At 34.4% G+C, this 57,671-nt stretch carries 50 protein-coding genes and 1 tRNA gene (1 of these 51 only partly in view); 22 read left to right on the top strand and 29 right to left on the bottom strand.

Translation table 11 applies throughout. The annotated features are described in order from the left end of the window. Positions 1-531: 531 nt before the first annotated feature. From AB3G34_RS04095 to rocD, 14 genes are all read right to left on the bottom strand, one after another. Entirely contained in the window at positions 532-1,098 is a 567-nt protein-coding gene (locus AB3G34_RS04095; protein ID WP_369753535.1) for a transposase, read from the bottom strand. Positions 1,099-1,357: 259 nt separating this feature from the next. Further along, a complete protein-coding gene (locus AB3G34_RS04090; RefSeq protein ID WP_369753534.1) occupies positions 1,358-3,088 on the bottom strand; it encodes an AIPR family protein in 1,731 nt (576 codons plus the stop codon). 133 nt (positions 3,089-3,221) lie between these two features. Next, positions 3,222-3,884 carry a hypothetical protein gene (locus AB3G34_RS04085; protein WP_369753533.1) on the bottom strand — a complete coding sequence of 221 codons (663 nt, stop codon included), beginning with the start codon at positions 3,882-3,884 and terminating at the stop codon, positions 3,222-3,224. 397 nt (positions 3,885-4,281) lie between these two features. Then, the gene (gene moaA / locus AB3G34_RS04080) at positions 4,282-5,289 is read right to left on the bottom strand and encodes a GTP 3',8-cyclase MoaA (RefSeq protein WP_369753532.1); all 1,008 of its coding nucleotides are present in this window, start codon (positions 5,287-5,289) and stop codon (positions 4,282-4,284) included. Next, entirely contained in the window at positions 5,276-6,193 is a 918-nt protein-coding gene (gene moaCB, locus AB3G34_RS04075; RefSeq protein WP_369753531.1) for a bifunctional molybdenum cofactor biosynthesis protein MoaC/MoaB, read from the bottom strand. The genes moaA and moaCB overlap by 14 nt, the downstream gene beginning before the upstream one ends. 73 nt (positions 6,194-6,266) lie before the next feature. Then, positions 6,267-6,704, bottom strand: a complete 438-nt coding sequence (locus AB3G34_RS04070) for a molybdenum cofactor biosynthesis protein MoaE (RefSeq protein WP_369753530.1) — start codon at positions 6,702-6,704, stop codon at positions 6,267-6,269. Positions 6,705-6,715: 11 nt separating this feature from the next. Further along, positions 6,716-7,795 (bottom strand): molybdopterin-synthase adenylyltransferase MoeB, encoded by a 1,080-nt coding sequence (moeB, locus tag AB3G34_RS04065; RefSeq protein WP_369753529.1) that lies wholly within the window; start codon positions 7,793-7,795, stop codon positions 6,716-6,718. 14 nt (positions 7,796-7,809) lie between these two features. Then, entirely contained in the window at positions 7,810-8,046 is a 237-nt protein-coding gene (locus tag AB3G34_RS04060) for a MoaD/ThiS family protein (protein ID WP_369753528.1), read from the bottom strand. Further along, positions 8,043-8,840, bottom strand: coding sequence for a uroporphyrinogen-III C-methyltransferase (gene cobA, locus AB3G34_RS04055; RefSeq protein ID WP_369753527.1), 798 nt, complete (start codon positions 8,838-8,840; stop codon positions 8,043-8,045). The genes AB3G34_RS04060 and cobA overlap by 4 nt, the downstream gene beginning before the upstream one ends. A 6-nt stretch (positions 8,841-8,846) precedes the next feature. Beyond that, positions 8,847-9,419 carry a molybdenum cofactor guanylyltransferase gene (locus AB3G34_RS04050; protein WP_367768844.1) on the bottom strand — a complete coding sequence of 191 codons (573 nt, stop codon included), beginning with the start codon at positions 9,417-9,419 and terminating at the stop codon, positions 8,847-8,849. A gap of 299 nt (positions 9,420-9,718) precedes the next feature. After that, positions 9,719-10,465, bottom strand: coding sequence for a sulfite exporter TauE/SafE family protein (locus tag AB3G34_RS04045; RefSeq protein WP_367768842.1), 747 nt, complete (start codon positions 10,463-10,465; stop codon positions 9,719-9,721). 8 nt (positions 10,466-10,473) lie between these two features. Beyond that, complete coding sequence (gene glp, locus AB3G34_RS04040; RefSeq protein WP_369753526.1) at positions 10,474-11,646, bottom strand: gephyrin-like molybdotransferase Glp; 1,173 nt, start codon at positions 11,644-11,646, stop codon at positions 10,474-10,476. 416 nt (positions 11,647-12,062) lie between these two features. Beyond that, positions 12,063-13,025: an arginase gene (locus tag AB3G34_RS04035; RefSeq protein WP_367752284.1), complete on the bottom strand. Its 963-nt coding sequence runs from the start codon at positions 13,023-13,025 to the stop codon at positions 12,063-12,065. A gap of 10 nt (positions 13,026-13,035) precedes the next feature. Continuing rightward, positions 13,036-14,286: an ornithine--oxo-acid transaminase gene (gene rocD, locus AB3G34_RS04030; protein ID WP_367768840.1), complete on the bottom strand. Its 1,251-nt coding sequence runs from the start codon at positions 14,284-14,286 to the stop codon at positions 13,036-13,038. Positions 14,287-14,512: 226 nt separating this feature from the next. Here rocD and AB3G34_RS04025 point away from each other — a divergent pair, with 226 nt between their 5' ends. The 3 genes from AB3G34_RS04025 (at position 14,513) to AB3G34_RS04015 (ending at position 16,872) form a co-directional block, all read left to right on the top strand. Then, positions 14,513-14,965, top strand: a complete 453-nt coding sequence (locus AB3G34_RS04025; RefSeq protein ID WP_367752280.1) for an Lrp/AsnC family transcriptional regulator — start codon at positions 14,513-14,515, stop codon at positions 14,963-14,965. Between the two features lie 96 nt (positions 14,966-15,061). Continuing rightward, complete coding sequence (locus tag AB3G34_RS04020; protein ID WP_369753525.1) at positions 15,062-15,835, top strand: dienelactone hydrolase family protein; 774 nt, start codon at positions 15,062-15,064, stop codon at positions 15,833-15,835. Between the two features lie 20 nt (positions 15,836-15,855). Further along, entirely contained in the window at positions 15,856-16,872 is a 1,017-nt protein-coding gene (locus tag AB3G34_RS04015) for a M28 family peptidase (RefSeq protein ID WP_369753524.1), read from the top strand. Between the two features lie 147 nt (positions 16,873-17,019). Here the strand turns inward: AB3G34_RS04015 and AB3G34_RS04010 are convergent. The 4 genes from AB3G34_RS04010 to AB3G34_RS03995 form a co-directional block, all read right to left on the bottom strand. Beyond that, positions 17,020-17,095: transfer RNA gene (locus tag AB3G34_RS04010), tRNA-His, on the bottom strand. Between the two features lie 74 nt (positions 17,096-17,169). Next, positions 17,170-17,886 (bottom strand): bacillithiol biosynthesis deacetylase BshB1, encoded by a 717-nt coding sequence (bshB1, locus tag AB3G34_RS04005; protein ID WP_369753523.1) that lies wholly within the window; start codon positions 17,884-17,886, stop codon positions 17,170-17,172. A 55-nt stretch (positions 17,887-17,941) separates the two neighbouring features. After that, the gene (locus tag AB3G34_RS04000; protein ID WP_369753522.1) at positions 17,942-19,027 is read right to left on the bottom strand and encodes an isochorismate synthase; all 1,086 of its coding nucleotides are present in this window, start codon (positions 19,025-19,027) and stop codon (positions 17,942-17,944) included. Next, positions 19,027-19,464 (bottom strand): PaaI family thioesterase, encoded by a 438-nt coding sequence (locus AB3G34_RS03995; RefSeq protein WP_369753520.1) that lies wholly within the window; start codon positions 19,462-19,464, stop codon positions 19,027-19,029. Before AB3G34_RS03995 ends, AB3G34_RS04000 begins: the two co-directional genes overlap by 1 nt. A 137-nt stretch (positions 19,465-19,601) precedes the next feature. Here AB3G34_RS03995 and AB3G34_RS03990 point away from each other — a divergent pair, with 137 nt between their 5' ends. The 3 genes from AB3G34_RS03990 to AB3G34_RS03980 all read left to right on the top strand — a co-directional run bounded on the left by AB3G34_RS03990 (position 19,602) and on the right by AB3G34_RS03980 (position 28,407). After that, the gene (locus AB3G34_RS03990) at positions 19,602-21,116 is read left to right on the top strand and encodes a hypothetical protein (RefSeq protein WP_369753519.1); all 1,515 of its coding nucleotides are present in this window, start codon (positions 19,602-19,604) and stop codon (positions 21,114-21,116) included. Positions 21,117-21,256: 140 nt separating this feature from the next. Continuing rightward, on the top strand, positions 21,257-24,910 hold the full coding sequence (gene purL, locus AB3G34_RS03985) for a phosphoribosylformylglycinamidine synthase (protein ID WP_369753518.1): 3,654 nt from the start codon (positions 21,257-21,259) through the stop codon (positions 24,908-24,910). 221 nt (positions 24,911-25,131) lie between these two features. After that, entirely contained in the window at positions 25,132-28,407 is a 3,276-nt protein-coding gene (locus AB3G34_RS03980; RefSeq protein WP_369753517.1) for a T9SS type B sorting domain-containing protein, read from the top strand. A 249-nt stretch (positions 28,408-28,656) separates the two neighbouring features. Here AB3G34_RS03980 and AB3G34_RS03975 read toward each other — a convergent pair whose 3' ends face one another. Further along, entirely contained in the window at positions 28,657-29,484 is an 828-nt protein-coding gene (locus tag AB3G34_RS03975; RefSeq protein ID WP_367768818.1) for an alpha/beta hydrolase family protein, read from the bottom strand. 381 nt (positions 29,485-29,865) lie between these two features. Between AB3G34_RS03975 and AB3G34_RS03970 the strand changes: the two genes are divergently transcribed. From AB3G34_RS03970 to AB3G34_RS03940, 7 genes are all read left to right on the top strand, one after another. Further along, positions 29,866-30,186: a GYD domain-containing protein gene (locus tag AB3G34_RS03970; RefSeq protein ID WP_367768815.1), complete on the top strand. Its 321-nt coding sequence runs from the start codon at positions 29,866-29,868 to the stop codon at positions 30,184-30,186. Positions 30,187-30,469: 283 nt separating this feature from the next. Continuing rightward, positions 30,470-30,982, top strand: a complete 513-nt coding sequence (locus AB3G34_RS03965; protein WP_367752258.1) for a hypothetical protein — start codon at positions 30,470-30,472, stop codon at positions 30,980-30,982. Between the two features lie 150 nt (positions 30,983-31,132). Further along, positions 31,133-32,323 (top strand): NAD(P)/FAD-dependent oxidoreductase, encoded by a 1,191-nt coding sequence (locus AB3G34_RS03960; RefSeq protein WP_369753516.1) that lies wholly within the window; start codon positions 31,133-31,135, stop codon positions 32,321-32,323. A 251-nt stretch (positions 32,324-32,574) separates the two neighbouring features. Then, positions 32,575-34,857 (top strand): GH92 family glycosyl hydrolase, encoded by a 2,283-nt coding sequence (locus AB3G34_RS03955; protein ID WP_369753515.1) that lies wholly within the window; start codon positions 32,575-32,577, stop codon positions 34,855-34,857. A gap of 43 nt (positions 34,858-34,900) precedes the next feature. Then, the gene (locus AB3G34_RS03950) at positions 34,901-35,326 is read left to right on the top strand and encodes a hypothetical protein (RefSeq protein WP_369753514.1); all 426 of its coding nucleotides are present in this window, start codon (positions 34,901-34,903) and stop codon (positions 35,324-35,326) included. Between the two features lie 184 nt (positions 35,327-35,510). Continuing rightward, the gene (locus AB3G34_RS03945) at positions 35,511-37,286 is read left to right on the top strand and encodes a long-chain fatty acid--CoA ligase (RefSeq protein WP_369753512.1); all 1,776 of its coding nucleotides are present in this window, start codon (positions 35,511-35,513) and stop codon (positions 37,284-37,286) included. A gap of 22 nt (positions 37,287-37,308) precedes the next feature. Continuing rightward, complete coding sequence (locus AB3G34_RS03940; RefSeq protein WP_369753511.1) at positions 37,309-38,361, top strand: proline iminopeptidase-family hydrolase; 1,053 nt, start codon at positions 37,309-37,311, stop codon at positions 38,359-38,361. Between the two features lie 221 nt (positions 38,362-38,582). Here the strand turns inward: AB3G34_RS03940 and AB3G34_RS03935 are convergent, their stop codons facing one another. From AB3G34_RS03935 to AB3G34_RS03910, 6 genes are all read right to left on the bottom strand, one after another. Continuing rightward, entirely contained in the window at positions 38,583-39,065 is a 483-nt protein-coding gene (locus AB3G34_RS03935; RefSeq protein WP_367768796.1) for a hypothetical protein, read from the bottom strand. A 169-nt stretch (positions 39,066-39,234) separates the two neighbouring features. Then, a complete protein-coding gene (locus AB3G34_RS03930) occupies positions 39,235-39,960 on the bottom strand; it encodes a hypothetical protein (RefSeq protein WP_369753510.1) in 726 nt (241 codons plus the stop codon). A gap of 188 nt (positions 39,961-40,148) precedes the next feature. After that, the gene (locus AB3G34_RS03925; RefSeq protein ID WP_369753509.1) at positions 40,149-40,886 is read right to left on the bottom strand and encodes an SDR family NAD(P)-dependent oxidoreductase; all 738 of its coding nucleotides are present in this window, start codon (positions 40,884-40,886) and stop codon (positions 40,149-40,151) included. Positions 40,887-40,965: 79 nt separating this feature from the next. Continuing rightward, on the bottom strand, positions 40,966-41,535 hold the full coding sequence (locus tag AB3G34_RS03920; RefSeq protein WP_369753508.1) for a Crp/Fnr family transcriptional regulator: 570 nt from the start codon (positions 41,533-41,535) through the stop codon (positions 40,966-40,968). 236 nt (positions 41,536-41,771) lie between these two features. After that, positions 41,772-43,550 (bottom strand): DUF6119 family protein, encoded by a 1,779-nt coding sequence (locus AB3G34_RS03915; RefSeq protein ID WP_369753506.1) that lies wholly within the window; start codon positions 43,548-43,550, stop codon positions 41,772-41,774. Positions 43,551-43,726: 176 nt separating this feature from the next. Beyond that, positions 43,727-44,260 (bottom strand): toxin-antitoxin system YwqK family antitoxin, encoded by a 534-nt coding sequence (locus AB3G34_RS03910; protein WP_369753505.1) that lies wholly within the window; start codon positions 44,258-44,260, stop codon positions 43,727-43,729. A 371-nt stretch (positions 44,261-44,631) separates the two neighbouring features. Between AB3G34_RS03910 and AB3G34_RS03905 the strand changes: the two genes are divergently transcribed. The 8 genes from AB3G34_RS03905 to AB3G34_RS03870 all read left to right on the top strand — a co-directional run bounded on the left by AB3G34_RS03905 (position 44,632) and on the right by AB3G34_RS03870 (position 53,605). Continuing rightward, the gene (locus AB3G34_RS03905) at positions 44,632-45,114 is read left to right on the top strand and encodes a MarR family winged helix-turn-helix transcriptional regulator (protein WP_367752244.1); all 483 of its coding nucleotides are present in this window, start codon (positions 44,632-44,634) and stop codon (positions 45,112-45,114) included. Positions 45,115-45,187: 73 nt separating this feature from the next. Further along, on the top strand, positions 45,188-47,578 hold the full coding sequence (locus AB3G34_RS03900; protein WP_369753503.1) for a 3-hydroxyacyl-CoA dehydrogenase NAD-binding domain-containing protein: 2,391 nt from the start codon (positions 45,188-45,190) through the stop codon (positions 47,576-47,578). A gap of 90 nt (positions 47,579-47,668) precedes the next feature. After that, the gene (locus tag AB3G34_RS03895) at positions 47,669-48,850 is read left to right on the top strand and encodes an acetyl-CoA C-acyltransferase (protein ID WP_369753501.1); all 1,182 of its coding nucleotides are present in this window, start codon (positions 47,669-47,671) and stop codon (positions 48,848-48,850) included. A 36-nt stretch (positions 48,851-48,886) separates the two neighbouring features. Then, positions 48,887-49,240: a four helix bundle protein gene (locus tag AB3G34_RS03890; protein WP_367768750.1), complete on the top strand. Its 354-nt coding sequence runs from the start codon at positions 48,887-48,889 to the stop codon at positions 49,238-49,240. A gap of 39 nt (positions 49,241-49,279) precedes the next feature. After that, positions 49,280-51,070: an acyl-CoA dehydrogenase family protein gene (locus AB3G34_RS03885; protein ID WP_367768747.1), complete on the top strand. Its 1,791-nt coding sequence runs from the start codon at positions 49,280-49,282 to the stop codon at positions 51,068-51,070. Between the two features lie 132 nt (positions 51,071-51,202). Next, positions 51,203-51,730: a superoxide dismutase family protein gene (locus AB3G34_RS03880; protein WP_367768744.1), complete on the top strand. Its 528-nt coding sequence runs from the start codon at positions 51,203-51,205 to the stop codon at positions 51,728-51,730. Positions 51,731-51,754: 24 nt separating this feature from the next. Beyond that, entirely contained in the window at positions 51,755-52,324 is a 570-nt protein-coding gene (locus tag AB3G34_RS03875; RefSeq protein WP_367752232.1) for a YdeI family protein, read from the top strand. A gap of 81 nt (positions 52,325-52,405) precedes the next feature. After that, the gene (locus tag AB3G34_RS03870) at positions 52,406-53,605 is read left to right on the top strand and encodes an LETM1-related biofilm-associated protein (protein WP_367768740.1); all 1,200 of its coding nucleotides are present in this window, start codon (positions 52,406-52,408) and stop codon (positions 53,603-53,605) included. Positions 53,606-53,639: 34 nt separating this feature from the next. Here AB3G34_RS03870 and can read toward each other — a convergent pair whose 3' ends face one another. The 4 genes from can to AB3G34_RS03850 all read right to left on the bottom strand — a co-directional run bounded on the left by can (position 53,640) and on the right by AB3G34_RS03850 (position 56,989). Next, positions 53,640-54,275, bottom strand: coding sequence for a carbonate dehydratase (gene can / locus AB3G34_RS03865; protein ID WP_367752228.1), 636 nt, complete (start codon positions 54,273-54,275; stop codon positions 53,640-53,642). Between the two features lie 84 nt (positions 54,276-54,359). Beyond that, the gene (locus tag AB3G34_RS03860) at positions 54,360-56,015 is read right to left on the bottom strand and encodes a SulP family inorganic anion transporter (protein WP_367768738.1); all 1,656 of its coding nucleotides are present in this window, start codon (positions 56,013-56,015) and stop codon (positions 54,360-54,362) included. A gap of 81 nt (positions 56,016-56,096) precedes the next feature. Then, complete coding sequence (locus AB3G34_RS03855) at positions 56,097-56,312, bottom strand: hypothetical protein (protein ID WP_367768736.1); 216 nt, start codon at positions 56,310-56,312, stop codon at positions 56,097-56,099. Between the two features lie 203 nt (positions 56,313-56,515). Further along, positions 56,516-56,989 (bottom strand): Dps family protein, encoded by a 474-nt coding sequence (locus AB3G34_RS03850; RefSeq protein ID WP_369753500.1) that lies wholly within the window; start codon positions 56,987-56,989, stop codon positions 56,516-56,518. 95 nt (positions 56,990-57,084) lie between these two features. Here AB3G34_RS03850 and AB3G34_RS03845 point away from each other — a divergent pair, with 95 nt between their 5' ends. Then, a protein-coding gene (locus AB3G34_RS03845; RefSeq protein ID WP_367752220.1) for a LysR substrate-binding domain-containing protein crosses the window boundary here: on the top strand, positions 57,085-57,671 show its 5' portion. Its footprint extends 355 nt past the window's final position; the window shows 587 of its 942 coding nt (coding positions 1-587); the start codon lies at positions 57,085-57,087; its stop codon lies off the right edge, out of view.

Below are 57,671 nucleotides of genomic sequence, written 5' to 3'. Positions count from 1 at the left end.
TCATTAAATAACAAACATTCTAAAAAAAACTACATCTACTCCGCTACCGCACGAAATGAAATTCGACGAAGTCAATCCTTTCGTGTGGTTCGTTGTCGTTAAATATCAAACATTCTAAAAACAACTACATGCTCAATTAATCACCACTACCGCACAAATCCCTTCGTGTGGTTCGTTGTCGTTAAATACCAAACATTCTAAAAATAACTACATCGTCAATTAGTCTCCGCTACCGAATCCCTTGCTGTGGTTCAATATCATTAAACAATTAATCCTCATACTAACTTTATTCCACTATTGTCATTGCGAGGAACGAAGCAATCACACTATGATTAACTACAATCCTAATGCTATTTTATTTATAAAATTGATGATGCTATTAAAATACAGCTATTCCGTTTTAAAAGTATTTACCCTCTGCTACCGCACGAATCCTTTCGTGTGATTCGTTGTCATTAAATACCAAACATTCTAAAAACAACTACATCTCCTCCGCTGCCGCACGAATCCCTTCGTGTGGTTCGTTGTTTGTTAAATACCAAACATTCTAAAAACAACTACATCATCAATTAGTCCTTTTTGACCTGCATAATCAATGGCACTGCTATAGACATAATCTTCCGGCTTATAAACTAAACCTTCTTCTACAGGATTATTATGTACATAATCTATCTTTTGTTGAATTACTTTATTGCTCCACAACTCTATTGGTTTGTTGTCGTGTCGCCAGAATTGATGATGTTTGACATTGGAACTTTTCGCGGCTTCTTTTTTAAAAAAGTCCAATAAGAATTCTTTTCTGCTTTCCCTAGGATTCTCTTGTATACTTTTTACAATCGAACGACTAGTAAACCGTTTTAAATCTCCAATTAATAACTCAGGATTTTGATCGTTTATACTTCTAAAAACTAAATGTACATGATTACTCATAATGCACCAAGCATGAATTTCTAATCCTTTGTTTTTTTGACAAAATGCTACACTTTCAAGAAATAAATCTTTGTATTCATTACGAGTAAATACATCTAACCAACCTACAACAGCGAAACTTATAAAATACAAACCCTCTGGATTATGGAATTTATAATTTCTACTCATAGTTACTGCTTTTAAGGTTTAAGTAAATATAGGAAGTTTTGTTTAAAATTATGTTAGTGCTCAACTCACGTACCACACGAAAGGATTCGTGCGGTAGCGGGGGAAACTTATAAAATACAAACCCTCTGGATTATGGAATTTATAATTTCTACTCATAGTGTTGCTTTTAAGGTTTAAGTAAATATTAGGAAGTTTTGTTTAAAATTATGTTAGTGCTCAACTCACGTACCACACGAAAGGATTCGTGCAGTAGCGGGGGTTATAGACTGAATTTTCTATTCATTTCCGATTTTAAATGATCAGTAAATGAACTAGATTTTGCCATATTAATGAGATTTGAAGAGGTGTTTAATTTTAAAAATGACGCTATGTTTTCGGTTAAAAACTCTATTACTTGATTACAAACTTCATCTGTAACTAAATCAAAATTTATACTGCAAATTTGTTCAAATGTTAAGTTTCTTGATGTGAGCGCAAATCGAGGTAGAGCCCATGCCACATGTAACTTAAAATTACCAAGTTCTCTTTTTGTTTCTGGCACTTCAATCGAAAGCCATAAATCATTTGCTCTCTTTTGGATTAAACAACAATTTAAATATCCTTTGAAATTTCGTGTTGAATTAAAAATTTCATTGTAGGTTCTGTCCTCTTTTATAAGTGATGTAGGTTTAGCGCGAGCGCTATGTGGGTCACTATCAGCTATAGCCCTAATAGACTGAGCTGTAAATTGGATGCTAAATATTCTTGATGCTGGTTTTCCTTGATTTTTATAATAATTTTTTCTTCGATCGTAAAAATATCCAGCAGTAAAAAAATAAAGTTCAATATTTCTTTGAATACTATCGGTTGCTCTTAACAACGTTGCTGAAACAGGGTTTTGACTATTCGTAGATGCGATAATATTATCAATAGTCTCTTTGTCATCTGTTATAATTACTTTAACTAATACAGATCTTTCATCGGTTAGATCACCATCATGACTATTGTAAATTGAATATGAAGTTTGAAGACCATTAACAATTTGAATGTTTTCAAGTGATAAATTTGTACCTATTTGATTTGGTGCTTCTGCAATTATTGTTATTCCATTATTTAGCCACCAAAAATCACGATTAAATGTAGTTTCGATTGATTGACTGATTTTTTTATTAACATCAACGGATCCTTGAAAATGACGAATGTTACTTTCGAATAAATCATCTCTAATTTCACCAGATTCACTTGTTAAAAAGGCTTTGTATTTACCTAATTTGACCATTCCTACGTATCCAATTCCATGTATTGAAAAAGAAGTCGAAAGAGGTTGTTCCTTAAATTCTAAAGTAATTCTATCTAAAAGAGTTGTTCTAAAGGATTCCAGAAGTTCTTTTGAGCTGAATTTTAAAAACGAGACCAATTCCGTAGAAAAGGTTGATTTCGTAATTGCGATTAGTTGTGATTCTTTACTTGTAAACGCGCTGTTAATTATTATCTCATCAGCATTACAAGCATACACAAAATCGATTTCAAGTTTACCTCCTTTAACAGCTGTTTTAGTCCAGACATCTCTAATCATCATTGCTTTATCAACTACATTAGAATTGAATCTAGTTAACAATGAATTTTCTGTTGATGCTAAATTAAATAACTCAGGAATAGAGGTTATTAATTTATCTAATGGACCTTCTTTAAAAGAATTTTCTTTTTTACTCTGTGTGAGAATTACTTTGGTAAAGGTTTTACTGTTAAACTTAAATTCTTCTAAATCATCTAAATGTTCAACAACTTCATCATTAACAAGTAAAATCATTGAATCTATACCACCATCATGTCCACCATCAACAACGGAGTTTTGCAAATTCTCAAAAGATAATTTATACGACTTAGTAATTTCATTTAAAGCAAATAATTCAAAAACATCAGAATCTCTTACTGTGCTTAATTCATTATCAGTTTTATATTGACTAAGGCATCCTTCTAGGATTATTCGTTCATTGCTCATATTTTTCATTTTTATCTAAAACGTTCTAGTACTACAGCGAGTTTGGGACTGAATTAAGCCCTATTTTCGGATTTGGCAAATCATTACAAATACAAAACCACCTTTCCATCAAGTCTATTGTTCAAATCCGTTACAGTAACTGTTACCTGCTGGCTTTTATTCTTTTTTTTAGCTCAGATTTAGCTTGTTCTAAATCAATCAACATTTCATTTTCAATTTCTCTTATTAACTTTTTCCCATACTGCCATAAAAACTTATCAATAACGTAATTCGAATACTTTTCTAAACCTAAATCTTTTTTAAATTTTTCAAATGTCGCATAAAACCCTTTGAAATTTCTCGGGTTTTCAAATGAAATTTTTTCGTTATTTCTTTGACCTAAATATCCATTTATGATAATCCAAATGTAACTATCGTAAATTGGTATTTCAAAATCGCTCAAAAAATGAACGTATTTAGATGAAAAAGATAAATTGTTCCGTTCAAAGCATTTTCCTTTGCCGTTTGTCCAATTAACTTTTGATATTTTATCTACAAATGCAATATAATCAGTCATTGTTTTTGGACTTGATTCGGCGCTTGAGATTTTAATTATTTGTTCAACTACTGGATTTATATTAACGATTGCTGTTGAATAAATTTTATTTAATGATGCTACTTTTATTAAAACATTAAATTTGTTTTTGTCGTCATTAAATGTTTTAAATAATTTCAGTAAGTTTTCATTAAGTTCATCACCTTCTTCGACTGAATATAATTTCAGAATTTCATCAATGAAATCTTCTGTTGGTTTTTTTAGTTTCATTTGGTTAAGCTTGCAGGTAACTTGTATATACGCAAAATAAACCTTCATATATACTCCCCAATTTGGTAGATTAGCAAAGTTTCGTTTTACTTCTTATTCCAAATATACCATTTAATCCCCGAAAATTCTGAATAAATAATATACTTGAACTCAAAGATAATTCCTTCTCCACTCTAAACTTTACGGGAAACCACATTCATGCGAATTAAACCACAAATCCCCTAGCCCCGGTAGCAGTGAAAACCCCATGCAGGTAGAAAACGGGGTTTACTGGTGGTGGCAGAGCGACCGCAGGAAGCTCCTGCCGGCGCCTAGTAAACCGGTTTGAGACCCAATGGGTTGTAACGAATGACGGGATGGGCTTCGCTTATTATTATTAAAATATTATTTATTAGAATTAACCTCCTATACTAATCATGGAACGGTTGTCTTGGTGCAAGGCGGGATCGTTTATTTCGTCTATGGAGGTCATGCCGGCTCTTACTTTCATTTTGGTTTGAATGGCGGTGGCAATGACGGTTTCGAGGGCTTGGCCAGAGCGGTAAGCGGTAAGTAAATCGGTCTCGTGGTTAGAGAACAAGCAGTTTTTTATTTTACCGTTGGCGGTCAATCGAATGCGGTTGCAACCATCACAAAAAGGATTGGTGATGGAACTGATAATCCCAAAACTGCCAGCGTAATTCTTGATTTTGAAATCACGGGAAGTGAAGTTTTTATCGTCTTGTAATTTCTCCACATTGGTTTTGGCAAAAGCGGTATGCACCACATCCAGAATTTCTTGCTGTGACACCATCTTGCTCTTATCCCACTCATTACCAGCAAAGGGCATGAATTCTATAAAGCGAATGGATAGTGGCAACAACTGGGTGAGGTTGATAAAATCGATAATTTCGTTGTCATTGAATCCTTTTATCAAGACGACATTGACCTTGACTTGAAAGCCGTTGTGGAGCAAAAGATGCAAATTGTCTATAACGCCTTGAAACTGATTGCGCAATGTGATGGCATTGAACTTGGTCGCTACCAGTGTATCGAGACTCAAATTGATTTTGGTGACTTTATTAGCCTTTAAAACTTCTAGGTGTCTATCGACCAAAATACCATTTGTAGTAATCGAAATCTCGGTGCCTAGAGTGGCGAGTTGGGTGATTATTTCGGGAAAGTCTTTTCGTAATAGTGGCTCACCACCTGTTAATCGTATTTTATTCACCCCATGATGGACGAATGTTTTGGCGATGGCATAAATCTCTTGTGCGGTCATTATATCCGCTTTTGGAGACAATGCGATTCCATCGGCAGGCATGCAATAGGTACAACGCAGGTTGCATTTTTCGATCAACGAAATACGCAAATAGTTGTGGGTGCGCCCAAAATTATCCGTTAAGAGGTTTTTATTTGGCGTCATGATTGTTGCCTTTTAATACGTGAAAAACGTGCAGTGCATGCGGGAAAACAGCATCCATGGATTCTCTAGCACCATTAGTAGACCCTGGTAAAGCCAGCACCAAAGTATTGCCTATCGTGCCCACCATGGAGCGCGAAAGCATAGCATACGGCATGCGCTGTTGCCCATAGGAACGAATGGCTTCCTCGATACCTGGAATGCGAGATTCTAGCAAGGGCTCCAATGCCTCGGGAGTGACATCCCGTGGCGAAAGTCCAGTTCCTCCTGTAAAAATAATAAGCTGGTGTTCGTCCTGCGCAAATCGTGTGGTGCGATCTTGGATGTAATCGACTTCATCAGGAATGATTTCGTAATGCGTGGTTTCTATACCGTAAGAATCTAGTTTTTCGACGATAATTTTACCCGAGCGATCTTCTTTTTGGCCTGCAAAAATAGAATCGGAACAAACGAAAACCGCTGCCTTGATGGGATTAGGAAATGTATTTTTGAAAGACGATTTTCCTCCTTTTTTCTCCACTAGTTTAATGGTCGAAATCTCGATGTTTTTATCGATCGGTTTCAGCATATCGTACATGGTCAACGCCACAATAGACGCGCCGTGCATGGCCTCGACCTCAACACCTGTTTTGTAAACGGTTTTTACTTTGAAAATAATGGCGATGGTGAGTCCGCTAATTTCATATTCTACCGAAGTAAATTCAATAGGAAGCGGATGGCAATCTGGTATGGATAAATGGGTGTTTTTTACCGCAAATAAACCCGCCGTTTTGGCCATTTCGAGCACATTGCCTTTGGGAACGGTGTTATTTACAATGGCATCAATGGTGTCTTGATGACTCACCAATACCGTAGCAGTCGCAGTTGCCGAACGTAATGTACTTATTTTATGCGTAATGTCTACCATTTTTTTTGTTTAAAGTTTCAGGTTTATTCGTTTTTCGAACATCGGTCAACGAATTTCGAACATCGATCAACGACTACTTCGTATTTGTTTTCCAAGTGAATGCTTCGTTTTCGAATATTTCTTTGCCAAAGATGGGTACGTCTTCTTTTATCCAATTGACAATCGATTCGGTGGCTTCATATACTTGTTTTCTGCGTGTGGCTGATACAAACACAAACAAACAAACTTCGCCTGCTTGCACCACACCCAAACTATGGTAAATATGCATGCAGATTAAATCGTATTTTTCGAATGCTTTTTCGCGGATGGCGTCTAGCTTTTCATTGGCCATTTCTTCATAAGCGGTGTACTCGATTGCTTTTACCACTGTATCGCCATGCACATCTGCACGTACTTGTCCCAGAAAAATATTGTGTGCACCAATCGTGTGCTTGCTTTGATGCTTGGCTATAGACTGACCTATAAATTCAGCCGAAATGGGGCCTTCTATAAATACGGTTTTCTTTCCCATGGTCTATTATTTTAAGAAACAAAAAGCGTTTCGTTAGGTTCAAATTTGGTCATTGCATTCATTCCGCCCATTACACTAAAGGTCGAAATGAACTGATTTTTTCTTAGCACTGCTACTGCCGTTTTAGATCGAATTCCTGATTGGCAAAAAACAATTATTTTGCTTTGGGGATTCAATTGATGTAATTCCTGCTCCAGTTCACTTAACGGAATTTGGATACAATTGGATTGTGCTAATTTTGGAGATTCTTGTGGATTTCGAACATCTAGAAAAACAACTTCGGGCTGATTGATTTGCTCCATTGCTACCGAAGTAGGGATTTCAAAATTTCGAGTAGTTGCTACATTGTATTTATGATCGAAAGTCGTTTTGTCAGTCTTTATAGTTTGTTTTTTTGAAAATTCAAATTTTTTTTGCTCGTTATTAAGAATGTTGTAAACCAGTAATTTACCCGTTAACACCTCTCCTATTCCTAAAACCATTTTTAAAACCTCGTTGGCTTGAAACATCCCTATGATTCCAACGGATATTCCCATCACTCCGGCTTCATTACAGTTCCTCACCGCGGCATTTTCCTCTGGAAATACACAACGATACGTGGGTCCATCTTGATAATTAAAAACGGAAACCTGCCCTTCAAATTTATAAACAGAACCATAAACAAATGGTTTATTGGTAACGCAACAAGCATCATTGATTAAATATTTGGTACTTAAATTATCTGTTCCGTCCACAATAATATCGTAGTATTCAAATAAAGAAAGTGCGTTTTTACCATTTACTCTTTCTACAATCGCATTTATTTTTAAGGTTGGGTTTAATTCCAACGCCCTATTTTTTGCTTCCTCCACTTTGCTATTTCCTACCGAAGCGGTTTTATAAATCACTTGGCGTTGCAAGTTGCTTACTTCAATTACATCTTCATCAATCAATCCTATTTCGCCAATTCCTGCTGCGGCTAAATACGGTAAAACTGCCGCGCCCAAACCTCCAAGTCCAATGAGTAAAACTTTGGCTTGCTGTAATTTTTCCTGTCCGTTTTCGCCTACTTCAGGAAGAATGAGTTGTCGGTTGTATCGTGTTGTTTCCATATAATTCAGTTTAATCAACCTCCCGCAAAAGGAGGCAATAAAGCAACAATATCATTGCTTTCTAAAAGGTAAGACTTGGTGTCTTGAATTATTTTTTGGTTCACTGCAATGCTATAAGAAAGCGTGCTCAATTCGTATTTTTGATCTAATGTATTAATTACATCCTGCAACGATTGATTCGAAAAAGAAAGTGCTTCTCCTTCGGTTTTTGCTTTCTCGGCAATGGCACCAAAATATTTTATCGTAATCATGCTATTTCATTTAAATTTTGCAAAATGAACTCGTCTTCCATCTCTTCTTCTTTAACAAAGGAAGTCAATTTTGACGTATGTCCCACCACTTCTCCAATGATAATTATCGCTGGCGAAGCCAATTCTTGTTCTTTAACTAATTCCAAAATAGAGCTTATTTTTCCGCTAACTTTTTTTTGTGAAGCGGTAGTTCCGTTTTGAATAATAGCAATAGGCAAATCATCGGTTCTATTCTTTTGGTATAAAGTTACAATTTCATTTAGTTTATGCATCCCCATCAAGATAACAACTGTAGCAGACGATTGAGAAGCCAAGCTCACATCCTTAGACAACTTATGATCGGATGTTGTTCCTGTAATTACCCAAAAACTTTCGGATACTTTGCGTTGCGTTAAACTAATTCCATTAGAAGCAGGCACACCCAATGCGGATGAAATTCCAGGTACAATAGCCGTTTCTAAACCAAATTGCTGTGCGTAATCTATTTCCTCACTTCCTCTTCCAAAAACGAATGGATCACCCCCTTTCAAGCGCACTACATGTCCGTGTTTTTTCGCCATGACAACAATCAGGTCGTTGATTTGATCTTGGCTGTACGCATGACATCCAAAACGCTTGCCTACAAAAACAGCTTCAGCTTGCGGAGCATAACTTAATAATTCTTCGTTCACCAGCGCATCATACAAAACTACATCGGCAGTTTCTAATGCTTTTACGGCTTTAATTGTAATCAAATCTACATCTCCAGGCCCAGCCCCTACGATGGTTAACTTTGGTGTATGTACTTTTTTCATTTTGCTCTAGGATAAATTGGTATTCAGTTCATTTAATTCGGTAATCGTATTTATATTTCGAAATTGATTGCTTTTATCATCGCCCACTTTAATAATTTGAGCGTCTACATTGTGTATCATTTCCATCATTCTTAAATTAGAATTGACAATAGCGTCTTTTAAAATTGGTAGTACTTTTTTAGAATAAATCCCTATCAAAGGATGAATGCGCTCCCTGTCGGCAAATACTGTAACTGTTGCATTCTCTTGGTGTTTTTCCAGCAACTCTAGTAACAACTCCGTTGAAATTAAAGGAACATCACAGCTAACTATCAAATTTAATTCGGAACTAGAATGTGTCAAAGCCGAATAAATTCCGCCAATTGGCCCTTTGTCCAATTCAATATCTTTTATTTTTTTATACTCCAAATAATCATAATCAGCAGTATTGGTAATCAATTGTATCTCGGTTGCAATGGGCAAAACCGCTTTTATAATGTGCTCAATAAAAGGAATCCCTTGATAAAGTGCCAATCCTTTTTCGGACTGCATTCGGCTACTTTTGCCACCACAAAGAATTGATACTACTATTGTTTTCATTTTTTAAATATTCACTTTAACTTTTTTTATTTCTATTCTTATTCTTTATTCCATAGTTTATAGATATTCAAACCTTCTATTCTCTTGTCTCTTTCATCTTGCCTCTTTCATCTTGTCTCTTTCATCTTGTCTCTTTCATCTTGCCTCTTTCATCTTGCCTCTTTCATCTTGTCTCTTTCATCTTGCCTCTTTCATCTTGCCTCTTTCATCTTGCCACTTTCATCTTGCCTCTTTCATCTTGCCTCTTTCATCTTGTCTCTTTCATCTTGTCTCTTTCATCTTGTCTCTTTCATCCTATCTCACGGAAAAATCAACTTCACACTTGCTAACAAAATCACCGTACCTAAAACATATTTCAACGTTTTATTCGAAAAACACCCACTTCCATAATAGGCCCCTAAGATTCCGCCAAGAATCGCTATAGGAACAAAATAAAAACTTTCAACAGGAAACGATTTTCCTCCAAAAACATAACCCGAAATCCCCGCCAATGAATTTACAAAAATGAATAAGCTAGAAATTGCTGCCGCTTCTTTTATCGTTGCCCATCCTAGTAATAAAAGAATCGGACTTAAAATAATTCCGCCCCCTATCCCCAACATTCCTGATAATAGTCCGATTGTGGCTCCACAAGCCAAAGCCAATGGAATATTTATTGCAGTCAGTTCTTTTTCTTTCGAAGAGAAAAACCCTAATAATCGAAAGGCAGCAAAAACAAGTACAACTCCCAATATCACTTTATAAATGGCACTGTCTAATGTTATATAACCTCCCAAAAATGCGGCAGGAACGGATGCTATCGCAAAAGGATAAAAGAGTTTAGGTCGAAAGAAATCCATTTTATAATAAAATAAAAACGATATACTAGAAACAAATAAATTCAACAGCAAAGCCGATGGTTTCATCACCACAATAGGTACTGCAAAAAGAGCCATTAGTGCCAAATAACCCGATGCTCCACCATGACCCACACTAGAATACAGAAAGGCGATAACCGCAAGAGCGATACAAAATAAAAGTAAATGATCTGTTGCTATTAAATCCATTTCTTAAATTAATTAAAGGGAATAATTTGTACTTCGTGATTTTCTTGAATATCTACCACCGTATGCGGCACATAAATAAAACAATTGGCAACCGCAAAAGTGTTCAACATCGCTGAACTCTGACTTTCTAAAACAGTCACACAATCATCATCGTAAAATCCTTTTAAAAATAATGTCTTGCCTGTATTATTCTGAAAATTGGTCGTTATTTTTCGGTTCATTTTTGGCAAATGAATATCCGTGAATCCCAAACGCTTTTTTAACGCTGGTAACGCATACACATAAAAACAAGTTAAAGAAGAAGCAGGATTTCCCGGCAAGGCAAAAACTAATTTTTCTTCTTTTTTACCAAAAAACAAAGGTTTTCCCGGTTTTTGATTTATTTTATAAAACAACTCCTCTACTCCATTTTGCAACAGAGCTTCTTTGACAAAATCATAATCTCCAACGGATATTCCACCAGAAATAAGAATCACATCAAAATGAGCCAAACAACTTTCGACCATTTTTGACGTCGCCTTTAAATTGTCTTTTACTCTAAAAATGGTTGTTTTCTTTATTCCAACTTCTTTTAATGCTGCTTCTAGCATCACCGAATTACTTTCGTATATTTTTCCTTTAGGTAATTTCTTACCCACTTTTACCAGTTCATTACCTGTGACCAAAATCGCTATTTTTGGTTTCGAATACACTTTGATTTCCGAAATGCCCAAGCAAGCAAAAAAACCAATTGCAGCAGGTGTTATAATTGTATTTTTATCTAAAACTAATTTCCCCTTTTCTATTTGTTCCCCCTTATTTCTAACATTTGAGAAGGGAACTGGTAATTTGTCAATATGGATTGAATCTTTAGTTGCAGTGGTATGCTCTTGCATTACCACCGTATTAGCATCATCCGGAACATAAGCTCCCGTAAATATTCTAATTGCTTCGTTTAGTCCTAGTTTTAAATTAGAATAATCTCCTGCTTGCGAACTACTAACCACAGAAAATGTCGACAATTCACTATGTACAAACGCATATCCATCCATTGCCGATTGTCGGAAGGGCGGCATATCTATAGGAGAATAAATGGCTTCCGCCAAAATAAACCCTAGTGACTTACCCACTTTAATTTTCTTGACAGGCATTTTACTAATGTTCTCTGCTATAATCGACAAGGCGTGATCTACTTGAATCATAAAAACTAAATTTTAAAAACTACGTAAAAATACTTACTACAAATATATATAAATCTGTTAAGCTAAAATAGGAATTAACTTTTAAATACAGCGAAATGAATTAAGAGCAATTTATATCGTTTAAATTACGAAAAAGGGAATATAGTGCTCTTGATGCTGGCAAATCTTTAATAAAGAAAAATGAATACTATTAGAAACAAATAATTAGCGAATCCATGGCTAAAAGTTAAAAGCCACCTTTTTTACAGTTTTTCATTTAACTATATAAAGAAGCGGTAAATTAATGACCAACAAATAATTTGCAGTAAAACTCATAATACCAATAAATTAATTTACGAATCCGTGGCTAAAGAGCATAAAAAATCCCCAAAATCTACAACTAGACTTTGGGGATTTATATATTTATAATTAAAAATTTATGCAATCCACAAATCAATTGTTTCTGTGACTTGTTCTAATACTTCAAATGCAGTCTCCGCCATTTTATTTCCTTTGGTATCCAATAAAGGATTTACCTCAACGACTTCTAAACAAACGACTTTTTTACTTTTCACAATTTGATTGATGATTTCAATCACTTCATATTGATCAAAACCTTTAGATACTGGAGTTCCTGTACCATAAGAAATCATATCACAGTCCATGGAATCCACATCAAAAGAAATGTAAATCATGTCACAATTAGCTAATTTAGCCAAGGCTTCTTTTACACAAGTTTGCAAACCTCTGTAACGCACTTCAGCAACCATATAGTTCCTAATTTTCAACTTCTCTATTTGTTTTTCCTCTGCTTCTTCGGTATCGCGAACACCAAAATAGATAAGGTTCCCTGCATCAATTTTAGCACCAGGGCAACCAATATTTTTCATGTCCTCCCAATGTTTTTTGGTTTCCGAAGAAATCTCATTGATTTGACAATCTAAATTATCATCTGAAAGTGCAGCAGACAAAGGCATTCCATGAATATTTCCTGAAGGAGAAGTATAGGGAGAATGCAAGTCGGCATGCGCATCAATCCAAATAACACCTATCGTTTTTTTAGGATAAACCGCTTTAATACCACTTATTGTACCTAGTGCCGAGGAGTGATCTCCAGACAAAACGATGGGGAAATAATTGGCTTCTAAATTATGTTTTACAGCATAACTCACCCTCGTGCATTGTTCTACAACATGCTCGATTCTTTTGGCAAAATCATTTTTATTCTTATCGTAAATACTCTCATTGTGAGTCTTAACATCTTCAAAAGGAAACCGATTAAAATAATCACTATTTTTATTGATAGCAGCAATTTCAATGGCATCCACTCCTAAGTCAGAGCCACGAGTTCCAGCTCCAATATCAGAACGATTTTTAATTAATTTTATAGCTCTTTCCATTATAGTTAGATTATCTGAAATCGTTTAATGCTTGTTCGATAATAGCAAGACACTCATGAATTTGTGATTCGGTGATCACTAATGGCGGTGCCAATCTAATTTTGTTACCATGTGTTGGCTTAGCCAATAAACCATAATCTCTAAATTTCAAGCAAATTTGCCAAGCTAAATCTGATTCTTCATCACAATCAATCACAATAGCATTTAGCAATCCCTTACCACGAACCAATGTAATCAATGGGTTTCTAGCAGCAATTTCATTCAAACCAGTTCTTAAAAGAATTCCTAAAAAGGCAGCATTTTGTGCCAAGTTTTCTTCACGTACCACTTCAAGAGCAGCAATAGCAACAGCAGCTGCAACTGGATTACCACCAAAAGTAGATCCATGTTGACCTGGTTTAATTACATTCATTATTTCATTATTTGCCAAAACAGCAGATACTGGATAAACACCTCCAGAAATTGCTTTTCCTAAAATAAGAATATCTGGTTGTACGTCTTCATGGTTCACAGCAAGTAACCTTCCAGTACGTGCAATTCCTGTTTGTACCTCATCCGCAATAAACAATACATTATGCGCTTCACAAAGTGCTTTGGCTTTCGCCAAATAACCATCTGTTGGTACATAAACACCCGCTTCTCCTTGAATCGGCTCAACTAAGAATCCAGCAATATTAGTACTTGATTTTAATGCTTTTTCTAATGCATCAGTATCATCATATGGTATTTTTATAAATCCTGCTGTAAAAGGACCAAAATTCTTACGTGCTCCTTCATCATTAGAGAAAGAAATAATGGTAGTAGTTCTTCCGTGGAAATTGTTTTCACAAACAATAATTTGCGCTTGATTTTCTGGAATTCCTTTTACTTCATATGCCCATTTTCTACATAATTTCAAAGCCGTTTCTACCGCTTCGGCACCCGTATTCATTGGTAACACTTTGTCAAAACCAAAGTATTTAGTTATATATTCTTCATAAACTCCCAATTGATCATTATGAAAAGCACGTGAAGTCAACGTCAATGTTTGCGCTTGTTTCACCATAGCTCCCACAATTTTCGGATGACAATGCCCTTGATTTACTGCTGAATAAGCAGATAAAAAATCAAAATATTTTTTTCCATCTACATCCCAAACAAAAACGCCTTCTCCTCTGTCAAGAACAACTGGTAAAGGGTGATAATTATGAGCCCCGTATTTATTTTCTTTTTCTATTAATGCTTCCGATTTTGAAGAAAGTGTTTGATTCGTTTGTTCCATGATGTCTTTTTTTTGCGTTCTTAAAGCACAAATCTACAAATATTTTTTTTATTAAACAATAATAAAAACGTAAATTTGACTTAATATATAGGTATTAAAGTTAATTTTAATTAATAATGATATTAAAAAAGTCATTATAACAAATCTACATTTATTGATTTATAAAAAATAATAACTACATTTAGACCCATAAAAATACGCATTTATAATCAAAAAAATAAATTCCATGGATGTATTAGATGAATTCGACATAAAAATCATCAAAGAGTTAGAAAAAGATGGGCGAATGGCCTATTCTGCAATTGCTACAGCTTTAAAAATCTCAAATACAATGGTTCATCAGCGCATCAACCGTTTATTCGATCAAGGGATAATAACCGGAATCAAACCCATCATAAACGAAAAAAAAATTGGTTACGATTGGGGTGCATTCACCGGAATCACACTAAATAAAGACGAGGATTCCAGCAGAGTTATTGAAGAGTTAAAAAAAATACCTGAAGTAACTGAATGTTATTACATTACTGGTTCTTTTACTTTATACATAAAAATGATTGCTACTGATCATGAACACATGAGAAAATTACTGTATGAAAAAATCGACACCATTCAAGGAATTGCAAAAACAGATTCCATGATAGAACTGGGTTGTGCATTCAAAAGAAACATAAGCCTTTAATCATAATAAAAATAGATTGCCCTAAAAGTTGAAAATGAGTTCCTAATTTAAAAAAATAACAAATAAATTCAGATATTTGTGTAAAATATAACAACTATGAAAAATATAAAGTTTTTAGTTTTAGGAATCTTAATTTATTCTAATGGTGCTTTTGCCCAGTTAAAAGCAGTGACTTATAAAGATGGAGCACAAATTTTAAATGGTTTTGAAATCGCACCTTCAAAAAAAAGCATTCAAAAACCAGGAATTCTGATTCTTCCCGCTTGGAAAGGAATCGATAAAGCATCCAAAGACATCGCCACTAGTTTAGGAAGCTTAGGGTACTATGCCTTTATTGCTGATATCTATGGAGAAGGAAATTATCCTAAAGACAATGCTGAAGCGGGAAAAAGTGCCGGTTATTACAAAACCAACTACACCGAATACCAAAAAAGAATTTCATTGGCCTTAAACCAACTTATTAAAGCGGGTGCAAACCCAGATAATATAGTAGTTATAGGATATTGTTTTGGTGGTACAGGTGCATTGGAAGCGGCTCGCGGACATATCAATGTAAAAGGTGTCGTGTCTTTCCACGGCGGATTAGCTAAAGACGCAGCTAGACCTACTGAGCCTATTACTGCCAAAGTTTTAGTTTGTCATGGTGCAGATGATCCTTATGAATCTGCAGCAGAAATTACTGCATTCCAACAAGAAATGCGTGATACGAAAGCTGACTGGCAAATGATTTATTATGCTAATGCTGTGCACGGTTTTACCAATCCTGAATATGGAAATGATAATTCTAAAGGAGCAGCTTACAATGAAAAAGCGGCCAAACGTTCTTTCGAACATTTGAAACTTTTCCTAAACGAAGTCCTAAAAAAATAATAACAACCAATATTTCATAAATGAAAAAAGTAATTTCTTTTTTTGCATTAGCTGTAGCATTCTCATGCTCCAGTGCAAAAACAGCTGTTGAACAAGACAACAGCAACCCTACAAAATACATGAATACTATTACGGCATCTGAATTAAAAACACATCTTTACATCGTAGCTGCCGATTCAATGGAAGGACGAGAAACGGGGTCTACAGGACAAAAGAAAGCCGGTCAATACCTAATCAGTCAATACAAAAAAAATAACATTTCTTTCCCCAAAGGTGCAACCAGCTTTTTTCAAAATGTACCTGCTGAAGCCTTAAACAAAAGATACGGTGACAAATTAAACAGTTCTGAAAATATCTGGGCTTTTATCGAAGGTTCTGAGAAACCAGACGAGGTGATTGTAGTCTCAGCACATTACGACCACGTAGGGGTTAAAAATGGTGATGTGTACAATGGTGCCGACGATGATGGCTCTGGAACAGTTGCCTTATTAGAAATCGCACAAGCATTCGAAATAGCCAAAAAAGAAGGACACGGACCTAAGCGATCTATTCTGTTTTTTCATGCAACTGGTGAAGAGCACGGATTACTAGGTTCCAGTTATTATTCTGAACATCCTTTATTCCCTTTTGAGAACACGATTACCGATATTAATATTGATATGATTGGACGTCGTGATGTTGAACATGCAAACACAAATAACTATGTCTATTTAATAGGTGCAGATCGTTTATCAAGTGATTTGGATGCCATTTGTACTTTGGCAAACGCTAAATACACTAAAATGGATATCGATTACAAATACAATGATCTTGCTGATCCAAATCATTTCTACGAGCGCTCAGATCATTATAACTTTGCTAAACATGGCATTCCATCTGTATTTATTTTCAATGGTGTTCATGCTGATTACCATAAAAAAACAGATACTCCTGACAAGATTGAATACGATGCTTTAGCCAAAAGAGCCCAACTGGCATTTACTATCGCTTGGGATCTTGCAAATCGTGAAAACCGACCTGTTGTAGATAAAAAATAAGTAGTACCTATCCTCGCTTATACTAGCGTTACAGTGAGCTAAGTACTTGTGCTAAATAGAAAAGAGCTTTGAAGAAATTCAAAGCTCTTTTTCGTTGCCTTTATTCCACAAAAAAAGCCTTGAATTTCTTCAAGGCTTTTGCTTTCTGGGTGGGAGACGGGGCTCGAACCCGCGACCCTCGGTACCACAAACCGATGCTCTAACCAACTGAGCTACAACCACCATTTGCTTAGCGGTGGCAAATATACAACTAAAGTTTACTTCTGCAAAAGTTTTTTTTAAAAATTTACAGCAAATTTACTTCAAATCTCCTAAGCTATTGACTGCCAAATATCTTTCTACAGTAAAACCTTCAGCATGATCTACCCCTGCAAGTCTTCCTAAATCTCTAGAGCGGTAATTCAAGCTTTCTAAGAAGTTTTTGGACGTAATTGGAGATTCGGGTTCATTAGAATCTGGATCATAAAATTGGGAACGGTACGCTAAAATGGATTCGATTTTTTTATCGGTAAATCCAGTTATGTCCACTACAAAGTCAGGCTCGATATTTTTCCATTGAATATAATGATAGACTAACTTAGGTCTCCAAGCTGTTTGCTTTTCGTTATCTATAACTGTTTCTATCTTCATAAGTCCCGATAAAAAACAAGCATCAGAAACCAGCTTACTTCCTTTTCCATGGTCGATGTGTCGATCATCAATCGCGTTACACAATATTATTTCTGGTTTGTACTTTCGAATCATTTTTATGATTTCTAATTGATGCTTTTCATCATTGACAAAAAAACCATCACGCATTTCAAGATTTTCACGAACTGAAACTCCTAAAATTTTTCCTGCTGCATTCGCTTCACTATCTCTAATTTCCGCAGAACCTCTGGTGCCTAATTCTCCTCTTGTCAAATCAATTATCCCAACTGTTTTCCCTAAGGAAATTTCTTTTAATATCGTTCCTGCACAACCCAATTCAACATCATCTGGATGCGCTCCAAAAGCTAATATATCTAGTTTCATTTTTTTTTGTTTAAAGTTTCTTTTGTTTCAGGTTTAAAGTTTCCCATACACCCTTCTAATTTCTAATCAACACTTTCTTCATCGTCATTGATTTATTGATACTTTCATTCCATTCCTTCTCAGGCACGCTATCTTTTGTGATACCGCAACCCATATACAAATAAGCCCTAGTCTCTTTTTTCTTTGAATCCACTTCTACTTGCATGCATCGCAAATTAACAAATAAATCGGTGCTTCCCGAATCAGTAGCAAAACTACAATTCAATTCTCCCAAATATCCTGTATAAAAATCCCTATCATAGTTTTCATTTTCCAAAATAAAGGCTTTTGCTTTTTCTTTGGGCAAACCACAAACTGCCGGTGTAGGATGCAGTAAACAAACCACTTGCTGCAAACTAAAATCAGCATTCAATACGCCTGAAATATCTGTTTTTATATGCCAGATGCTTCCCGCTTTTATACTATAAGGTTTCGAAACTATAACTTCTGTAGCCACATTTTCTAATTTATTAACGATATAATCGGTCACAATTTGTTGTTCTTCCTTTTCTTTATTCTCCCATACAATCTCAGCCAAACCCATGTCTTTTTGAGTACCTGCCAAAGCGATCGTCTCAAAACTTTTTTTATTGGCTTTCAATAATTGTTCGGGGGTAGCACCAAGCCACATGCCTACTTTTGGATGGTAAAAACAATACACAAAAGTAGAAGGATATAGCTGCACTAAATTTTCGAAAACAGTTTCAAATTGAAAATCGTCTAGCTCCAGAATCTCTTTTCGAGACAAAACCACTTTTTTAAATTCATCCCTTTCTATAGCTTGGATTCCTTTGCATACTACCTTTTCAAAGTTATTTTTAGCTTCTTCATCCACATTATTACCTATAACTTCAGCAACAATCGCTCTTTTTTTCTCCCAAATAACACTTTCTCTTTTGGACTGATTTTCTGGAATCAAATAGTTTTGATTGCCTTCAAAAGAAGCAAAAACGAATCCCTTTTCGTTAAAATCATTGAGGTTATACAAATCATCATTTTGCTGAAAAAGCCCAATTACGGTATCTGAATTGGGTTTGCAATAGAGTACAAAAGGTAGTTTTTGTGTGAATTGACGCTTGGCTTTATCTAAAATTAATTCCATTATTTACCTTCCATTTTTCTTTTTGGCAAAATCATATTTGTCAATTTACAAAGCGAAATCAAGTTATCACTTTCGTCTGTAATGCGTATTTCCCAAAGATGAATACTACGTCCCTTATGAACTATTTTTGCAGTTGCCGTCACCATTCCGTCTCGTTTTGCTTTCAAATGATTGGCGGAAATTTCTATTCCGCGCACTTCGCTTACATCAGCATTTACGTATAACATCGAAGCAGCACTTCCCACACTTTCAGCCAATGCCACTGATGCTCCACCATGTAACAATCCCATTGGTTGGTGTACTGACGGATTTACTGGCATTGTGGCAACTAGATAATCTTCACCAGCATCTGTATAAGTGATATCTAAGGTGCGCATCAAAGTGTTTTCGGAAATTTGATTGCAATAATTTAGGATTTTATCTTTATCGAAGGTCATATTTTTAGCTTTAAAATGTAAAATTAAATAAAAGATGAGTCATAAAATAACAAATGCAGTTGTTATTCTAAATTCAAATTTGAAAAAGCCACAACATACAAATAAGATTTTCCCTATTTTTACAAAAATTAATCCCAATGCGTCCCATCAAATTCTTGTTTTTTATTGGAATATTCATCTCCATCTGTTCCTGTCGATCCGATTTTGAGACCGTTCTAAGTACAGGAGATTTAGCATTTTCAAAGGACACCATTTATCTGGATACCGTTTTTACAAACATTGGTTCTAGTACCTACCGACTTAAAGTGTACAACCATAGCAAAAACGATATTAATATTCCTACCATACAACTAGGCAAAGGACTAAGTTCAAAATACCGCTTGACCGTAGACGGAATGCAAGGAACAAACGGAAAGCTTTTTACTAATGTGACCCTTTTAGCCAAAGACAGTTTGTATATTTTCATCGAAACAACAGCGGCAATTGCTGATGCAAATCCAACTGATTTTTTATACACCGATCAAATTCAATTTGACAGTGGCGAAAATGCACAAAAAGTAGCACTCGTTACGCTAATCCAAGATGCGGTTTTTCTATATCCCAAACGTCTTGCTGATGGAACTACCGAAACACTGCCTATAGGAGATCAACAAATAGAAGGGTTTTACCTCGATGAAAACAATCCTATAAATGGAAATGAACTCATTTTTACCAATAAAAAGCCCTACGTTATTTATGGTTATGCGGCCGTTCCAACTGGTAAAACCGCCGTTTTTGATGCGGGAAGCAGGGTTTATTTTCATGCTAATTCTGGTTTAATAGTCGCCAACAATGCTTCGATTAATATTAACGGAGGAAAATCGACTACGGCCAACTTAGAAAAAGAAGTGGTATTTGAAGGCGACCGATTGGAACCCCAATATGATGATGTACCTGGTCAATGGGGTACTATTTGGCTCAGTAGTGGAAGCACAAACAATCTGATAAACCATCTAACAATTAAAAATGCTACGATTGGATTACTGATACAAAACAATGATGGAACAACTACTTCTATCAAAAATACCCAAATTTACGACTCTTCTACCTATGGTATTTTAGCACAAACAGGGAAAATAGTAGGTGAAAATATAGCAATCAACTCAGCTGGTTTAGCTAGTTTGGCCTGCTCTTACGGTGGAGATTATAAATTTACACATTCCACATTTAACAACAATTGGAATAGTTCCTCTCAGCTGGCAGTCACAATAGACAATTCTATTTCGGGAGCAACGCCAGAAACGAAAGACCTCACCCAAGCCACTTTTAACAACTGTATCATCTATGGTTCTTATACCAATGAAATCGCGATTAACAAAAGTGGTACAGGTACATTTGAGTATCAATTCAATAATTGCTTAGTAAAATTTGACAGTTCTAATACCAATTCACTTTACCAATTTGCAACCGATCCTGTGCATTACAATGGAATTATTTTGAATCAAAGTCCAAAGTTTTTCAATGTTAATCTTAACAAACTCAATATTGACGAATCTTCTAGCGCTTTCGCAAAAGGGAATTCGGCCTATTTAATTCCGCTGGATATCATAGGAAATACAAGAACTACTCCGCCAGATTTAGGTGCTTTTCAATCTATGTCTTTTCCTAAATAAAAGGTTATTTAGAAATTTAAAACAGTAGATTTTCGGCATTTTTTTAAATGTTAGATTTTGTCAAATTCTTTGTATTTCACATTTGCTCTTACTACTTTTTTAAACTAAATTTGCACCGTAATACAACAAACTACACAACAATGATCCATTTCTTTGAAAACCAAAGCAAAACTGTTTTTGCAGTACAAACGCAAAACGAAATTTCGGCTCAAGACATTTCAAAATTAAACTGGCTTTTTGCCAATTCAAATAAAATAGAAAAATCCGTATTGACGGATTTTTTTGTTGGTCCACGCGCCACTATGATTACGCCTTGGAGCACTAATGCAGTAGAAATTACTCAAAATATGGGTATTTCTGGAATCATTAGAATCGAAGAATTTCATCATGCTACGTCTGATTTTTCTGATTTTGACCCGATGCTTTCGCAAAAGTACGCCGAGTTAAATCAAGCTATTTTTACGATCAATATCGAGCCAGAAGCAATTTTAGACATTGACGATATTGCGGCTTACAACCAGTCTGAAGGTTTGGCTTTAAGTCCAGAAGAAGTAGAATATTTGGACAATCTAGCTATTAAAATAGGTAGAAAATTAACCGATTCTGAAGTTTTTGCTTTTTCACAAGCCAATTCAGAGCACTGCCGTCACAAAATTTTCAACGGGACTTTTGTAATTGATGGTGAAGAAATGCCTTCTTCTTTATTTAAATTAATCAAGAAAACATCTCAAGAAAACCCGAACGATATCGTTTCGGCTTATAAAGATAATGTGGCTTTTGTAAAAGGACCACGTGTACAACAGTTTGCGCCAAAAAGCGCTGACAAACCTGATTTCTACGAACTAAAAGACTTTGATTCGGTTATCTCCTTAAAAGCAGAAACGCATAATTTCCCAACAACAGTAGAACCTTTCAATGGAGCGGCGACTGGTGCAGGAGGAGAAATTCGCGACCGTTTAGCAGGTGGACAAGGTTCGTTGCCATTAGCAGGAACTGCAGTTTACATGACTTCGTATTCACGTCTAGAAGAAAACAGACCTTGGGAAAACGCCATGACCGAAAGAAAATGGTTGTACCAAACGCCAATGGATATTTTAATAAAAGCCTCAAACGGAGCATCTGATTTTGGAAACAAATTCGGACAACCGTTAATTACTGGTTCTATCCTTACTTTCGAACACGAAGAAGACGCTCGTAAATTAGGTTTCGACAAAGTGATCATGCAAGCCGGTGGAATTGGTTACGGAAAACTGGATCAAGCCATCAAGAAAAAGCCACAACCGGGAGACAAAATTGTTATCCTAGGAGGTGAAAATTATAGAATTGGAATGGGTGGAGCAGCAGTTTCTTCTGCTGATACCGGTGCTTTTAGTTCAGGAATTGAATTGAATGCCATCCAACGTTCGAACCCAGAAATGCAAAAACGTGCTGCTAATGCCATTCGTGGATTAGTAGAAAGCGATATCAACCCTATTGTTTCTATTCACGATCACGGAGCAGGTGGACACTTAAACTGCCTTTCGGAATTAGTGGAAGAAACTGGAGGATTAATTGATTTAGATAAATTACCTGTAGGTGACCCTACCCTTTCGGCAAAGGAAATCATTGGTAACGAGTCTCAAGAAAGAATGGGATTAGTTATTGCTAAAGAAAACATTGACATCTTACAACGCATTGCTGACAGAGAGCGTTCTCCAATGTACCAAGTAGGTGATGTAACGGGGGATCATCGTTTTACTTTCGAATCAAAAACTACGGGTGCTAAACCGATGGATTATGCTTTGGAAGACTTCTTTGGTAGTTCTCCAAAAGTAGTGATGACGGATAAAAACATCGACAGAAACTATACTGATTTAGAATACAGCATTAAAAATATCTCCACTTATTTAGAGCAAGTATTGCAATTAGAAGCAGTAGCTTGTAAAGACTGGTTGACTAACAAAGTAGACCGTTGTGTAGGTGGAAAAGTAGCCAAACAACAAACTGCTGGCCCCTTACAATTGCCATTGAATAACTGTGGTGTAATGGCCTTAGATTATCAAGGAATAGAAGGAGTTGCGACTTCAATAGGACATTCACCAGTTGCGTCATTAATCGATCCTGTTGCAGGAACTAGAACCGCAATTGCCGAGGCTTTGTCGAATATTATTTGGGCTCCTATAAAAGATGGTTTAGATGGAATTTCCCTTTCGGCTAACTGGATGTGGGCTTGTAAAAACGAAGGGGAAGACGCTCGTTTGTACGCGGCTGTAAAAAGTTGTTCGGATTTTGCAATTGAATTAGGCGTGAATATTCCAACAGGAAAAGATTCACTTTCTATGAAACAACGTTATCCAAACGAAGAAGTGATTGCACCGGGAACGGTAATTATTTCAGCAGGTGGAAACTGTATTGATATTAGAAAAGTAGTAGAGCCTGTTTTACATAGAGACGGTGGTTCTATTTATTATATCAATTTGTCACAAGATGAATTTAAATTAGGTGGTTCATCGCTAGCACAAACGTTGAACACTATTGGAAAAGACGCACCAACGATTAAAGATGCTGCTTTTTTCAAAAATGCCTTCAATACGATGCAAGAATTAATTCTTGACAATCAAATTTTGGCTGGACATGACATCGGAAGTGGTGGTTTGATTACTACTTTACTAGAAATGTGTTTTGCCGATGTGAATTTAGGTGCTAAAATTGACTTCTCTGTTTTCGAAGAAAAAGACATCATCAAGTACCTTTTTGCGGAGAATATTGGAATTGTATTTCAAGCCAAAGACGATGTTACTTTAGAAAATAAATTAAATGCTAATGGAGTTGCTTTCTATAAATTAGGAACAGTAACTGCAGAGGAAACGTTGGACTTTGGTCCATGTGGATTAAGCATTCCAAAATACAGAGACATTTGGTTTAAAACTTCGTTTTTATTAGACCAAAAACAATCGAAGAACGGAACGGCTCAAGCGCGTTTCGATAACTATAAGAACCAAGCGTTACAGTTTACCTTCCCTGTTCATTTTACAGGAAAGAAACCAGTAATCGATGATTCAAAACCACGTCCAAAAGCGGCTATTATCCGTGAAAAAGGAAGTAACTCAGAGCGTGAGGTAGCCAATGCAATGTACCTTGCCGGTTTTGATGTAAAAGACGTTCACATGACCGATTTGATTTCGGGACGTGAAACGCTAGAAGACATTCAATTTATAGGCGCCGTGGGTGGTTTTTCTAACTCGGATGTTTTAGGTTCAGCTAAAGGTTGGGCAGGAGCATTTTTATACAATGAGAAAGCAAATACAGCCTTGAAAAACTTCTTCAAAAGAGAAGACACTTTATCCGTTGGAATTTGTAATGGTTGCCAGTTGTTTATGGAATTAGAAGTAATTAATCCAGAGCATGAAGTGCATGGAAAAATGCTTCATAACGACAGTCATAAACACGAAAGTATTTTTACATCCGTAACGGTTCAAGAAAACAAATCAGTGATGTTGTCTACCCTTGCTGGAGCAACACTTGGAGTTTGGGTTTCACATGGAGAAGGAAAATTCAACTTACCATTATCCGAAGACCAATATCAAATCGTGGGTAAATACGGATACGAAGGATATCCAGCGAATCCAAATGGATCTGATTACAATACCGCAATGCTATGTGACACAACTGGTCGTCACCTTGTGATGATGCCACATATTGAGCGTTCTAACTTTCAATGGAACTGGGCAAATTATCCAGCAGGTAGAAACGATGAAGTTTCTCCTTGGCATGAAGCGTTTGTCAATGCAAGATTGTGGATTGAGAAAAAATAATCTTTTGATTAATTATATAGAAAGCGTTCCTGAAAAGGAGCGCTTTTTTTATGAACAAATTTAAAAGTTATTTTGATAATTTGTAATAAAAATATTATTTATATATTTACTTTAAATACGCTAATTATCAAAGAAGATCTACTCAATTATGGTTGTAAACACTCTATAAAATAATTAATATATACTAATTACAGACAAGCTAAAAAACAACAAAAATAGGAATGACAATAACTCAAATAAAAACATTTAATACTGTAGCTTTACTTCTACTTTTTTTGTCTTTTCAATCTATTGAAGCCCAAATAAAATTAACTAATAATATTGGAACAACACTTGTTAAGACAGATATGTATTCTTGTGATAGAGATGAGAGTTGGTCACGAGTATTTACACTATCTGATTTTGGAATAGCGGCAAATGAGCAATTTATGATTAAATCATTACAAGTTGGACTAAGTAAATCTGATATTGGATCTACTTTACAGTGTATTGTTTACAGTCTGGATGAAGATTTTCCCAATTATTCCTATTCTATTTATCCTACCACGATACTTGGAAGACGTGGTATTGCACAATCGCCATTAATTACTGGTGCTCCTGAAATTGTTGAAGTAAATTTTGATGAACCCATTATTGTTCCTGCCGGAGTTAAAAGAATTATGGTCTCAGTAGAAAAGTATAAAGACATTTATAATCCAGCTACAGGAGCTGTCTATATAGCTGGTACTGAAAAAGACACTGGCGAATCCTGGTATTTTGGATGTGATCCAAATCATGGTTTAGCACCAACTACTGATTTAACCATTCCCGTTCCAAATGCGAATTTTTACATCAATGTAACAGGAGAAGTTTTTAATGTTAAAAGTTCAGGTTCAATCACGAGGCTTTCTCATAACGTATGTGATGATCTAGTTGAAACTGATATCTATTCTTGTAACTCAACTTATATATATTGGGCACGGGCTTTTACTTTAAAAGATTTTGGTATATCGAATAATGAAGAATTCGTAATTAAATCAGGGCAAGTTGGAATTAATAAAACGGGCTGGCTAGCAAATGTTTCATTTAATATTTATAAAATAGATGATTCTTTCCCTGCTTCTTTTTCTGAAGCAGATTTGATAGGAAGTAGTCAATCTCAAGCCCTTGATCCTTACATACCGCGTAATTCTCAAATTATACAAGTAGATTTTGATACACCAATTGTTATTCCAAAAGATGTAGAACGGATTTTGGTTGAAGTTAAAAAAGGAATTGAATATGGAGATGGTGTAGCTTTTATTGCAGGATCTGCACAAGATAATGATGTATCATGGCAAAGAGGTTGTTCTTCTTTATCTGGAGCTGGAGATAAATATGTTTCTACTGCTGACTTCGGATTTCCAAAAGCTAACTTTTACATAAACGTCACTGGAAATGTAAATCATGTTACGAATAATTTTGAAATGAATTTCTCAAATATTTGCTCGGAATTTTTAAAGGAATTCAGTGTTGATGATCAGTCTAAAATTGCGTCAATTAGTTGGGATTTTGGAGATCCTGCTTCAGGAATTAATAATACCTCTATAGACTTATCTCCTTTTCATGATTTTTCCACTGATGGAAAATATACTATTACCGCGACAGTTATTGGTAATGACGGAACAGTGGAAGTTTTAACGGAAATAATTGATGCTAAAGAACCTCCAAAAGCATATGGAATTAATAATATATATGCCTGTGAGGAAAGCAATAACCTTGGATTTTCAACTTCTTTTGATACTTCGCTAGTTACGCAGCAAGTTTTAGGAGGACAAATTGATAAAGTTGTTACTTTCATAGATGGCAAAGGTACTAAATACAATACACTACCAAATCCATTTACAAACACCACTAAAAATAGAGAAACAATAACAGTAAGAGTATCTCATAAAGACAACTTTTGTTGCTACTCTGAAACCACTTTCGATTTAATTGTAAATCCATTACCAGATTTATCAGAAGCTTTAAACTTAATTGTGTGTGATAATGACACTGATGGTCTTGCTACATTTAATTTACAACAATTAAAGAATTCTATTATAGGAACTGCTACCAATATAAAAGTTGAATTTTATCATGAAAATGGTCAGCAAATACAATCTCCTTTAAATGCAATTAGTAATTTAATTGCTAATGAGGAATCCATAAAAGTAAAAGCAATTAATACCGATACGAATTGCTATAATGAATCTACCTTTAATTTAATTGTAAACCCATTACCAATAGCAAATTCATTAAAAGAAATAACTGGATGTGATGATAATAATGACGGCATTTCAGAATATTTTGATACTTCAAATATAGAATCAACTGTTTTAGGAAATCAAACTGGAATGAAAGTAACTTATTTTGATACTAATGGAAATCAACTTCCAAGTCCATTAGTAAATCCATTTACTAACAGTAAACCAAATCAAGAAACTATAACGGTAAGAGTCACAAATCCTCAAACAAATTGTTATTCAGAGACATTTTTAAATTTAATCACTTCAACTAAACCAACTATTATTCAACCTAATACTTTATACGCTTGCGATGAAGGTAACGGTTTTTCACATTTTGACACTTCAACAATTGAAAGTGAACTCATAGGAAATCAACCTAATTTACTTATATCCTATTTAGATGAAAATGGAAATAAATTACCAAGCCCATTACCTATAGATTATAAAAATACTGTTCCATGGTCTCAAACTATTACTGCTAGAATTGAGAATCAATTAAATTCATTATGCTTTTCAGAAACAAATTTTAAATTTGTTGTAAATGAGTTACCACAAATAAATTTAGAAAAAGAATATTTTTTATGTGATTTAGAACCGTCATTAAAGATAACAACTGATTTAAATTTCGATTCTTGGGAATGGAGTTTTCAAGATAACTCTATAATTTCTAATTCCTTTGAGGCTAATCTAGTAGAAGCTGGAAAATATACTTTACGAGTTTCTAAAATAAGTAATGGAATATCTTGTGAAAATTCATTTTCGTTTAATCTAATTCGTTCCATTTTACCAAAAATTACCGAAATTAAAATTCAAGATCTTTCAGATAAGAATTTTATCGAAATAATAACTTCTACAAATGGTGACTTTGAATATGCAATTGATGGAAATAATTTTCAAGACAGCAACACTTTTCATAACATATCAGGAGGAGTATATGTAGTAAAAGTTAGAGATAAACAAGGTTGTGGTGTTGATGAACGAGAAGCTATACTAGTAGATTATCCAAAATTTTTCACTCCAAACAATGATGGATATAATGATTATTGGAGTATATTAGGAATTGAAAAATTCCCTAATTCAATTACAAGTATTTTTGATCGATACGGAAAATTACTAAAGAGGCTACAATATAGTGATATGGGATGGGACGGCACTTTCAATGGAGAAAATTTGATTGCTTCAGATTATTGGTTTACAGTTGAATTGGGAAATGGCAGGAATTTTAAAGGCCATTTTTCACTAAAAAGATAATCTGTTTTAAAAAAGCCAGTTTATTAGCTTACTCAATTAATCTATCGTTCGATTGAATCGAATAATTACTTCAATTAAACAACAAAACAGAGCGTTGCAACGCAGATAATTTACCAACAGCACAGTTTCATATACTGTGTATAATTCATCTACTTGACTACATAAATCTAAGGTGTTTGGAGCTACTTGATGTGATACCTCCTTCTTTTGAATGACAAGTTTGCTTGTAAAACCTCTGATTCAAAACCATCACACTGATTCAAAGAATTTTGCGATTTGACTCAGGGCATTTTGTAAATCAGTAGGTAAATTGATACTTGTATATGGATGCGAAGCACCAAAAACATGATTGGTATCTTCAATAATGGAGACGGTACAATTGGGCAGGTTTTTTACCAAATTAGTTTCTGTTACAGGAACCGCTTCGTCTTTTACACCATGGACAAATAAAAATTTTCGCTTATCCCCTTTCAGCAAATTTCGGAGATCCAGTTTCTCTTTTATTTTCTGTGTGTTTTCAACCAATTGATAATACAGTGGCATTTTTTGTTTTGTTCTTCCGTTAACGACAAATTTTACACCGTTTTCTTTCCACAGCTTATCATTCTTCTTTCCATAGCGCGCTACTGGGTCGAGCACTGCTGCTAAGGTGGCACAAGAAACAATTTCAGGATGGGATAAAGTATAAGCCAAAGCCGTTGCTCCACCTTTAGAATGACCAATCAAAAACAGTTTATCAAAATCGATGCTATCTGCAAAACTTTCCTTTTTTAGATGGACTAACAAAGACCCAATATCTTCGAGTTCTTTTTCGAAGTTATTAGTCCCAAAAGCTTCTAAATCCACAAAATCCAAAGGATGAGCAGGAGATGTTCCATTATGAGAAAAATTCAATTTTACAAATTGAAATCCCTTTTGCAAAAAGTAATCCGCCATCAAGTTGAATGCGCCCCAATCTTTAAATCCATTGAATCCATGGCAAAACACAATCAGAGGTCGCTTTTGGTTTGGTGTATATTGAATATCGTAGCCCGCTAATTTACCTTCGGCGCCTGTATATGTCCCTTCCTGTTTCATAAGTCAATCCTTTTATAAAAGTAGCATATGGTTCGAAATTTTTTGATAGAAAGCCACAAAGATACTACAATCAAGTACTAGGATTTTATATTCAGTATCAAGAAAACCAATATACTAACCGAACTACAATCACATCTTAAACTATTTATAATTTCGTAGAAGTTACCGTTTTTTTATCGTATTTTAGTATATAGCAAGATATTGATTATCAACAACTTAAAAACACAAAAAGACACAGTTCCGCTATAAACAAGATTAAAAAACACACCTCAAATCATTTTATTATGCTAGTTAAAATAAAAAAAGTGGAGTCCAGAAACCGCTAAAAAAACGGGGCGGAACCGAAAAGCCAAATGAGTAGGAAGACTAAAATACAATAAAATGAAAAAGATTTTAATTAAAGCATCTTATACTTCAGCAGGAGTCAAAGGATTACTCAAGGTAGGTGGTACCAATAGAAAGCAAGTCATTGAAAAAATGATTACTGACTTAGGAGGAAAAATGGAAGCCTTTTATTTTGCCTTTGGCGACACGGATGTTTATGTAATTGCAGACATGCCTGATACCACGGTTGCTACTGCAGTTTCATTAAATATAAACTCTTCTGGATTGGTATCTACTTCCACTACAATTCTGATTACTCCAGAAGAAGTGGATAAAGCAACAAAAATATCTGTGAGCTATATTTCTCCTGGTACCTGATATTCACATTAATTTTTCCGAATTTTAAAAAGTATCCCTCTGGTTCTCATTTGCAATGAGGACCAGCTTCCTTTTGAAAAGAGGGTGTGGCGCTCGTAAACCGATTTGTTAAAAAAGTATTGTATTGAATCCGGCTTCTCTTAAGCCATTTGGAAATTTTGTGGAATTACCGTTTTTTATCGTATTTTCGTTTAACCAAAAAACACTCCTCTTTGTAAGGCCAAAAGCGGATAGTGGTTCGGTATCGTTGATAGTAACATACTCTAGAAACTTAATAAACATTATGGAAAAATATTTGCGTCAATTAATTTCAATAGTTTTTGAAGATCAAAAAGAAATCTTTACTGGTTTTTTAATTGACTGGACTGAAGATTGGATACTGCTCAAGAACAATCCTTTTGATTTTATAATTGATGGGTACACTATTTTGAAAAATAAAAACGTCAAGTCCATTATTCAAGATGAGGATTATGAATTCACAGAAAGGGTAATTAAGCTTAAAGGTTTAAAAACAAGTGCTGAGGAAATAATTCCACTTAATGACTTACCTTCAATTATAAATTATCTAGCAATTAAGCACGAGATTTTCCAAATTTCAAAAAAATCTAATAAAGCAGTTTATCTAGGTAAACTTATTGAAATAGACGAAAAAGAACTGATCATCGATTTTTTGGGAACTGAAGGGAAATTTGATGGTGAAATGAGTTTTAAGCTAAACAAAATAAGAGTTATAGAATTTGACACTGATTATATTAACTCTTTGAAATTGATTGTCAATGAAGAAAAGAAAAAGTAACTAAAGTAGTGCAGGTGTAGCATACAATTCTGAATTAACTGTACTACATACAAACGAAATCGCACTAGTTTAATTCCCGTTTTGGTTTGGCTGTAACTAATAAAAAAAGGAAAACGTCTTTAATCCTTTCACAAAGAGTATTTTTGCAGGGTGAAGAAATCAGTCTCAATTATTGGAGGAGGACCCGCCGCATTTTTACTCGCCGCATTCCTCGATCCCCAGAAATTCAATGTTACCATTTACGAGAAAAACAAAACCCTTGGAAGAAAATTTCTTGTAGCTGGAAAAGGCGGATTTAACCTTACTCATTCGGAACCCATTGCGCAACTGGTAGAACGCTACACTCCATCCCATTTTATAGAGGAAGCCCTACTCGATTTTGACAATGCCGATTTTCAAAAATGGATCGATCTTATGGGAATTCCCACCTACATTGGGAGCAGCAAACGCGTATATCCTGAAAGCGGAATTAAACCAATTGCCGTACTTAATGCCATTATGGATGTCCTCAATAAACGAGGCGTTGCCATTCAGTATCAACAAAATTGGACGGGCTGGAATACCAACCACGATCTTGTTTTCAATGTTGACACAGCAGTCCAGTCTGAGCATTCCGTTTTTGCAATGGGTGGTGGCAGCTGGAAAATAACTGGATCTGATGGCATCTGGCTGGATTTATTCCATAAAAAAGACGTTGAAGTTGTCCCTTTTAAAGCCTCCAATTGTGCGTACCAAGTCAACTGGAATTTCGATTTCATCACTGCCTTTGAAGGGCATCCCCTTAAAAATATAGCTATTAGCTGTGGCGATAAACGTCAAAAAGGTGAAATGGTAATTACCCGTTTCGGTTTAGAGGGCAATGCCATTTATGCAATCAGTCCGCAAATTCGCAATGAGCTTAATAATCAGCAAAAGGCTACTGTATTTCTGGATTTAAAACCAACATTAACTTATGATGAAGTGCTTCAGAAGATCAAAAAATCAACCTTAAAAAAGACGAGCCAAAAATTACAAAAAGAGCTCAAATTGAACCCTGCACAAATTGGGCTGTTGAAAATCTATTTGTCAAAAGAAACCTACTTGAATCCAGAACTTTTGGCACAAAACATCAAAAAACTTCATATAGAAATCACTGGTTCTGCCCTATTGGACGAAGCCATTTCTACCACGGGTGGCATTAAATTGAATGCCTTAGATGAAAATTTTCAATTGAAAATGATGAAAAATCATTATTGCATTGGAGAAATGCTAGACTTGGATGCTCCTACTGGAGGCTATCTCCTTCAATCTTGTTTTAGCATGGGTGTACATCTTGCCCGTCACCTCAATGCTATTCCTTAATTTCAATACATTTATAGCGCTTTTTTACACTATAAATAAAATTTGTTTAGTAACACCATTCTTAATACTAATCAATGGATATCAAACTCGTGCACCATTTCGTTGGCCATAGACGGAAGATTGGAAAAGTCGTTCTGCTTTGAAGTCTTTTTTTATACGCTAATAGTTGCTCAAAAAAATAGGATTCCCTAGATTTGAAAAGAATCCCATATTTACAAAAAACGACCTCAATTCAACCAAGAAAATAGACTATGAAAAAGACATTTCTTTTCTCCATATTAATCCTTTCTTTTGTCTCCCAAGCCCAACAAAATTTAATTCAATATGTAAAACCAATTATCGGTACCGAGAAAATGGGACACACCTACCCTGGTGCTACGGTTCCTTTTGGAGCAGTACAATTAAGTCCAGAAACGGATACTATCTCCTACGAAATAAACGGAAAATACAATGGTGATGTGTATAAATATTGTGCGGGTTACAAATACGAAGACAAAACTATTGTTGGTTTTAGCCATACGCATTTGAGCGGAACAGGACATTCGGATTTAGGGGATTTTTTAATCATGCCAACTCAAGGAAAACTACAATTGAATCCAGGAACTGCTGCTAATCCTAAAAGTGGCTATCGTTCCTCCTATTCACATGCTAATGAAATAGCAGAAGCAGGTTATTATAAAGTAAAATTAGACGATGATAACATTCTGGCCGAAATGACCGCTACTACGCGAGTGGGAATGCATCAATATACGTTTCCAAAATCGGATGAAAGTCATATTATACTGGATTTGATGGCAGGAATTTACAATTACGACGAGAAAGACGTGTGGACGTACGTACGTGTGGTAAATGATACTTTGATTACGGGATATCGCCAAACCAATGGTTGGGCAAGAACGCGTACTGTTTATTTTGCGATGTCGTTTTCTAAACCGTTTACCGAATACGGGCAAAAAAATTATGATGACAAACAAGCGTACAGAGGCTTTTGGAGAAAATTCGATCAATCAAAAAATTTCCCTGAAATAGCTGGAAAAAAAATAAGAATGTATTTTGATTTCAAAACCGAAGAAGCCGAAAAAATCAAAATCAAGTTTGCCTTATCTTCAGTGAGTCAAGAAAATGCATTGCAAAACATGCAAGCTGAAATCAAAGATTGGAATTTTGAAAAAGTAAAAGCACAAGCGCAGACCAGTTGGAACAAAGAATTAAACAAAATAACCATCACTGCATCCGAGGACACTAAGGTAAATTTTTACACTGCCATGTATCATACGTTCATCAACCCAACAGTTTATACGGATGTAAACGGACAATACAAAGGACTCGATCAAGATGTGCATCAAGCGAATGGTTTTACTAATTATAGTACATTCTCGTTATGGGATACTTATAGAGCGTTGCATCCTTTTTTCAATATTATTCAGCCATCAAGAAATAACGATATGGTTAAATCGATGGTAGCACATTACGACCAAAGTGCTTTGCATATGTTGCCTATTTGGTCTCATTATTCCAATGACAATTGGTGTATGAGTGGCTACCATAGTGTATCCGTAATTGCAGATGCTATTATAAAAGGCGTTTATAATGGAGATGAAAACCAAGCTCTTGAAGCCTGTATTACAACAGCAAAACACCTCAATTATGAAGGAATTGGCTATTATATGGATTTGGGTTATATTCCTGCCGAAAAAAGTGGGGTATCGGTTTCCAACACTTTAGAATATGCTTATGATGATTGGTGTATTGCACAAATTGCAAAAAAACTGAATAAAACAGCGGTCTACGATGAGTTTATAAAACGCTCTGAAAACTGGAAAAACAATTACAATGCCGCTACTGGATTCATGCAACCCAAAATGGCCGATGGAACCTTTAAAAAAGAATTTGATCCTTTGAGTACCGAAGGACAAGGGTTTATAGAAGGAAACAGCTGGAATTATAGCTTTTTTGCACCGCAAGATCCCGCTACTTTAATTACTAAAATGGGCGGTAAAAAAACATTTGCTGCTCGATTAGACACTTTATTCAGCATGCATTTACCCGATTCTTTTTTCGAACATACCGAAGATATTACAAGAGAAGGTATCATAGGAGGTTATGTCCATGGAAATGAACCCGCACATCATGTTGCTTACTTTTACAATTGGGCAAACCAACCATGGAAAACGCAAGCTCAAGTTCGAAAAATTCTCGATATGCAATACAAACCTAGTCCAGATGGTTTAGGCGGTAATGACGATTGCGGACAAATGAGTGCTTGGTATATCTTCTCTTCACTAGGGTTTTATCCTGTAGCTCCAGGTTCTGATGAGTATGCTATTGGTTCTCCATTAGTAAACAATGCCGTTCTAACTTTGGAAAACGGAAACCAATTCAAGGTGAATGTGATCAATCAAAGTCCAAAAAATGTATACGTTCAAAAAGTACTTTTAGACGGAAAAACAGTAACAGATTTTGTGCTAAAACACAAATCAATTACCGATGGAGGGACGCTTACTTTTTACATGGGTTCAAAGCCTAAAAAATAAATAATAATAATAATAATAATACCACTTTAAACAAATTCCTAAAATGGCAAAATCAGCGAACCTATTAATCCTATCAATACTCTTATTTGCAACTCCTACATTTGCTCAAAAAGTCGAAAAAATAATGGCGAAAGGCGGTGCGCATTACATCACTACAAATATTGATTATCCCATAACAGGAACTTACCTTTTAAATGGAGATGCGGAGCCTTTGGTGCAATTAAATCCGGATGGAACTGGGGTTTTTCAATTGAGTGATTTATCCAAAATTAATATGGATTGGGGAATGGAATGTTTTGAAAATGGAACGCCCAAATACCAGAAGGGATTTAATTATGCCGTGTATTCGCTATGGTATAAAAACAAAGCAGAAACAGATGGAAATTGGACATACGCGCACTTTTCTATCCATTTTCAAAAGAAGAAAATGTTCATTTTAGGAGATCGTAGTAAAGATTATGTAGATTAATCTTTATTGGACAAAACCTCCAAAAACGACTTTACAACTCTAAATCAACAGCTTAAATCGCATTTTAAGAAAACGATTTCGCTAAATTTGATAATTCTAATTTATTTTTCCTAATTAATTATTTAAAAACAAAAATTATACTGTTTTTTTATTTAATTTGCGAATCAATTCAATAATTTTATTAATGACTTCTATAACCAGACTCTTTGATTTTCCTTATTATCAGCAAGATAAATACACTTCAATTCCAGATGCTTTAGTAACAAAGCAAAATGGAGTTTGGGTAAAAACGTCTACACAAGAATACATTGCCAAAGCCAATAGTATATCAAGAGCATTACTAAAATTAGGAGTTAAAAAAGACGATAAAATTGCTATTATTTCTTCGAATAATAGGACCGAATGGAATATACTTGATATTGGAGTTTTACAAACGGGTGCACAAACTGTTCCTATTTACCCAACGATTTCCGAAGATGATTATGAATACATCTTAAATCATTCTGAAGCCACATATTGTTTTGTATCTGATGCAGAAGTGCTTCATAAAGTAAATTTAATCAAGGACAAAGTAACCCATCTAAAAGAAGTGTATTCTTTTAACGAAATTGAAGGTTGTAAAAACTGGAATGAATTACTGAAAATTGGCGAAGACCAAAGTAATCAAGACGAAGTTGAAATTTGCAAAAACAACGTAAAGACTACTGATTTAGCTACTATAATTTATACTTCTGGTACAACTGGAAGACCTAAAGGGGTGATGCTTTCGCACCAAAACATTGTTTCAAATGTGCTGGACAGCGCTTCAAGAATTCCGTTTGAAGCTGGGAAAAGTCGGGCGTTAAGCTTCTTACCTATTTGCCATATTTTTGAACGCATGATTTTGTATTTGTATCAATATTATGGTGTTTCAGTTTATTTTGGCGAAGCCATTGACAAAATTAGTGACAACCTTAAAGAAGTACAACCTACAGTAATCACTGCAGTTCCAAGACTATTGGAAAAAGTGTACGATAAAATATATGCCAAAGGATCAGAACTTACCGGAATCAAAAAGAAATTGTTCTTCTGGGCAATTGATTTAGGATTGCGTTTTGAACCGTATGGCGCCAATGGCGCTTGGTATGAGTTCCAACTGAAGATTGCGCGCAAATTAATTTTCAGCAAATGGAAAGAAGGTTTGGGTGGAAATCTAGATTTAATGGTTTCAGGAAGTGCTGCTTTACAAACCCGATTGGCCCGCATTTTTGCCGCTGCCGAAATCCCAGTGATGGAAGGATACGGATTGACTGAAACTTCTCCCGTAATTTCCGTAAATGACATGAGAAATCATGGTTTCAGAGTAGGAACTGTAGGTAAAGTAATTGACCATGTAGACGTAAAAATTGCCGAAGATGGAGAAATCCTTTGCAAAGGTCCAAACGTGATGATAGGTTATTACAAAGATGAAAAACTGACTAATGAGGTTATCGTTGATGGGTATTTCCATACAGGTGATATTGGTGAGTTTGACCAAGACGGTTTCTTACGCATTACTGACCGTAAAAAAGAAATGTTTAAAACCTCTGGAGGAAAATATATTGCACCACAAATTATTGAAAACACGATGAAGCAATCCCGTTTCATTGATCAAATAATGGTGATTGGAGATGGGCAAAAAATGCCAGGCGCTTTCATTCAACCTAATTTTGATTTTGTAAAAGAATGGGCTGCTATTCATAAAATAAATGTTGGAACAACAAACGAAGAAATTATTTCTAACGCGCATGTCATTGCACGCATACAAGAGGAAATTGACACTTTGAATGAAAAGTTTGGAAATTGGGAAAAAATAAAACGTTTTGAATTAACACCCGATGTTTGGTCAGTGGAAGGCGGACAACTGACTCCAACGCTAAAATTGAAAAGAAAAATAGTCATGCAAATGTACAAACCATTATTTGACAAAATCTACAACTAACCTTTTGTAAAACGATCTCGTTATGAAACTAAAAGTCCTAATTTGCTCCGTTATAAGTATATTCTTTTTTTCTAATTGCCAAGAAAAACCAAAGGAAGATGCGATAAAAGCAAATTATTTGGATTTCTCCAAACGAGACGATCAGTTGACGGGAGGTATCAAAATGATTCCGATACAAACTCCAAAAGGTACTTTTAAGGTCTGGACAAAAACGGTGGGTAACAATCCTAAAATAAAAGTCTTGCTGTTGCACGGCGGTCCTGGATTAACCCATGAACTGTATGAATCCTTTGACGGTTATTTCCCTAACGAAAGCATTGAATACATTTACTACGACCAGCTCGGTTCGTATTACAGTGACCAACCCAGTGACACTAGTTTATGGACGAATGAGCGCTTTGTAGAAGAAGTAGAACAAGTACGTAAAGCACTAAAATTAGACAGTTCAAATTTTTACTTGATGGGACAATCTTGGGGTGGCATCCTAGCGATGGAATACGCTTTGAAATACCAAAAAAACTTAAAAGGCTTGATTATCTCTAATATGATGGCAAGCGCTCCTGAATATAATGCGTACGCAAAAAACGTATTGGCACCACAAATGGACCCAAAAATCCTAAAGCAATTGCAGGATATGGAAAGCAACAATGATTTTGACAATCCAAAATACAGTGAACTGCTTTTTAAATACTATTACACCCAACACATTTTAAGAATGCCACTGGAAGACTGGCCAGAAAGCATCAACCGTTGTTTCAAGCACATCAATCCAGAGGTGTATGTGTTTATGCAAGGGCACAGTGAATTTGGCATCACAGGAAATGCATCTTTAAAAAATTGGGATGTCATGGATCGATTAAAAACATTGACTGTCCCTACCCTATCCATAGGTTCTAAATACGACACCATGGATCCTGAACACATGAAATGGATTGCTAACGAAGTACAAAACGGACGCTTTCTATTTTGCCCTAACGGAAGCCACCTTTCACAATACGATAATCCTAAAACCTATTTTCCAGGTGTAATCAAGTTCTTGAAAGATGTCGATAGCGGGGAGTTTAAGAAGGGTTAGAAAAGTTATATTACAAAAAACCACGAATTACTGTTCGTGGTTTTTTTATGGTTTTGTTCGAAAGTAAATGGAGACACCATGCTACATTTTAGTTATTTACACCATTTCGGGGAGTGTCTTATCGCCCATCTTGGCATGCTGACGAAGGAAGCATCTCATTAAACTACTTAACTATATAGTGATTTGCAGCAGTTAAAGCGATATTTTATAGAAATCAAAGTCTAGTTTTCTTTGATTCCTTTGACTATTTTATCCAATTCATTTTCTTTTTGTGTTCCAATTAAAAATTTTTTACCATTTAAGAGCTCGATAGCCAATCCTTTGCTTCCTTTAATATTATAAACTGTTCCAAATTTTGTCCAAAGACGAATTCCCCAACCACCAACAAATCCATAATTGACTACTTCAGCACTTTTAATTTCTCCCCAACTTACGCGTTTTTTAACAAAAGGATAAAAACGCATCCGAATTTCATTTTTGTCGATCTCTGTACTTAATCGCATAAAGTAAAATAGAACAATCAATCCAAAAATAAAAAAGCCAAAAAGGATAAGCCCTAAATCAGACATTGGTTTATCTCCAAATTTCTCTCCGATAACTAATTGCTTGTAAATTCCAAAAACTGGTAAAAACCCAATTCCTATTAAAAGTATCCAAAGCCACCATTGCGTAAACTTTTGTTCTTCTTTAAAATCTATTTTCATTTAATATGCTGTTTAGTTTCAGTACAAGTCTCCTATAATGTTTGCAAGCCTTAAGCTATTTGTAAGGTTTTGAAAACGAGTTTTTATGACTAAACGAAAATACGATTTAAAAACGATAATTCCACTAAATTCGCAAATGGCGCAAGACGTGTGTTGTACGATCGCTTTTTTATTTATAATAGTAGTACCAATTACCCTCATAATTTTTTTCGAAATTTTCTTTACTGTCAAAACCAATATTTATGTATTCTTTCTTAAAAAGTCCAAACTCATCTTTTTCTTTTACAATATAAAAATATTCTTCTTTTAGTTTTTCAAAAATTGGATTTATTCTATTTATTTCAATTTGATTTTCTTTCTCTACAAATATTGTGATGTAAAATGAATTCATATGAATTTCCCAAATATTGTCTTTTTTGTATTTTTTTATAAGTTCTGCAATTTTCTGTTTGGAAAGTTCACCACTTATTTCATTTGCATAAACTGTCAAAAAAACTGAATAGCAAACCCAAATATTTTCAAAGGATTTTTTATTTAGATTACTTTTGATACCAAGATTCAATAGAAATTTATCGACAAAAGTATTTTTATTTTGGTCAATATTATTCTGATCTTCAATGCTTAATAATTCTTGATATTTTTGCGAAATTTCACTTTGTATTTCTTTATCGTAACCACTTTTGCTTAATATTTTTTGATAATCTTTTTGTGATTCAAGAATTAAGTGTAATCTAGGTTTATTGTCTTTTTTGTCAATTTCAAATTCTATATAAATTACATTAATTACGAAACTATCTTTTGTCCAATTAGCAAGTTTTTCAAAAACAAATTCTTGTTTTTTTCCTCGTAAAGTTTCTTTGGATAATTTATATAGTTTGTCTGTTGAAAAGTACATTTATTTTATAAGTTTCTGTTTTTTTAGCGATTTGCTGTAAACTGTCGCACAACGTGTCGCGCGCAGAACTCGTTGCGGCTTGGCGACCGAGATTTTTCCACTAGCACAAAACGAATTTAGGAAAAAGAAACGAACAATTTACAGAAAACTTAGCAATGAAGTTTTGCGCGCTGTTGTGTGCAGCTTTTCTACCAAGGGCTTACTTCACTTTTATCTTCTATGTCGTTGCTGAAAAATTTTCCAGTTGGTGCATTCTCGTCTGTTAATGTATGTTTAACTATGAAGCTTGCAGCACTTTCTACTGTACCTGGTCCACTATGATGGTTAAAATCTGTCGCAGTATAGCCTGGGTCAATCGCATTTACTTTAAATGGCAAGTCTTTTAGCTCGTAAGCGAGAAGGATAGTATAAGCATTTACAAGAGCCTTTGAAGGAACATAACTCGCAAGTTTAACATTATAATATTTCCAATTTGGGTCGCTATGTAAGTTTAATGAACCAAGCCCCGAAGTAATATTGCTAATTCTTGGATTTTCTGACTTTTTGAGTAATTCCATAAAAGTTTGTGTTACTCTAATTATTCCAAAATAGTTTGTATCAAATACTTCTTGAATATCTTTAATGGAAGTTGTTAAAACACTTTCGGGAAAGCCTTTACTTATTCCTGCATTATTTATCAAAATATCCAATTTCCCTTGTTCTCTTTCTACAATATTTTTGGCATCAACAATTGTATCAAGATTTGTAACATCAATTTCAATAGCCTTTATGTTATTAAAGCCATTATCGTATAATTCCTTTACGATTGAGTTACCTTTTTCAATGTTACGACTTCCTAAATAGACAAATAAACCTTTTTTTGAAAGTTGTTTGGCTGTTTCTAAACCAATGCTTCTGCTTGCTCCTGTAATTAATACTGATCTCATTTTTTTATTTTTTTTAAGTTAATGATGCAAAAATAGATCGTTTAAAAATGAAACCATTTGCCATTTGGCAAAAAGCAATTTATCGTATATTTTTTCTAATCCTACTCAGTGAAGATTGTGTAATGCCTAAATAAGATGCTAAATAAGAAAGTGGAATACGGTTAGCAAGATTTGGATATTTTTCTAAAAAAGTTAAATAGCTTGTTGTCGCATCTTGCGCAACAATTGAGCTAATTCTTTCTACTTTTTGAAGCAATGCTTTTGAAATAATTTTACGCACAATCGCATCCCAACCAACAATAGTGTTCAGCAATTCTTGCCAATCTTTTTTTGAGAAGACAACAATTTTGCAATTGGTCATTGCTTGCACATAAGCAATGGAAGGAATTTCATTGTCAAAACTTTCTAAGTCCACCACAATATTATTTTCGTCAATGAAATATTTTGTAATTTCTTCACTTTTATTATTGTAGTATGAAACTCGAGCAATGCCTTCAACGATGAAGCCGAATTGTCTGGAAACTTTTCCTGCTTCCAAAAAATAGTCATCTTTACTAAGTTCTAATTTGGTTGCTTTTTTTGAAATCAAGTCAATTTGCTGTTGGTTTAAGTTTCCAAACTGTAAGACGTAGTCAATAAATTCTTTCATTGTGGCAAGGTAGTAAATATCATTTTTGTGGCACTTGTCATTTGGCAAAAAGTTAGTTTGTCGGTCTTTTATAGCGGTCTGCTAAAGTTGCACACAACGTTTTGCCTTTAGTTTGCCTTTAGTTTGCGAACTTCGTAACCGATTATTTTCCGTTAAAGATAAAATTTCTTGCGAAACGCAAACGTGAATTTACCACAAAATTCGCAATATTGCTAAATGGCTGTTAGCTACAGTTATTAATGCTCAATTTGTGCAAATAGTAATTCATAATAATATGTTTTCATCTCGCTAGAGGTTTGTATAATCGAGAATTTTGCAATACTTGATCTAATTTTCTTAATATTTTCTTCTATTGGTTGATTTGATTTTTCATTTGAGAATGCCATTACATATTTTATGTTTTTATCAAATAGCTCAATAAAGTCTTCAAATGTATTAATATTGTTGTTTTGCTTTTTTTTGACTAATGATTTGAAGCACTTTTTTAGGTAATCTTTTTCTTTACTAGATTTTGATTCTTCCAAACGTCGCGCAGAAAGTATAACTTGGTTATAAAGTTCTCTCATAGATGAATCAAAACCACGTTTAACGTGTATAAGATAAATATTTTTCTCATCATATTTAATTACATCACATAGTTCAATTCCATTTATTGTGATAGTATCGAAAACTAAATAATTTTTTAAGTCTTTATATAAAAGATTATATTTTTTTTCAGTATTTTGAATGGATAAATCCCATTTCTTGTAAAGAATGTTACTATTTATTTTGTAATTTTTTAATATGCGTTCGCAATTTCTATTCAAATCAAGCAAAAAAGAATCTTGAAGATAGTACCAATTATTATCTAATAAGAAAATAGGTTTTTTATCAATTTCAAATTCTGTGTTAAAATGTTGTAAAAACATTCCTGATGTTAGGTTTTGTTTATTACCGTTTTTATAACTTCTAATTCTAACACCAAACAAAAAGAATTTAAATTCATCGTATGACATTTGGGTGCCAAATTTATCTACTGCTCTGGTAATTACTTCAAAGTAAATTCTATTACGATCAATGATTTGTTTAAAAACCTTGTGCTTTTTTTCCTCATCTAATTCAATTAAGTGGAAGTAATCTGCTTCATAAAATTTCTCTAATTTTGTTGGATGGCAAAATTCAAAATAAAACTTATTTATAGGTTTTATAGTTGCTCTTAAAGTATTATTAATATCATCAAATATTGTTCGTACTAAATGTTCTTTTAGAGTATCTTCAATAAGTTTTTCGTTATCAATTTTTTCGTAGGTTGTTAAATAATTTTTTTTCTCTAATTCTTCAATATATTTTATTTCTTTAATAATTTCTACTAAATCAGCAAATTCTATTACTTTTCTGAATTTTAAAGAATTTGAAACGTGTATCTGAATACTATCTAAACTATCTTTTTTTAAGAAACTAAAATAGTCGTTATCTGTATTGTCTAATTTTAAACTTATTTCAGTTGGAACTGTTCCGAATTTAATGTGGTCAATAAGTTTGAAATTACTTTTATAGAAATTGGAACTTGAAGCAATTTTACCTGTGATATTTCTAGTACGGATTGTTAAAAGTTCATCTTTTTCAGGGTCTAATATTCTTGAATACAGATTAATTCCAAAATTTTCTTCTATATATGGTTGTATCATTCTAAATGCGTTTCCTCCTATAATACAGTACAAATGATTTTGGTACTCAATGAAAAAAATTAATGAAACTTTTTGTTGGTTAAAGTCGGTACCTTTCGTGAAATTTAATGGTAGAAAATTAACCCATTCGGAGTCAATTTCGGGAGTTTTGAATGTATATAGAAAAAACCAAAGTTTATTATCTTCGTCAACATTAATTCTGTAATCAGAATCTTTTAATATAAATTTAGGATCTAATTTAAGTTTTGAGATTTTAATTATTGCTTTACAAATATCTTCTGTTGAATTATAATTAATTAACAGTCTTTGAGATTTGTTAATCTTATAAACTTTCGGGTTTATCTTCATTTGTTGCGTTAGATTTTTAAATTCTCGTCACTCTGCGGTATAATTGTAGCAACGTTTCGCTACTTTGAGATGGTGTGTGGTTCGTAACCTTTCAATTTTCGGCTTTGCACAAAATTGATGCGAAACGGTAATTCCACTAAATCACACACTAGCTCAAAATAGCTGTTGTAGGTAGTTTATAATTTTTTCATCATATCCCATTCATCAAGAAAACTACTTTTTTCGATTTCGGCGATATCTTTTTCTGTTGGTTTAATTTCTTTTCCGTTGTTGTTGTAAAATTTCCAACTATCAGTTACAAAACCAAATTTTATTTCGTCTCCACCTTCACAACTCGTTTCTTTATGTTTTTTTCCAATTCTGTAAGTGCCTTTGGCTTTTAACTTTCCATTATCAAAATAGTAATTCCATTCTCCATATTTATAACTATAAAATCCGTCACAAACTCCGCCTGTACAACATTGAGTGTAAGTATCGAGTTTATAATTTCCATAGGCTTTTAAATTTCCGTTTTCATAAAATTCTTTCCAAGTTCCAACTCGATAGTTATTAAATTCCTTGTGAAATTCTTCTATTGCTCCAACACTTTTAATTTTGCCGCTTTCATAATATTCGGTTATTGTGTTTTTTGTCGGAAGTTCAGATTTGTTTTGAATAGTTTTACAACTCACAAATAGTATCAAAGCCAGAATGTAAATTGTGTTTCTCATTTTTGGTTAAATTACCTACAACTTGTATATATAATCAAATATATACAACTTTTCTTCCACTTATATAAGTATTGTAATTTTTTTCTTCCATTTTACAATCGTATTTTCTTTAATCACGAGTTGCATGAGGGATGGAAGTGGCATCCTTTTATGTAGTCTCGATCCCTCGGGACTACATAAAAGATACAACGGACAGCCCGACCCGTAGTTTTTACGAAGGGGGCATGCCCAAAAAATACGTTAAAAAATCAATCAATTAGCTCTTATTCAGTAGTGTTTTTTTATATTTAGTACTTTTTAACAAAAAAAAATTGAATTTATTATGCATGCATAGTATTTTTTTATTATATTTGAAATCGATATAGTTCCTTATGAAAGACAAAACAATAGATTACATCCTTCGCGCTACCTGGCAAGCTGTAGCAAGAATGTATAACGAAGAAGCATCTAAATACGATGCGAGCATGGCAACGGGTTTTGCCTTGTTGAGTATCGATAAAGAAGGCGGCACTCCATCGACGGCTTTGGGACCAAAAATGGGTATGGAAGCCACTAGCTTGACCCGAACCTTAAAGTCTATGGAAGAAAAAGGATTGATTATTCGGAAGAAGAATCCTGATGACGGCCGTGGTGTTTTGATTTACCTGACTGAATTTGGAAAAGAGAAAAGAGCTTTGTCTAAAAGTACGGTTTTGAAATTCAACGAGGCGGTGAAACTGAACATCTCAGAAGAAAAACTCCAACATTTCATTGAAGTGGCTGAAACCATCAATGAATTAATTCAAGATAAAAATATATTTAATAACTCAAGTGTCAGTGAAATGACGCAACAATCGGAAAACACAGAAAATTAAATCGTTAGGAGGTACTATCGTAAAATAATACCGCTGAACGATCTTCTTTTCCTATAAAAAAAATAAAAAAAGTATGAAACGCACAATTAAAAAAGTCGCAGTAATTGGATCCGGAATCATGGGTTCGGGGATTGCTTGTCATTTTGCCAACATTGGTGTCGAAGTGTTACTACTCGATATTGTTCCTAGAGAACTTACGGAACTAGAAACCAAAAAAGGATTAACCTTAGAGAGCAAAATTGTAAGAAACCGATTGGTGAATGAGCATTTAATGAATGCTTTGAAATCGAAGCCCTCTCCTATTTACAGTCAGAAATTTGCTAGCCGAATCACCACTGGAAATACGACGGATGACATGGCTAAAATTGCTGATGTAGACTGGATTATTGAAGTGGTTGTGGAAAGACTGGACATTAAAAAATTAGTTTTTGAGCAAGTGGAGAAATACCGCAAGCCGGGAACTTTGATTACGTCTAATACCTCAGGAATTCCTATTCACTTTATGAGTGAAGGACGAAGTGATGATTTCCAAAAACACTTTTGTGGAACTCACTTTTTTAACCCTGCGCGTTACTTAAAATTATTTGAAATTATTCCTGGCCCACAAACTTCAACTGAAGTTTTGGACTTCCTTACGACATACGGAGAAAAATTCTTAGGTAAAACTTCGGTTGTGGCTAAGGATACTCCTGCGTTTATAGGAAACCGTATTGGTATTTACGGAATCCAAAGTTTGTTCCACTTGGTAAAAGAAATGGGATTGACAATTGAAGAAGTCGATAAATTGACTGGACCGGTTATTGGTCGTCCAAAGTCGGCTACTTTTAGAACCGTAGACGTAGTAGGATTAGATACTTTAGTACATGTGGCTAACGGAATCTATGACAACTGCCCTACTGACGAACAACATGAGTTGTTTAAATTGCCGGATTTCGTCAATAAAATGATGGAAAACAAATGGCTAGGTAGCAAAACGGGACAAGGTTTCTATAAAAAAGAAGGAAAGGACATTCTGACTTTGGATTTGGATACTATGGAATACCGCGCTGCTAAGAAAGCGTCATTTGCTACTTTAGAATTGACTAAATCAATTGATAAACCCATCAATCGTTTTAAAGTTCTGGTAAAAGGAAAAGACAAAGCTGGTGAATTTTACCGCAAGAGTTTTGCAGGTATGTTTGCTTATGTATCGAATAGAATTCCTGAAATCTCAGACGAATTATATAAAATTGACGATGCCATGAAAGCCGGTTTTGGTTGGGAAAATGGTCCATTTGAAATTTGGGATGCCATTGGTGTTGAAAAAGGAATTGAAATCATGAAAGCGGAAGGTCTTGAGCCTGCTGCTTGGGTAAATGAAATGCTAGCTTCAGGAAGCAAAAGCTTCTACTCTATTAAAGAAGGGGCTACGTTTTTCTACAATATCCCGACAAAAGCGCAAGTAAAAGTTCCAGGACAAGATGCCTTTATCATCCTGAACAACATTCGCGAAAGCAAAAAAGTATGGGCGAATAGCGGTGCTATCATCCAAGACTTAGGAGATGGAATCTTGAACTTAGAGTTCCAATCTAAAATGAATACGATAGGTGGTGATGTTTTACAAGCCATCAATAAAGCAATTGACTTATCAGAAAAAGAATACCAAGGATTAGTGATTGGGAATCAAGCAGCGAATTTCTCTGTAGGAGCTAACATTGGTATGATTTTCATGATGGCCGTGGAGCAAGAATATGATGAGTTGAATATGGCGATTAAAATGTTCCAAGACACGATGATGCGCGTGCGTTACTCTGGAATTCCAGTAGTTGTTGCACCTCACGGAATGACTTTTGGTGGGGGTTGCGAAATGAGCTTACACGCGGATAAAGTGGTTGCCGCAGCAGAAACCTATATGGGATTAGTAGAATTTGGTGTTGGGGTGATTCCTGGCGGTGGAGGTTCTAAAGAACTAGCCTTAAGAGCATCTGATTTATTCCATAAAAATGACGTGGAGCTGAATGTATTGCAAGAGTATTTCTTGACTATTGCTATGGCAAAAGTATCTACTTCCGGTTACGAAGCTTTTGACACAGGACTTTTACAACAGGGTAAAGATATCATTGTAGTGAACAAAGACCGTCAAATTGCTGAAGCGAAGAAACATGCTTTACTAATGGCTGAAGCTGGTTACACGCAACCAATACGCAGAACGGATGTGAAAGTATTAGGAAAACAAGCTTTAGGAATGTTCTTAGTAGGAACGGACCAAATGGAAGCGGGGAAATACATATCAGAACACGATAAGAAAATTGCAAACAAACTGGCATATGTAATGGCTGGTGGTGATTTATCGGAACCAACATTGGTAAGCGAACAATACTTATTAGATCTAGAACGTGAAGCTTTCTTGTCCTTATGTACAGAAAGAAAAACACTAGAAAGAATTCAATTTATGCTAACCAAAGGGAAACCGCTACGTAATTAAGAAAATAGAAGCAAGATGAAAGAGGCAAGATTTTAATCTTTTGTTCTTTTCTCTTGTCTCTTTCTTCTAAAAATCTCTAAAAAAAAGAAAATGAAAACAGCCTATATAGTAAAAGCATACAGAACTGCAGTTGGTAAAGCACCAAAAGGAGTTTTTAGATTTAAAAGACCTGATGAATTAGCAGCGGAAACCATCGAATTTATGATGAACGAATTGCCTGATTTTGATAAAACTCGTATTGATGATGTGATGGTAGGAAATGCCATGCCAGAAGCAGAACAAGGTCTAAACGTAGCTCGTTTGATCTCCTTAATGGGATTAAAAATCGAAGACGTTCCTGGTGTAACTGTAAACCGTTACTGTGCCTCTGGAATTGAAACCATTGGAATGGCGACTGCTAAAATCCAGTCAGGAATGGCGCACTGTATTATTGCAGGTGGTGCAGAGAGCATGAGTTTTATTCCGATGGGAGGATACAAACCTACTCCGGATTATGCTGTTGCAAAAGCAGGAAACGAGGACTACTACTGGGGAATGGGTTTAACTGCAGAAGCAGTAGCACAACAGTTTAAAGTGTCTAGAGAAGATCAAGATGAGTTTGCATTCCACTCTCATATGAAAGCTTTGAAAGCACAAGCAGAAGGAAAATTTGACAAACAAATCGTTCCTATCACTATCGAACAAACGTTCCTTAATGAAAACGGTAAAAAAGAAACGAAGTCATACGTTGTAAATAAAGATGAAGGACCTAGAGCAGGAACTTCTAAGGAAGCTTTAGCGGGTTTAAGACCTGTTTTTGAAGCTGGTGGAAGTGTAACAGCGGGTAACTCTTCACAAATGAGTGATGGTGCTGCCTTTGTACTAGTTATGAGCGAAGAAATGGTAAAAGAATTGAACTTAGAGCCTATCGCAAGATTAGTAAACTTTGCTTCCGCAGGTGTGGAACCTAGAATAATGGGCATCGGACCAGTAAAAGCAATTCCAAAAGCATTGAAACAAGCGGGATTATCATTGAATGATATCGGTTTGATTGAATTGAACGAAGCATTTGCTTCTCAGTCGATCGCTGTAATTCGTGAATTAGGATTAAATCCAGATATCGTAAACGTAAATGGAGGAGCAATTGCATTAGGTCACCCACTAGGATGTACAGGTGCAAAATTGTCTGTTCAATTATTTGACGAAATGAAACGCAGAGGTGACAAATACGGAATCGTAACGATGTGTGTGGGAACTGGACAAGGGACTGCAGGGGTTTATGAGTTGCTTTAATTTATTTTAAATGATGAATTTTAAATTTTGAATGGGATGAAAGAGAACATAATTGCTACAAAAACTTTTGATTTTGCATTAACTATAGTTCAACTTTTTATCGAATTAAAAAAAGAAAATGAATTCATTATTTCAAAACAAATTCTAAGATCCGCCACTAGTATTGGAGCAAACGTTGAAGAAGCAATAGCTGCCCAATCAAGAAAAGATTTTATTCATAAAATGGCTATCGCCTCAAAAGAAGCGAGAGAAACCAAATATTGGTTGCGCCTATTAGACAAATCAAATCTTACATCAATTTCAATGAAAAATTATTTAATTGAAATTGAACACATAATAAATATAATAACAAAAATTATAAAAACTTCTCAGGAAGACAATACAAAATAATTTAAAAATTTATAATTCAAAATTTAAAATAATAAAGTCATGAGCGACGTAACCAGAGGAGGTCAATTCCTAGTAAAAGAAACAAAATGCGAAGATATCTTTACACCAGAAGATTTTTCGGAAGAGCAATTAATGATGCGTGACTCTGTAAAAGAGTTTGTAGACAAAGAATTATGGGCACACAAAGATCGCTTTGAGAAAAAAGACTACGCGTATACACAAGAGTGTATGAAAAAAGCGGGAGACTTAGGGCTTCTAGGTGTTGCTGTTCCTGAAGCGTATGGCGGATTAGGAATGGGATTTGTATCTACAATGCTTGTTTGTGATTACATCTCTGGAGCTACGGGATCTTTCTCTACAGCTTTTGGAGCACATACAGGGATTGGAACGATGCCAATTACACTTTATGGAACAGAGGAACAAAAACAAAAATACGTTCCTAAATTGGCTTCTGGTGAGTGGTTTGGAGCGTATTGTTTGACAGAGCCAGGTGCTGGATCAGATGCAAATTCAGGAAAAACAAAAGCAGTTTTATCGGAAGACGGAACACATTATAAAATCACTGGAGGAAAAATGTGGATTTCTAATGCCGGTTTCTGTAGTTTATTTATTGTTTTTGCTCGTATTGGAGATGACAAAAACATTACTGGTTTCATTGTAGAAAATGATCCAAATAATGGAATCACAATGGGTGAAGAAGAACATAAATTAGGAATTCGTGCTTCTTCAACTCGCCAAGTTTTCTTTAGTGAAACTAAAGTTCCCGTAGAAAACATGCTTTCGGAAAGAGGAAATGGCTTTAAAATAGCCATGAATGCGTTGAATGTAGGGCGTATCAAATTGGCAGCAGCTTGTCTAGACGCGCAAAGAAGAGTAATCTCCGGTTCCGTAAAATATGCTAATGAAAGAATACAGTTCAACACTCCTATTTCGAAGTTTGGTGCTATTCGTTCCAAATTAGCTGAAATGGCAACAAGCTGTTATGCAGGAGAAAGTGCTTCATACAGAGCAGCAAAAGACATTGAAAACAGAATTATTGCACGTGAAGCAGAAGGTGCTACGCATCAAGATGCCGAATTAAAAGGAGTGGAAGAATATGCTATTGAGTGTTCGATTCTAAAAGTGGCGGTTTCTGAAGACGTTCAAAATTGTGCTGATGAAGGAATTCAAATTTTTGGTGGAATGGGATTCTCTGAAGACACTCCGATGGAAAGTGCTTGGAGAGATGCTAGAATTGCTCGTATCTATGAAGGTACGAATGAAATCAACAGAATGCTATCAGTAGGAATGTTGATTAAAAAAGCAATGAAAGGTCATGTTGATTTACTAGGACCAGCTATGAAAGTAGCGGAAGAATTAGTTGGTATTCCTTCTTTTGAAACTCCTGATTATTCTGAATTATTTGCAGAAGAAAAAGAAATGGTCGTTAAATTGAAAAAAGCATTCCTAATGGTTGCTGGAAGTGCCGTTCAAAAATTTGGTCCAGATTTAGACGCACACCAACAATTATTGATGGCAGCATCAGATATGTTGATTGAAATCTACATGGCGGAAAGTACGATTCTTAGAACGGAAAAATTAGCCAAAAAAGAAGGAGAAGATAAAGTACAAGAGCAAATTGCCATGGCTAAATTATATTTGTACCAAGCAGTAGATGTAGTTACTCAAAAGGGAAAAGAAAGCGTAATTTCTTTTGTTGAAGGAGACGAACAAAGAATGATGCTTATGGGATTAAGACGTTTTACTAAATATACAAATATGCCAAATATTGTAGGTTTAAGAGAAACAATTACAACCAAATTAGTTGCAGAAAATGAATATTGCTTTTAAGCAAAGAAGATAGTTTTTAGTTGAATTTATTTGTCAAAAAACCGCAATTGTAGTAAAAACACATTGCGGTTTTTTTTTATTTTAGATACTACTTATTTAAGTAACTTTATATAATAATTAAAATCTAAAAAAATGAAAAAAATAGTATTATCAATTGCCCTTATTATTGCTGTTATAATTGGATGTAAAACCAACAGTAGTTCTAGTGATGCTAAGAAATTAGTCATTGCATTTGAACCAAAAAGCAATAGCAAAGTTTCAGGTACGGCCACTTTTACCGAAAAAAACGGGAAAGTAACTTTTGTAGCTAAGTTAGCCGGTTTACAACCTGGCGTTCATGCCATCCATATCCACGAAAAATCAGATTGCTCAGCAGCAGATGGTAGTTCAGCAGGTGGACACTGGAATCCAACATTTAAAAAACATGGAAAATGGGGCGTTGGAGAATACCACAAAGGGGATATTGGAAACTTTACAGCTGATGCAAATGGAAATGGAACCATCACTTTAACTACAGACGAATGGTGCATTGGATGTGGAGATCAAACAAAAGATATTCTAGGTAAAGGTTTAATTGTACACCAAGGAACTGATGATTTCACCTCACAGCCCTCAGGAAATGCAGGTGCAAGAGTCGCTTGTTCAGCAATTATAAAATAAATCAGCTAAGGAAAATACCCCATTTTGGAAGAAAAAGAACATCATTATTTTAAGAATGCAGTAGAATGGCGCAATTGGCTTCATGAAAACCATACCAACTCCAATGGTGTTTATTTGATTTTTTATAAAGTAGACAGTGCTGTTGAAAGCATGCGGTGGGAAGAAGCAGTTCAAGTCGCGATTTGTTATGGATGGATTGATTCTACTGTCAAAAAATTAGATTCCGAAAGAAGAAGGCAAGCATTCTCCCCTAGAAAAGATAAAAGTGTATGGAGCAAACTCAATAAGTCCTATATTGAAAAATTGCTCCATGCTAATTTAATTCACGAAAGTGGTTTGGCAAAAATTGAAACTGCTAAAAAAAATGGATCTTGGACTAGTCTTGATAAAGTGGAGGATTTGATAATGCCTACTGACTTAGAAAACGCATTTAATAAAAATAGTAAAGCCTATCAAAATTATCTCAACTTTAGTCCTTCCTATAGAAAAAGCTACCTATATTGGCTCAATCAAGCAAAACGGGAAGAAACAAGAAACAACAGAATTACCGAAATAATCAATTGTTGTGAGAAGAATATGAAATCTAGAAATTAATACTAATTTAATTATTAATTGAAGATTGCTTTTTTATAAATTAATAAATAAACTTTAGCTTTACAGCTTTAAAATAAAACCATGATTAACCCTTCGGCTCCAGGTTGGATAGACAAATATTTTAGTAAACAAAAACTCAAGGAAGAAAACGTTTCAACGAGTTCTGATTTATTCTATCAAAAAATCAGAAAAACTGGTTTTATATACGGACACATTGTCTCCTTTGAAACTGCAGTGCCAATTAACACTAAAGGATGGGTACAAAACGAAGTACCAAAAGTGGCTCTATTAAACACTTTACATGCTATTTATTCGTTAACAACCCAAGATAACAATCCGGAAAATTTTATTACTAAAGCGCTGTCTTTTTATAATGAAATGAACCCGAAAGGTTTCAGTTTATTTAAAAAAGTGTTACCAAACAGTGGTCCCTCTTTAAATTTAGAAAAAATAATAGACGAAAGAGTTCAAACCAATATTGACATTATCAATAAGAACTTTTCTCATATTGTGACCAATGCATTATTATTTGTAGATGTTTTGGCTTTTCGCCAATATTTACTTCACGAACAAATACCCGAAAAGTATTTAAAGAAAATTGAAGAAACCATAAATAGCCTTGTCTCACTTGCTTTAAAAACCAAGTTAAACAAATCTAATTATGATGATTTATTAATTAAACTTTTTGAAGCATCTGTACGTTACAGTAAATTCTCGAAAGTAAATGTCCAAAATCTAGAAGAATTGAATTTGGATTACTTTAGCAGTGAGTTAGAAAAATATTACTTGATTGACATGGCCGGAATGGCGTTGTGGAGTGATGGCCAAATTGAAAATGAAGAAGTCTATTTTTTACATAAATTGGGGGAGTTATTAAAAGTTCCCGATGCCTTTGTTACGGATAGTATTAAAAGTACCGATGACTTCATAAACAAAAATAAAAAGGACATCCCCTATTTTAATTATTCGAATCCCGTTAAACATTTTTATGATCAAACGACACAAAGTGTTATCACGTTAATCAGTCGAAATAAAAACAGACTGGTTAAAGAAATTGTTGAAAGTAAAGAATTAATGATTCTATTAGCAACTTCTACAAGAAGAGATTTGGATGAAAAAGAAAAGAAAAAGGTAAAAAAACAGTTGTTGGATATCTGTAAATCTGTTCCTTCATTAACTATTTTTTTATTGCCGGGAGGAAGTTTATTGTTACCTATATTAATCAAGTTTATCCCAAAGCTACTACCATCAGCTTTTAATGAAAACTTAGATGTAGAATAAAAAAAAAGTCGCTTTAAAAAGCGACTTTTTTTTATTAAAATTTAAGTTGAAATACTTCATCTAAATCTTTATTCGAACTAATATTTACTTTTAAGTCGGTTACAAAACCAGAATTTAATCCGTAAACCCAACCGTGAATACTTAAATCTTGACCGTTTTTCCAAGCCGCTTGAACGATAGAAGTTTTAGATAAATCAAAAACTTGTTCTTTAATATTTATTTCAACAAAAGCATTAAAACGTTCCGTTTCGTCTTCTATAGAATCTAAATAAGTATTATGCAAACGATATACGTCTTTAATATGACGAATCCAGTTGTCAATAATTCCAATCGACTGATTCCCCATTGCGGCTTTAACACCACCACAACCATAGTGACCACATACGATTACATGCTTAACTTTTAATACATTAACTGCATAATCAAGCACACTTAACATGTTCATATCAGAATGTACCACCATATTGGCGATATTTCTATGAACAAAAACTTCTCCTGGTTTAGCACCAATGATTTCGTTCGCAGGAACACGACTGTCTGAACAACCAATCCATAACAATGGTGGCGTTTGCCCTTTGGCTAAATCAGCAAAAAAATTTGGGTCTTTTGCTAAAGCTGTTTCAACCCACTCCTTATTATTATCTAATATTTTTTTATAAAAATCACTCATTTTTTTCAGTTTTAATATTTAATATTCCAAATTAACCAATCATCAAAATTCACGGTTAAAGTACAAATAATTTATTTTATGTAGTTAATTTTTAAAAGACGCTTCGGTTACTTCTTTTTTTACCATTTGTCTTTTCGCAACATCATAATAATGTTCAAATGTAACATGATTGGCTAAATCAGGGCTATTTTCTAAATCATACGCTTTTTTAAACCCTTTTAACTTCACTTTTATATTTTCATCTATAGCACGAGTATTTTTAAATTCACGTATCAAATCTAAAATATCATGAGCAATATACACCGTATCATTGGCATTTATAATTACTTTAGAATTTTCAGGGATATCATTTAAAGTGCTTTTTATTGCCGCTTTATTTAAAAACGAAACCTCTTGTGCTAGATCAATGTGAATAATATCACCATCTAAATACTCTTCTTTTTTAAAGCTATAGGCTCTTTTAAGATTTCCTTTTAAGATAAAAATGATACTAATAACAATTCCTAAAGCTACTCCTTTAAGTAAATCAGTTGTTACCACAGCAACTAAGGTGGCAACAAAAGGTATAAATTGGTACTTCCCTTTTTCCCAAAAGTGTTTGAATGTTGCTGGTTTAGCTAATTTATATCCCACTAAAATTAATATAGTAGCAAGTGTCGCTAACGGAATTTTATTAAGTATAACAGGAATAACCAATACACTAATTAATAGTAAAATACCATGAATGATAGCTGACATTTTAGATTTTGCACCAGCTGCATTATTAGCTGAAGTACGCACAACAACTGAAGTCATGGGCAAACCACCAAGTAATGCACTTACAATATTACCAATACCTTGTGCTTTTAGTTCCACATTAGTATCTGTATATCTTTTCTGTTCGTCCATTCTATCTGATGCTTCAATACATAACAATGTCTCAATTGAAGCAACTATAGCAATAGTCAAACCTACTACCCATACTTTAGGATTTGTAATACCTGAAAAGTTTGGGGTAACGATAATCCCTTTTAACTCCTCAAAAGAAGTAGGAACGGGTAACGAAACTAAATGCTGATTTGATATTGCTAATGAACTTCCAGATGCTATAAAAATTTCATTTAAAACAATTCCTGAAACTACTGCAATTAAGGCCCCCGGAACTAATTTTAGTTTCTTTAAGAACGGTACTTTATCCCAAGAAATTAGGATAATTAATGACACAACTGTAATTACAATTGCACCTAATTGAACGTGATTAAACACTTCAAATAGGGAGGAGAACGAGTTGTCTCCGTTTCTTTGTACAAACGATTGATCTCCTTCAAAATCGGCATCATATCCAAAGGCATGTGGCAATTGTTTTAGAATAATAATAATTCCAATACCGGCAAGCATTCCTTCAATAACGTTAGTTGGAAAATAATTTGAAATACTACCCGCTTTTATAAAGCCTAAAGCAAGTTGAATAAATCCCGCAATCAAGACTGCTGTCAAAAAGATATCAAAAGCACCAAAATCAGTGATTGCTGTTAATATAATAGCTGTTAAACCAGCTGCTGGTCCAGATACACTTAAATGCGATTTACTTAAATACCCCACTACAATTCCGCCAATAACACCTGAAATAATTCCTGAAAATAAAGGGGCTCCTGAAGCCATTGCAATTCCTAAACACAAGGGAAGCGCCACCAAAAAAACCACTAAACCAGAAGCAAAATCTGATTTAAGGTTAGCAAAAAGATTGATTTTTTTTGTCATAATAGTACAATAAATGATACATAAACAGACTATACATGTAAAATGTAAAGCAGTTAATTTTTTAAAATTTAATCGGAAATATTATGCCAAATCAGGCGGAGGGGAAAAGATACTAGCACTAATTTTATCATGCTTTGACAAGTTTTCAGAAAGTATCAAACTAGATTTATTATAATTACTTAATAAAGATACATCTTGTAATTCACTATAGTAATCAAACACTTTAAATTCTTTTTTAGCATGTTCCTCTTCGGTCATACTAAAAATTACTGAGGTATCACAAGATTTCTCTATCATCCTAACTATAGTAGGAGTGGATAGAAAAGCAATAAATAAGAATAATAATAAACGAGCTATTAACTTCATGGTTGCAAAAATAAGGCATAACTTATAAAATAAAAACTATGTGCAAAAAAATTTATAAAATTTTAACATAATAAAAAAACGCCCAGTTATTAATTTGTTTAAAACTGGGCGTTTATCATTCAATATATACTAATCTATTCTTCTAGCCAAGCTTGCATCATCCAAATTGTTTTTTCTTGTTCAGAAATGAAATCACTCATCATAGCATTCGTTCCTTCATCATTAATTTCACCCGTTTTGTTGAGAATTTCTCTTTCAATTTTTAGTAAATGAGATAAAGAATCCACTATTAAGTGAATCGCTTTTTCATCATTGGAAATATTTTTCCCCACAATAAGTTGATTATTATTTATATAATCTTCAAATGTATGTAGAGGTGTTCCCCCTAGTGTAAGGACACGCTCTGCAATCATATCTATTTTTAATTGGGAGTCATTATACAATTCTTCAAATTTAATATGCAAATCAAAAAAACGCTTTCCTTTAATGTTCCAATGAATCCCTCTTAAATTTTGATAATAAACTTGAAAATTAGAAAGTAATACATTTAATTCTTTTACTATTAGTTGTGACTCTTTAATTGGTAAACCTAAAATATTCATTTTCATAATTTTTAATTTTATCCAAATTTACCTTATAAAACAGAAAAAAATACTATAACTTAAATTGATTGTTTTTATATTTGCATCATAAAATACTATAGATGACAATTACACAATTAAAATACGTCCTTGCAGTAGCCGAACATAAAAATTTTACTTTGGCTGCTGAAAAATGTTTTGTTACCCAACCTACTTTGAGTATGCAAATCCAAAAAATAGAAGAAGAATTAAGTATTCAGATCTTTGATAGAACAAAAAAACCGATTCAGCTTACTGATATTGGACAAAAAATTGTCAATCAAGCTAAAAACATTGTTAATGAAGCCGATCGAATTCAGGACATTGTAGAACAACAAAAAGGGTTCATTGGTGGGGAATTTAGATTGGGAATCATCCCAACGATAATGCCCACTTTACTACCTATGTTTTTAAACAATTTTATAAAAAAATATCCAAAAGTAAAACTTATTATAGAAGAGCTTAATACGGAGGAAATAATTACCAAACTAAATAATGGCCATCTAGATGCGGCTATTGCAGCGACTCCATTAATGGAAGAAAAAATCAAAGAAATTGTTTTATACTTTGAACCATTTGTCGCTTACATTCCTGAAAGTCATCACCATTTTCAAAAAGAAGAAATTGAAGTTTCTGATTTAAATTTAGACGAAATATTGTTATTGCAAGA

This window comes from Flavobacterium sp. WC2409, from assembly GCF_041200085.1.
GTDB lineage: Bacteria > Bacteroidota > Bacteroidia > Flavobacteriales > Flavobacteriaceae > Flavobacterium.
The sequence above is the reverse complement of the archived record's forward strand: the minus strand, read 5'-3'. Positions and strand labels throughout refer to the sequence as shown.

What these genes read in the sequence shown, in the direction of transcription:
- AB3G34_RS03920 (WP_369753508.1), bottom strand. Translation starts at nt 41,535, where the DNA reads ATGAAAGAATTTATTGACTACGTCTTACAGTTTGGAAACTTAAACCAA.
- moaA (WP_369753532.1), bottom strand. Translation starts at nt 5,289, where the DNA reads ATGACGCCAAATAAAAACCTCTTAACGGATAATTTTGGGCGCACCCAC.
- AB3G34_RS03930 (WP_369753510.1), bottom strand. Translation starts at nt 39,960, where the DNA reads ATGTACTTTTCAACAGACAAACTATATAAATTATCCAAAGAAACTTTA.
- AB3G34_RS03990 (WP_369753519.1), top strand. Translation starts at nt 19,602, where the DNA reads ATGCGTCCCATCAAATTCTTGTTTTTTATTGGAATATTCATCTCCATC.
- bshB1 (WP_369753523.1), bottom strand. Translation starts at nt 17,886, where the DNA reads ATGAAACTAGATATATTAGCTTTTGGAGCGCATCCAGATGATGTTGAA.
- AB3G34_RS04025 (WP_367752280.1), top strand. Translation starts at nt 14,513, where the DNA reads ATGGATGTATTAGATGAATTCGACATAAAAATCATCAAAGAGTTAGAA.
- AB3G34_RS03935 (WP_367768796.1), bottom strand. Translation starts at nt 39,065, where the DNA reads ATGAAAATAGATTTTAAAGAAGAACAAAAGTTTACGCAATGGTGGCTT.
- AB3G34_RS03885 (WP_367768747.1), top strand. Translation starts at nt 49,280, where the DNA reads ATGAGCGACGTAACCAGAGGAGGTCAATTCCTAGTAAAAGAAACAAAA.
- AB3G34_RS03850 (WP_369753500.1), bottom strand. Translation starts at nt 56,989, where the DNA reads ATGAAAATGAATATTTTAGGTTTACCAATTAAAGAGTCACAACTAATA.
- AB3G34_RS04020 (WP_369753525.1), top strand. Translation starts at nt 15,062, where the DNA reads ATGAAAAATATAAAGTTTTTAGTTTTAGGAATCTTAATTTATTCTAAT.
- glp (WP_369753526.1), bottom strand. Translation starts at nt 11,646, where the DNA reads ATGATTCAAGTAGATCACGCCTTGTCGATTATAGCAGAGAACATTAGT.
- AB3G34_RS03955 (WP_369753515.1), top strand. Translation starts at nt 32,575, where the DNA reads ATGAAAAAGACATTTCTTTTCTCCATATTAATCCTTTCTTTTGTCTCC.
- AB3G34_RS03910 (WP_369753505.1), bottom strand. Translation starts at nt 44,260, where the DNA reads ATGAGAAACACAATTTACATTCTGGCTTTGATACTATTTGTGAGTTGT.
- AB3G34_RS04085 (WP_369753533.1), bottom strand. Translation starts at nt 3,884, where the DNA reads ATGAAACTAAAAAAACCAACAGAAGATTTCATTGATGAAATTCTGAAA.
- AB3G34_RS03880 (WP_367768744.1), top strand. Translation starts at nt 51,203, where the DNA reads ATGAAAAAAATAGTATTATCAATTGCCCTTATTATTGCTGTTATAATT.
- AB3G34_RS03945 (WP_369753512.1), top strand. Translation starts at nt 35,511, where the DNA reads ATGACTTCTATAACCAGACTCTTTGATTTTCCTTATTATCAGCAAGAT.
- AB3G34_RS04095 (WP_369753535.1), bottom strand. Translation starts at nt 1,098, where the DNA reads ATGAGTAGAAATTATAAATTCCATAATCCAGAGGGTTTGTATTTTATA.
- AB3G34_RS03975 (WP_367768818.1), bottom strand. Translation starts at nt 29,484, where the DNA reads ATGAAACAGGAAGGGACATATACAGGCGCCGAAGGTAAATTAGCGGGC.
- cobA (WP_369753527.1), bottom strand. Translation starts at nt 8,840, where the DNA reads ATGAAAAAAGTACATACACCAAAGTTAACCATCGTAGGGGCTGGGCCT.
- AB3G34_RS04050 (WP_367768844.1), bottom strand. Translation starts at nt 9,419, where the DNA reads ATGAAAACAATAGTAGTATCAATTCTTTGTGGTGGCAAAAGTAGCCGA.
- purL (WP_369753518.1), top strand. Translation starts at nt 21,257, where the DNA reads ATGATCCATTTCTTTGAAAACCAAAGCAAAACTGTTTTTGCAGTACAA.
- AB3G34_RS04015 (WP_369753524.1), top strand. Translation starts at nt 15,856, where the DNA reads ATGAAAAAAGTAATTTCTTTTTTTGCATTAGCTGTAGCATTCTCATGC.
- AB3G34_RS03860 (WP_367768738.1), bottom strand. Translation starts at nt 56,015, where the DNA reads ATGACAAAAAAAATCAATCTTTTTGCTAACCTTAAATCAGATTTTGCT.
- can (WP_367752228.1), bottom strand. Translation starts at nt 54,275, where the DNA reads ATGAGTGATTTTTATAAAAAAATATTAGATAATAATAAGGAGTGGGTT.
- AB3G34_RS03900 (WP_369753503.1), top strand. Translation starts at nt 45,188, where the DNA reads ATGAAACGCACAATTAAAAAAGTCGCAGTAATTGGATCCGGAATCATG.
- AB3G34_RS04060 (WP_369753528.1), bottom strand. Translation starts at nt 8,046, where the DNA reads ATGATTACGATAAAATATTTTGGTGCCATTGCCGAGAAAGCAAAAACC.
- AB3G34_RS04000 (WP_369753522.1), bottom strand. Translation starts at nt 19,027, where the DNA reads ATGGAATTAATTTTAGATAAAGCCAAGCGTCAATTCACACAAAAACTA.
- AB3G34_RS03890 (WP_367768750.1), top strand. Translation starts at nt 48,887, where the DNA reads ATGAAAGAGAACATAATTGCTACAAAAACTTTTGATTTTGCATTAACT.
- AB3G34_RS03980 (WP_369753517.1), top strand. Translation starts at nt 25,132, where the DNA reads ATGACAATAACTCAAATAAAAACATTTAATACTGTAGCTTTACTTCTA.
- AB3G34_RS04045 (WP_367768842.1), bottom strand. Translation starts at nt 10,465, where the DNA reads ATGGATTTAATAGCAACAGATCATTTACTTTTATTTTGTATCGCTCTT.
- AB3G34_RS03970 (WP_367768815.1), top strand. Translation starts at nt 29,866, where the DNA reads ATGAAAAAGATTTTAATTAAAGCATCTTATACTTCAGCAGGAGTCAAA.
- moaCB (WP_369753531.1), bottom strand. Translation starts at nt 6,193, where the DNA reads ATGGTAGACATTACGCATAAAATAAGTACATTACGTTCGGCAACTGCG.
- AB3G34_RS03950 (WP_369753514.1), top strand. Translation starts at nt 34,901, where the DNA reads ATGGCAAAATCAGCGAACCTATTAATCCTATCAATACTCTTATTTGCA.
- AB3G34_RS03915 (WP_369753506.1), bottom strand. Translation starts at nt 43,550, where the DNA reads ATGAAGATAAACCCGAAAGTTTATAAGATTAACAAATCTCAAAGACTG.
- AB3G34_RS03855 (WP_367768736.1), bottom strand. Translation starts at nt 56,312, where the DNA reads ATGATAGAGAAATCTTGTGATACCTCAGTAATTTTTAGTATGACCGAA.
- AB3G34_RS03870 (WP_367768740.1), top strand. Translation starts at nt 52,406, where the DNA reads ATGATTAACCCTTCGGCTCCAGGTTGGATAGACAAATATTTTAGTAAA.
- AB3G34_RS03895 (WP_369753501.1), top strand. Translation starts at nt 47,669, where the DNA reads ATGAAAACAGCCTATATAGTAAAAGCATACAGAACTGCAGTTGGTAAA.
- rocD (WP_367768840.1), bottom strand. Translation starts at nt 14,286, where the DNA reads ATGGAACAAACGAATCAAACACTTTCTTCAAAATCGGAAGCATTAATA.
- AB3G34_RS03905 (WP_367752244.1), top strand. Translation starts at nt 44,632, where the DNA reads ATGAAAGACAAAACAATAGATTACATCCTTCGCGCTACCTGGCAAGCT.
- AB3G34_RS03965 (WP_367752258.1), top strand. Translation starts at nt 30,470, where the DNA reads ATGGAAAAATATTTGCGTCAATTAATTTCAATAGTTTTTGAAGATCAA.
- AB3G34_RS03940 (WP_369753511.1), top strand. Translation starts at nt 37,309, where the DNA reads ATGAAACTAAAAGTCCTAATTTGCTCCGTTATAAGTATATTCTTTTTT.
- AB3G34_RS03995 (WP_369753520.1), bottom strand. Translation starts at nt 19,464, where the DNA reads ATGACCTTCGATAAAGATAAAATCCTAAATTATTGCAATCAAATTTCC.
- AB3G34_RS04035 (WP_367752284.1), bottom strand. Translation starts at nt 13,025, where the DNA reads ATGGAAAGAGCTATAAAATTAATTAAAAATCGTTCTGATATTGGAGCT.
- AB3G34_RS04070 (WP_369753530.1), bottom strand. Translation starts at nt 6,704, where the DNA reads ATGGGAAAGAAAACCGTATTTATAGAAGGCCCCATTTCGGCTGAATTT.
- moeB (WP_369753529.1), bottom strand. Translation starts at nt 7,795, where the DNA reads ATGGAAACAACACGATACAACCGACAACTCATTCTTCCTGAAGTAGGC.
- AB3G34_RS04090 (WP_369753534.1), bottom strand. Translation starts at nt 3,088, where the DNA reads ATGAAAAATATGAGCAATGAACGAATAATCCTAGAAGGATGCCTTAGT.
- AB3G34_RS03925 (WP_369753509.1), bottom strand. Translation starts at nt 40,886, where the DNA reads ATGAGATCAGTATTAATTACAGGAGCAAGCAGAAGCATTGGTTTAGAA.